The sequence below is a fragment of the Pseudocitrobacter cyperus genome (genome assembly GCF_039889165.1).
Lineage (GTDB): Bacteria > Pseudomonadota > Gammaproteobacteria > Enterobacterales > Enterobacteriaceae > Pseudocitrobacter > Pseudocitrobacter cyperus.
Genome location: NZ_JAYMYY010000011.1, coordinates 57672 through 100601, shown reverse-complemented (window position 1 = coordinate 100601; position 42930 = coordinate 57672). Strand labels below are relative to the sequence as shown.

The window sequence follows — 42930 nt, the reverse complement described above, 5'->3', positions numbered from 1 at the left end:
TGCGAAATAACTTCGGAAGGCAGGCCCGGAGTTACCGGGCAGGGCAGCGTTCACAACATCCGCATCCACCGTACAATAAAATCGGCCACGCTTTCCACGTCATTAATATCCAATAACTGTACATCAACATTAAGTGGCGCATCGCAGGCTACGGCAATAACATGCTTATCAAGCATCAGCTCTTTTTGCTCATGCCCTGCATCCTCGCGAAACAACACAATCTTCGCGATCTCCTCATGCTTAAACCCTTCTACCAGAATCAAATCCAGCTTTGACTCGTCCATTCTGCTGGCCAGGAAGGTGAGATCTAATTCCTCCTCTTCTGGCGTCTCTGTCATCAATGCCCATCGCTGCTTACTGGCCACCAGTGTTTGCGCAGCTCCTGCTTTGCGTAACTCATAACTATCCTTACCCGGCTTATCGACATCCATATTATGGTGCGTATGTTTTATCAGGCCAGGGCGGATCCCACGGCAGCATAGCGCCGGGATCAACTGCTTGAGTAACGTTGTTTTACCGGTGCCACTCCACGCGGCTATGGCTAATAAGGGGATCATGGACGCTCCTCGTACCGGGCTAAATCCTCAAGCGTGTTCACGTTGCTAAAAGCCTCCCGACATTCACTGAAATCCACTGAATGCCCGCCAGCTTCACGCATAAATACCATTACTCGACGGTCACCGCGCGCGAGATAAGCCTCTATCGCCGGTGCAATATGACGATGCACCAGGGCGATAGCTGGATGATCGCGATCGCCATCATGTACCCAAACCACAGGCGCATTATTACGTTGTAATCGCAGACGCTCAGCGAGATTTGCCGGAATAAACGGGGTATCGCAGGGGCAGAACAGAAACCACTCACCCTCAGCTTGCTGCATTACGGAGCTCATTCCGGCAAGCGGCCCGGGAAAATCAGCGAGCGAATCCTGATAGACGGGAAATCCACTGGCCTGATAAACCTCGATATTGCGATTTGCGCTGATCGCTACTGAATCGACCTGTGGCTGTAAACGATCCGCCACATGTTGCCATAGAGGTCTCCCATGTAGCGTCATCAGGCCCTTATCCTTTCCGCCCATCCGCGACGCTTTACCGCCCGCCAGCACGACACCCGTTATATTCACTATATCGCCTCTTTTATTGTGGGTTTGACCCTGCTACCGTGTGTTAATCAAGAGTAAGGAGCACGACCATGAAATGTAAACGTCTCAATGAAGTTATTGAACTCCTCCAGCCAGCCTGGCAGAAAGAGCCGGAACTGAACCTGATGCAATTTTTGCAGAAACTGGCGAAGGAGTCAGGTTATGAGGGTGAACTGGCAGATTTAACGGATGATATCCTGATCTACCACCTGAAAATGCGCGACTCGGCAAAAGATGCCGTGATCCCGGGTATTCAGAAAGATTATGAAGAAGACTTTAAAACTGCGTTGCTGCGTGCCCGCGGTGTGATTAAAGAGTAAAAGGTTGTAAGCACTGCCACTGAAAGCGCTGTGAGATGATATCCTGAACCATTCGTATAGTTAGTCGGATTAGCAGGATGAACGACAAGGCTTTCACTTTTCAGACATTACACCCGGATACCATCATTGATGCGTTATTCGATCAGGGTATTCGGGTGGATTCAGGCCTTACCCCGTTAAACAGCTATGAAAACCGGGTTTATCAATTTCAGGATGAAGATCGCCGCCGCATGGTGGTGAAGTTCTATCGTCCCGAACGCTGGTCTGCTGAACAAATTCAGGAAGAGCACCAGTTCGCGCAAGAGCTTCTTCTTGATGAAGTCCCCGTAGCGGCGCCAATCGCTTTTAATAACCAAACCTTGCTAACCCACCAGGGGTTCTATTTCGCCGTTTTCCCAAGCCTCGGTGGTCGCCAGTTTGAATCCGACAATCTCGATCAGATGGAGTGGGTTGGACGTTATCTCGGTCGCCTGCATCAAACCGGGCGAAAATCAGCTTTTGTTGCCCGTCCTGAGATTGGCGTTAAAGAGTATTTGCTTGAGCCTCGCGCCGTTTTCGAGCATTCCGCTCTGGTTCCCTCTGCGCTAAAAGAGCGTTTCCTGAAGGCGACGGATAATCTGATTGATGCGGTGATGAAGCAGTGGCATAGCCGCTTTAACACGCTGCGTTTACACGGCGACTGCCATGCCGGAAATATTCTCTGGCGTGACGGGCCATTGTTTGTCGATTTAGATGATGCGCGCACTGGCCCCGCTGTACAGGATTTATGGATGCTGCTAAACGGCGACCGTGCCGAACAGCGTATGCAGATGGAGATGATTGTTGAAGCCTATGAGGAGTTCAGCAATTTCAATCTCGATGAGTTGGCCCTGATTGAACCTTTACGCGCGATGCGATTGGTTTATTATCTTGCGTGGATTATCAGACGCTGGGATGACCCTGCTTTCCCACAGAATTTCCCGTGGTTAACCGGGGAGGATTTCTGGTTGCAACAGATTTCGATATTTATTGAGCAGGTGAAGGTTCTTCAGGAACCCCCTCTTCAGTTAACGCCAATGTATTAATTTGACATATTCAGGAGAGAATTCGTTATGAAAAAGATTTGGCTTGCGCTGGCAGGTATGATTCTGGCATTCAGCGCTTCCGCTGCGCAGATTACCGATGGTAAACAATATACAACCCTCGAAAAACCTGTTGCCGGCGAGCCACAGGTGCTGGAGTTCTTCTCTTTTTACTGCCCGCACTGCTATCAGTTTGAAGAAGTGCTGCATGTTTCCGATAAAGTGAAAGAGAAACTGCCGGAAGGCACCAAAATGACCAAATACCACGTTGAGTTCCTTGGCCCATTGGGTAAAGACCTGACTCAGGCGTGGGCCGTTGCGATGGCACTGGGCGTGGAAGATAAAATCACTGCGCCGATGTTTGAAGCTATTCAGAAAACACAGACTGTCCAGAACGTTGCTGATATCCGTAAGGTCTTCGTTGATGCAGGCGTGAAAGGTGAAGAATACGATGCTGCCTGGAATAGCTTTGTGGTGAAATCCCTGGTCGCGCAGCAGGAAAAAGCTGCAGCCGACCTGCAATTGCAGGGCGTTCCTGCAATGTTCGTTAACGGTAAATATCAGTTGAATCCGCAGGGTATGGATGCGAGCAATATGGAAATTTTTGTTCAGCAGTATGCAGACACTGTAAAACAACTTATTGAGAAAAAATAAGTTCAATTAAAAATATATAAGGCTCGCAAATTGTTGCGGGCCTTTTTTGTACCCACAGGATAAACACATTCTGATAATGCGTTTTCGAGCCCGGCAAAGATACTGACTGTCGATATTATTTCATATAATGCCCGCACACATTTATTAGGGATGATTATTATGAAAAAGAGTGTCGTGGCGGCGGGTGTGGTAGTGGCTTTAGGTGTATGTTGGATGGGGAGCGCATGGTATACCGGTAAACAGGTCGAACCGAAAGTTGCCGACTTTGTTTCTTCATTTAATCAGGCCAGTAAAGCGAAATCATCAAAAATGGGGATGACATTAAGCTACAAGGACTTTTCCAGCGGCTTGCTGAGTTCTCATTTTCAGGTGGTGCTGACCTTTGAACATGGCGCAGAGGCCAGCGGCATCAAAGCCGGGCAGAACGTTACGTTTAACGTTGATGTTGACCATGGCCCTTTCCCGCTTTCCTCGCTGGCAAAAGGAAGCCTGGGCCCGGCAGTGGCGGCGATGAACGTGTCGCTGGTTAACGGTGAGATCACCAAACCACTCTTTGACGCGGCTAAAGGGCACTCGCCAATTGATGCAAATATTCGTGTAAGCTATGATAAATCTTTCTCGACTCAGGTTGTAGTGGCGCCAGCTTCTTATTCTGATACCCAGACAACATTTGCTTTGGATGGTGGCGAATTTAATGTGTCTGGTGAAAAGTCACCGCTCAATGATGCACGAATTAATGGGCAGTTAAAGAACATTGTTATTAGCCAGGATAGTAACGATGTAAAAGTTTATTCAGATTCAATGACTGTGACGTCAACGGGTCATAAGGATGATGATAATATTTCCGTTGGGCACGCTGTTGTATCATTGAACAATATACGGGTTAATTCTAAGGGGAAAGAGTTAATACAGATTAATGCATTGACTGGAATGTCTGATTTGGCATCATTCAGTGATAAAAAGCGCATAAACTATACCCTCGAATATGGCATCAAGGATTTGATTCGCGAAAAACAAAATCTGGGAAGCGGTAAAATCGCGCTGGTCTTAGAGAATATCGACCCTGTCGCGGTTCACCAGCTATTTACTGATTACAATGCAGAACTCAGTAAGGCTATCGTTGCCAATCCTGCGTTGAGTCATGATGAAGACGCAATGGACGAGATCAGTTTGAAACTGCTCGAGAAGTACATTGCCGACATCCAGAAAAGCGAACCAGTGATCAAACTACCAATTAGCTGGAAAAATGACAAAGGTGAAATGACGGCCAATCTTAATATCGCCACTGCCGATCCGGCCAAAGCCACCTTTACACCAGGTTCGTTAACCGAACAGGTCGATCATAATGTCAAAACCATCACGGCAAATGTCTTGCTGCCTCTGGATGTTTTCACCTATACCGCTAAGCAAATAAAGCTGGCGGAGGGTAAGGATGACGCTACGGCACAAAAACAGGCTGAGAAAGATGTTAACAATGCCATGACGATTGGCAAGATGATGGATCTTATCAGCCTGGACGACAAAGCGGCGAAGCTCGATTTCGAGTATCAGCAGGGCAAAGTTGTCTTTAATGGGAAAGAGATGACTGCGGAAGAGTTTATGGCGCGGGGCGGTCGTTTCCTGCCATAAGTTGATAAACCCGCCTCCTGTCATTCAGGAGGCGGGTAAAACACTATTTCTTCTGCGGGGGCGGCGTAATGAGTGACGTTAGCAGCGCATCTTTCTCTTCCCACAGGGTATTCAGCCACTGCTGGAAACGGCGCTTAAAGTTCTTATCTGAGACATAATCACCGTGTAACTCTTCGGCCACCGGCAGCAGATTCACGCGTACCACAATGCGCGTCAGCTTGCCGCTCAGCATGTCAAAGAACGGGCTGTCATTGTTCTCCGGATAACACAGCGTCACATCAAGCAACTTATCGAATTGAGCACCCAACACGCCCAGCGCCATCGCAATACCGGCCGCTTTTGGCGGCAGTAGATTTTTGTAAGGTGAGCGAGTCTGGCGGTGTTTCTCTTCGGTAAAACGCGATCCTTCAACAAAATTCACGATAGTGGTGGGGTGCGTGCGAAATTTCTCGCAGGAGCGGCGTGTGGTTTCAACATCTTTTCCGCGACGCTCCGGGTGGCGGATGAGATAGCTGTGCGAGTAGCGGCGCATAAACGGCATATCCAGCGCCCAGCAGGCCAGACCGATAAACGGAACCCAGGCCAGTTGCTGTTTCAGGAAATACTTATTCATTGGAATGTGCTTACGGAAAATCACGCACAGCACCACGATATCAGCCCAACTATGGTGATTACAGATAAGCAGATACCAATTCTTTTTATTCAGCGTTTCCAGACCCTCAATCTCCCATTTTAGATGAGGATTGAGGTGCAGTAGCGCGGCCAGCCCTTCACACCAGCAGTACATCATGAAATCACAAAAGACGGAGATTGAGCGCCAGATTACCGGGATGGGCAAAATAAGCTTAACGATCCCGGCGATGATGATCGGTACGGAACATAGTATGGTCAGTAAAATAGTGAGCGCGATACTTATGGGAAGCGTTACCGCTGCGAGCAATCTCGACATAATTAGTCTATTCAGATAGTTAGTTATATAAAGTGCGCAGGCAAAACGCACAAGGTGCTGATTCTATCAGAAAACGGCCTTAATGACGGGTCTTACCAGAATAGAAAAATAACCTCTTCTTATATCCACACAGGATAAATTGTCGCCACCTGCGGTGTTTTGTAATCGATCTGCATTCAACTGATTGATAAATATTGGTTATTTGTTGATGATGTGAGGCAAAATGATCCGGACTTATTATCATAATAAAACTATTCACAAAGTTATCCACAGCTTTTCTTTGCGAGCGATCCAGAAGATCTGCAAATCTTTTCGACTGAATGGGCTTAAAAACTCATGTTTTTAAGCTGTCTGTGGCATCCTTTACCCATAATCTGATAAACAGGCACGGAAATTATGGTTCAGATCCCCGAAAATCCCCTTATCCTCGTTGACGGCTCCTCGTATCTTTACAGGGCGTATCATGCTTTCCCTCCGCTAACCAACGGTGCAGGCGAGCCGACTGGCGCGATGTATGGCGTGCTGAATATGCTTCGCAGCCTGCTTTTGCAGTACCAGCCGACGCATGCTGTTGTGGTATTCGATGCGAAGGGCAAAACCTTCCGTGATGAACTGTTCGAGGATTACAAATCACACCGTCCACCTATGCCTGACGATCTGCGTGCGCAGATCGAGCCGCTGCATGCCATGGTAAAAGCCATGGGGCTGCCACTGATGGCCGTTTCGGGCGTTGAGGCGGACGATGTTATCGGTACACTGGCGCGTGAAGCTGAAGCGGTAGGGCGTCCTGTATTGATCAGTACCGGTGATAAAGATATGGCGCAACTGGTCACGCCGGGGATCACGCTGATTAACACCATGACTAACACCATTCTCGGCCCCGAAGAAGTGGTGACAAAATATGGCGTACCGCCAGAACTTATCATCGATTTCCTCGCACTGATGGGCGACTCCTCGGATAACATTCCGGGCGTTCCGGGGGTTGGTGAAAAAACCGCGCAGGCTCTGTTACAGGGGCTGGGTGGGCTGGATACGCTCTATGCTGAGCCGGAAAAAATTGCCGGGCTAAGCTTCCGTGGCGCGAAAACGATGGCGGCCAAACTGGAGCAGAACAAAGATGTGGCGTATCTCTCCTATCAGCTTGCGACCATTAAAACCGACGTCGAGCTGGAACTGAGCTGTGAACAACTGGAAGTTCAGCCGCCTGCGGCGGAAGAGCTACTGAACCTGTTTAAAAAGTATGAGTTTAAACGCTGGATAACCGATGTTGAGTCTGGCAAATGGTTGCAGGGAAAAGGAGCGAAGCCGACCAAATCAGCGGCTAAGCCGGCGGAAACCATCGTTGTTGAAGATGAAGCAGAAACCGCAGCAACCCTCAGCGCTGACAACTACGTGACGATCCTTGATGAAGCAACGTTAGCTGAATGGATTGAGAAACTGAAAAAAGCGCCGCTGTTTGCTTTCGATACGGAAACGGACAGTCTTGAGAATGTCTCCGCTAACATGGTTGGCCTGTCATTTGCGGTGGAGCCCGGCGTCGCTGCATACGTGCCAGTTGCTCACGATTATCTCGATGCGCCGGAGCAAATCTCCCGCGAACGTGCGCTGGAACTGCTCAAGCCGCTGCTGGAAGATGAAAAATGCCTGAAAGTCGGGCAGAACCTGAAGTATGACCGTGGGATCCTCGCCAATTATGGCATTGAGTTACGCGGTATCGCCTATGACACTATGCTGGAGTCCTACACGCTGGATAGCGTCGCAGGCCGCCACGACATGGACAGCCTCTCCGACCGTTGGTTGAAGCACAAAACCATCACCTTTGAAGAGATTGCCGGTAAAGGTAAAAATCAGCTCACCTTCAACCAGATCGCGCTGGAAGAAGCGGGTCGCTACGCGGCTGAAGATGCTGACGTCACCCTGCAACTGCACCTGAAAATGTGGCCGAAGCTACAGAAAGATGAGGGGCCGCTGAATGTCTTCAAACATATCGAAATGCCACTGGTACCTGTGCTGTCACGCGTAGAACGGAACGGCGTGAAGATTGATCCGGCGGTGCTGCATGCTCACTCTCAGGAAATCGCCAAACGGCTGGTGGAACTGGAGCAAAAAGCATACGAGATTGCGGGTGAAGAGTTTAACCTCTCCTCTCCGAAGCAGTTGCAAACTATTCTTTTTGAAAAACAGGGGATTAAACCGCTCAAGAAAACCCCAGGCGGCGCACCGTCAACGTCTGAAGAGGTGCTTGAAGAGCTGGCGCTGGACTACCCGCTACCGAAAGTTATTCTCGAGTATCGTGGCCTGGCGAAGTTGAAATCGACCTATACTGACAAGCTGCCGTTGATGATCAACCCGAAAACCGGGCGCGTGCACACGTCTTATCATCAGGCTGTCACAGCTACGGGGCGTCTCTCCTCGACGGATCCGAACCTGCAAAACATTCCGGTACGTAATGATGAAGGGCGTCGTATTCGCCAGGCCTTTATTGCACCGAAAGATTACGTGATTGTCTCTGCGGACTACTCACAAATCGAGCTGCGTATTATGGCGCACCTGTCGCGTGATAAAGGCCTGCTGACCGCGTTTGCTGAAGGGAAGGATATCCACCGTGCGACGGCGGCTGAAGTGTTCGGCTTGCCGCTTGAGCGTGTCAGCAGCGAGCAGCGTCGCAGCGCCAAAGCGATTAACTTTGGTCTGATCTACGGTATGAGCGCCTTTGGCCTTTCTCGCCAGCTTAATATCCCGCGCAAAGAGTCGCAGAAGTATATGGATCTCTACTTCGAACGTTACCCTGGTGTGCTGGAGTATATGGAGCGCACACGTGCACAGGCGAAAGATCAGGGCTATGTTGAAACCCTGGATGGCCGCCGTCTCTACCTGCCGGACATCAAGTCCAGCAATGGCGCTCGTCGTGCCGGGGCTGAACGTGCCGCGATTAATGCCCCGATGCAGGGTACCGCTGCGGATATCATCAAACGCGCGATGATTGCTGTTGATGCATGGCTTGAGAGTGAAAAGCCGCGCGTGCGTATGATCATGCAGGTGCACGATGAACTGGTGTTTGAAGTACATAAAGATGATGTGGATATGGTGTCGAAAAAAATCCATGAACTGATGGAGAACAGCACCAAACTGGATGTGCCTTTGCTGGTGGAAGTCGGCTGTGGCGAAAACTGGGATCAGGCGCACTAAGATTTCACAGAATCAGACGCTTTTTTGGTAAGTAAGCAACATAACTTATAGCGTTTTGTGATGAACATTAGAATTAGCTATGTAACGAATGAAAAAAAACTACAAAAAGTGCTTTCTGTGACCAAAAAAAAAGAGTAGAGTTATTCGCGTAGGGTACAGAGGTAAGATGTTCTATCTTTCAGACCTTTTACTTCACGTAATCGGATTTGGCTGAATATTTTAGCCGCCCCGGTCAGTAATGACCGGGGCGTTTTTTATTGGGCGAAACAAAAGCCGCCGAACGGCAGCTTTCATATAAAATCCGGGTCGGACAAGTGGCATCCGACGCCTGCATTTTTACTCTTCGGCTTCTTCCGGCGCCTCTTCTGGCGGAATTTCACTATACCAGGTGTCCAGCTTCTGACGCAGCTTATCCACACCCAGTTTTTTCAGCGATGAAAACGCCTCAACTTGCACATCACCGTTAAAGGCGAGCACAGCTTCGCGAACCATATTGACCTGCGCTTTGCGCGCGCCGCTGGCGAGCTTATCGGCTTTGGTCAGCAACACCAGCACCTCAATCTCGCTGTCTACCGCCCATTGAATCATCTGCTGATCGAGATCTTTCAGCGGATGACGAATATCCATCAGAATGACAATACCTTTCAGGCACAGGCGTTTTTCGAGATATTTACCCAGCGCGCGCTGCCATTTGATTTTCATCTCTTCAGGAACTTCAGCGTAGCCATAGCCTGGTAAGTCGACCAGACGTTTTCCCTCTGCTACTTCGAACAGGTTGATGAGCTGTGTGCGACCAGGCGTCTTTGAAGTACGCGCCAGGCTTTTTTGATTCGTCAGTGTATTCAGCGCGCTGGACTTCCCGGCGTTGGAGCGGCCTGCGAATGCCACTTCGATTCCGGTATCGGAAGGTAAATGGCGGATATCTGGCGCACTGGTTACAAAGTGCGTCAGTTGGTAGTTCCAGTTAGTCAAAACGGTCGTCTCCGTTAAATCAGGCAATGCTGGCGATTATACCCGATCGGTAAAAAAAGGCTGATTTTCCTCAGCGAGTCTACAGGATGTAAGCAAAACCCCTACAGTTTGTGGGATATTGCCCATAAACCCTATGCGAAATTTCAGAGAAGTTTGAGAAGGAAAAATCGGTAAAAATAGATAAATCATAGAGTTAATGTTGGGGAAAACTCTGATTTTATATTTATGTGCCGTTTCGCTGCTTGTTAGTTTAGCTCAACAAGGTAAAGTATCACTCATTGGCGAGGACGCCGGAAGGATTTCTAACTCAGGATGAGGGTCAGGAGCGCCAGGAGGCGAAGACTTAGGATTGTCAGGAAGACAAACGTCCGGAGACGTAGTGAAAGGAAATGGAGTTATACAGGGATCGTTGCAGGCTAAAGGAAAGACAGGGTGTGTCGGTAGCTAACATGGAATGTAGTGCCCGTTAAGGGTAGAGAGTCAAGAAAAAGGCGACAGATTACTCTGTCGCCTTTTTTCTTTGTTGGTATTCTGCTAGATTCCGGCTCAATTCTATACTGAATAAAACGGCTATAAGACGACACCATGAAAAAACCAACATCTGCACCGCGTGCGAAAACACGCCGCAAAACCCGCGAAGAGCTGGACCAGGAAGCGCGCGACCGCAAGCGTCAGAAGAAGCATCGTGGCCATACGCCGGGAAGCCGTGCAAGTGGTAGTAGTGCGTCTGGTAGCGCAGGTCAAAAAGGACAGATCGCCGATCCCCGTATTGGTAGTAAAAAACCTGTTCAGTTAGGCGTGGCCGCTGCACAGACAACCCCCCGTCAGCAAAAACCAAAAAGCGAGAAACCTATGCTTTCACCGCAGGCTGAGCTGGATCTGTTAGAAACTGATGAGCGTCTGGATGCGTTGCTGGAACGTCTGGAAGAGGGCGGAAAGCTTAACGCTGAAGAACAAAGCTGGGTCGATGCCAAACTGGATCGTATCGACGAATTAATGCAACAACTCGGCCTCTCTTACGATGATGACGAAGAAGAAGAGGAAGACGAGGGTAAGGAAGACATGATGCGTCTGCTGAAAGGCGGAAACTAACGTTTGCATGCGGTCGGTTTCCCGGTTCTGCTTATAACCCTTCTGGCTATATGTTATCTGGCGTGGTTATTCGTTAAACTACAACGGTTGTCGCGGCGTCAAAAACGGCTGCGCAACCGGCTGATGGCTCAACGTGAAGCCCGGCCGGTACGCCGTCGTCGTTAGCGACGTCACTGGAAGGAGTAAGCATGTCTGCGCAGTTAATCGACTGGGATCTGGCCCTGATCCAGAAATATAACTATTCCGGGCCACGTTACACTTCGTATCCCACCGCGCTGGAGTTTTCTGACGCGTTCGGGGAAAGCGAGTTTCTGAATGCGGTTGCACGGTATCCTGAGCGGCCGCTCTCGCTGTATGTACATATCCCTTTCTGCCATAAGCTCTGCTATTTCTGCGGCTGCAATAAAATCGTCACCCGACAACAGCATAAAGCTGACCAGTATCTCGATGCGCTGGAGCAGGAAATCCGCCATCGCGCACCGCTGTTTACCGGGCGTAAAGTCACGCAACTGCACTGGGGCGGCGGTACGCCTACCTATCTGAATAAGGTGCAAATCAGCCGTTTGATGACGCTGCTACGGGAAAATTTCCACTTCGTCGCCGATGCGGAGATCTCCATTGAGGTCGACCCGCGAGAAATAGAGCTGGATGTAATAGACCATCTGCGCGCGGAAGGTTTTAACCGTCTGAGCATGGGGGTGCAGGATTTCAATAAAGAAGTTCAGCGCCTTGTGAACCGCGAACAGGATGAAGAGTTTATCTTCGCGCTGTTGAATCACGCGCGAGAAATTGGCTTCACCTCAACCAACATTGACCTGATTTACGGCCTGCCGAAGCAGACGCCGGAAAGTTTCGCCTTTACGCTTAAACGCGTGGCGGAGCTGAATCCGGATCGTCTCAGCGTCTTTAACTACGCGCACCTGCCAACCCTTTTTGCCGCGCAGCGTAAAATTAAAGATGCTGACCTGCCATCCGCACAGCAGAAACTGGATATCCTTCAGGAGACCATCTCCTCTTTAACCGACACGGGTTATCAGTTTATCGGTATGGATCACTTCGCCCGTCCGGATGACGAACTGGCCGTTGCCCAGCGTGAAGGCGTATTGCATCGTAACTTCCAGGGCTACACAACTCAGGGCGATACCGATCTGCTCGGCATGGGCGTATCAGCCATCAGCATGATTGGCGACTGCTATGCGCAAAATCAGAAAGAGCTAAAGCTTTATTATCAACAGGTGGATGAGCGCGGCGACGCTCTGTGGCGGGGTATTGCGCTAACCCGTGATGACTGTATTCGCCGTGACGTGATTAAGGCATTGATTTGTAACTTCCGCCTGGATTACGCGGCCGTAGAGCAACAGTGGGATCTCAACTTTACGGATTACTTTGCCGAAGATCTAAAACTGCTGGCGCCGCTGGCGAAAGATGGGCTGGTGGACGTGGATGAAAAAGGGATTCAGGTTACGCCGAAAGGCCGTCTGCTGATTCGTAATATATGCATGTGCTTTGATGCCTATTTGCGGCAAAAAGCGCGGATGCAGCAGTTCTCTCGCGTGATTTAAGTAAATGCCCGGTGGCGCTAACGCTTACCGGGCAAAATAATCAGCTAAATAGCTCTGTTACTCCATCCCCAGTTCTTTCAGCTTACGGGTCAGCGTATTTCGCCCCCAGCCCAGTAGTCGCGCCGCTTCCTGTTTATGCCCCTGCGTATGACGCAGAGCCGTTGTCAGCAGAGTACGTTCCATTTCAGGCTGCGCTTCCGACAACAGGTTTTGATGACCGGATCGCAGCGCACGATCGGCCCACTGCGCCAGCAGCGTTGCCCAGTTATCTGGCTGTGTGTGAGTGGTACCGTCCGGCACCGTGGTTTCAAACAGCTCGCTCGGGAGATCCTGAATCAACACTTCCTGACCTGCAGCCATTACTGTCAGCCAGCGACAGGTATTTTCTAACTGACGCACGTTGCCCGGCCAGGCCAGACGCGTCAGCGCCGCTTCGGTCTCCGGATGCAGAAGTTTGACTTCAACACCCAGTTCACGCGCGGCGATTTGCAGGAAGTGACGCGCCAGGCGTGGAATATCCTCGCGACGCTCGCGCAGCGGCGGAAGATGGACGCGAATCACGTTCAGGCGATGGAATAAATCCTCACGGAATTTTCCCTCCTGCACGCGAAGCTCCAGGTTCTGGTGAGTCGCCGCGATAATACGCACATCCACTTTCACCGGCGCATAACCGCCGACGCGGTAAAACTGGCCGTCCGCCAGTACACGCAGCAATCGTGTCTGCACGTCGTTAGGCATATCACCGATTTCATCAAGAAACAGTGTGCCGCCGTCCGCCTGCTCAAAACGCCCCTGACGCACGGTGTTAGCACCGGTAAATGCCCCTTTCTCGTGGCCAAAAAGCTCTGACTCAATCAAATCTTTTGGAATAGCCGCCATATTAAGGGCGATAAATGGCGCTTTGGCGCGCGGGCTGTGGCGATGCAGGGCATGCGCAACCAGCTCTTTACCCGTCCCGGATTCGCCATTAATGAGTACGCTTATTGATGACCGGGAGAGGCGACCGATAATGCGAAACACATCCTGCATGGCTGGCGCTTCGCCAATAATATCGGCAGTTGGCCCGAAAGCCGGGACGTCACGCGGCTGCTGCTGTTCCTGATAATGGCTGATGGCGCGTTCAACCAGCGCCACGGCTTCATCAATATCAAACGGCTTTGGCAGGTAATCAAATGCGCCCTGCTGGTACGCGCTGACGGCGGCATCCAGATCGGAATGGGCCGTCATTATGATGACCGGAAGCATCGGATGACGCTGTTTAATCTGTTTTAACAGCGCGAGACCATCCATTCCGGGCATGCGGATATCGGAAAGCAGCACGTCCGGTGTTTTGGTGGTGAGCGCGTCCAGCACTTCGTTGCCGCTTTCGAATGTCGTACAGCTTAAGCCAGCCCCGGTGAGTGCGCGTTCAAGCACCCAACGGATGGAGCTATCGTCATCTACGACCCAGACTATCCCTCGTTGCATAAACACACCTTATTTTCGAATTGGCAGGTAAACCGAGAACTCGGTATGGCCTGGCCAACTGGTAAATTCAATTTTGCCGGAATGCTGATCGATCAGGCTACGGGCGATGGATAGACCCAACCCGGTGCCGCCTTCGCGGCCACTTACCATCGGATAGAACAGCGTGTCTTGTAAATGAGACGGAATGCCCGGCCCGTTATCTTCAACGTCAATGCGCGCCGCCAGACGATAGCGTTCACCATGGAGCGTCAACTGGAAGGCGGTGCGGGTGCGCAGAATAATCTCGCCGCCTTCTGGCCCCAACGCCTGTAATGCATTGCGCACAATATTCAATAAAACCTGCTCAATCTGGTCGGGATCGTGCGGCAGTTCCGGCAAGCTGGGATCATAATCGCGCACCAGGCGAACATTGTCCGGCAACTCCATTGATACCAGCGAAAAGACGCGCTCGGCCACTTTGTGAATGCTTTCGGTTATGTGCATCCCCGGCTGTTGCGGCCCCAGCAAGCGGTCTACCAGATTACGCAGGCGATCGGCCTGCTCAATGATCATTTTTGTGTATTCGGTGAGCGAAGGGTCGGGCAGTGCCCTGCTTAACAGTTGTGCTGCACCGCGCAAGCCACCCAATGGATTTTTAATCTCGTGGGCCAGCCCACGGACTAAATCACGCGCGGCAATTTGCTGAGCATGCTGGAGCTGCTCCTGACTCAGACGGCGTTGGTTATCCATCGGCGCCATCTCAAGCAGAATAAAGCCGTCAGGAAGCCTTTGAGCGGTCAGAGAGAGGATATGAGAGCGTCCGTCGATCACCAGCGTCACTTCGTTGTCTGTGAAGCCCTGGCCGGTTTGCAGGCTCTCCTGCATCAAACCAATATTGAGCGAAAAATAGCTCAGCAGCTCCGGTAATGGGGTACCAAAGAGTTTTCGTGAGCTTTGCGCCAGCAACTGTTGTGCCGCTGGATTGGCGTAATGCACCGCCAGGTCGTCATCGACCAGCAGAATGCTATTAATTAAAGAATTGAGGATCTGCCCAGCATCGGGCAGCGCGCCGGTTGCCATTTAGCAGTCTCCTTTGATTGCACTGTTTTAGTGCATTATAGCTGGATGGACGGGAAAAAGGCGCTAACTACGCGTTTTTGTGGAGAAAAAAGCCCATCCAGAGATGGGCTAAAAGTTCCACGGCAACAACTTACTCTGCATCATACTTGCCGCCGCAAAGCGGCAGGTAATGTGCTGAGAATGACTACTTATTAAACGCTGTAGTGATTAAACGCTGTAGTACAGCTCAAACTCTACCGGGTGCGGAGTCATACGCACACGGTCATCTTCTTCACGGCGCAGCGCGATGTAAGCGTCGATGGATTCGTCAGTGAACACACCACCGGCTTTCAGGAACTCGCGATCCAGATCCAGTTCTTTCAGTGCTTCTTCCAGAGAGCCTGCAACCTGTGGGATCTCTTTCGCTTCTTCCGGCGGCAGGTCATACAGGTTTTTGTCCATCGCTTCGCCCGGATGGATTTTGTTCTTGATACCGTCAAGGCCAGCCATCAGCAGCGCTGCGAAGCACAGGTACGGGTTAGCCGCCGGATCCGGGAAGCGCACTTCGATACGACGCGCTTTCGGGCTGGTGACAACCGGAATACGGATAGAGGCAGAACGGTTACGGGCAGAGTAAGCCAGCATAACCGGTGCTTCATAACCCGGAACCAGACGCTTGTAGGAGTTGGTGGTTGGGTTTGCCAGGGCGTTGATTGCTTTCGCGTGTTTGATAACGCCGCCGATGTAGTGCAGTGCCTGTTCAGACAGACCCGCGTATTTGTCGCCAGAGAACAGGTTTACGCCGTTCTTGGACAGAGACATGTGGCAGTGCATACCGGAACCGTTATCGCCAAACATCGGTTTTGGCATGAAGGTCGCGGTTTTACCGAAACGGTGCGCAACGTTATGAACCACATATTTGTAGATCTGAATTTCGTCCGCTTTTTTGGTCATGGTGTTGAAGCGGGTGGCGATTTCGTTCTGACCTGCAGTTGCCACTTCGTGGTGGTGAGCTTCAACAACCAGGCCCATTTCTTCCATGATCATACACATGGTTGAACGGATGTCCTGAGAGGAATCAACCGGCGGAACCGGGAAGTAACCGCCTTTAACGCCCGGACGGTGACCTTTGTTACCACCTTCGTATTTGGTGGAGGAGTTCCATGCACCTTCGATATCGTCGATAGCAACATGAGAACCGGAAATGGATGCGCCGAAGCGGATGTCGTCGAACAGGAAGAATTCTGGCTCTGGCCCGAACAGAACGGTGTCTGCGATGCCTGTGGAGCGCAGGTATTCTTCAGCGCGTTTCGCGATGGAACGCGGGTCACGGTCATAGCCCTGCAGAGTGCCTGGTTCCAGGATATCGCAGCGGATGATCAGTGTTGGTTCTTCGTAGAACGGGTCAATGAGTGCGGTAGATGCGTCCGGCATCAGAACCATGTCAGATTCGTTAATGCCTTTCCAGCCGCCGATAGAGGAGCCGTCAAACATTTTGCCTTCTTCAAAAAATTCGGCATTAACCTGATGGGAAGGGATAGTGACGTGCTGTTCTTTACCTTTGGTATCGGTGAAGCGCAGATCGACAAACTTCACTTCGTGCTCATTCAGCATCGTCAAAACGTGTTCAGCGGACATACTTTACATCTCCCGGATTTGTCATTGTCGTCGTGGTAACGAGGTCTTCAAACACTTCTTAAAAGTGGCGTTGTTGCCCTGAAATTTATAAAGCGAAATCTGTGCCAACTTTTAAATTGCCCCCAAAAGGCGGTATGATGCGCATCATAGTGCAAAAGGGCTGCACCACGATGGTGTCATTGCACCAGTATAGTGCTTATATGTGAACATAGAGCACCATATTGGTGCAATTTGCGTTAAGGTGCCCTTTTTTCGCTCCGTGAAAGCGATCACAAAGGAACTCTGCAATACTTGTTTGCGGAGGATGTTTGTGATCCTGTTTTGTACTGCGATTAATCCGTGTACAATAACGCGCTATTTCTAATGCCCGAGGCAAAGTTGTGATCGAAAATTTGCGTAACATCGCCATCATCGCGCACGTTGACCATGGTAAAACTACCCTGGTCGATAAGCTGCTGCAGCAATCCGGTACGTTTGATGCACGTGCTGAAACTCAAGAGCGTGTGATGGACTCCAACGATTTGGAGAAAGAGCGTGGGATTACCATCCTCGCGAAAAACACCGCTATCAAATGGAATGACTACCGCATCAACATCGTTGATACCCCAGGGCACGCCGACTTCGGTGGTGAAGTTGAACGTGTAATGTCCATGGTAGACTCCGTGCTGCTGGTTGTTGACGCATTTGACGGCCCGATGCCGCAGACGCGCTTCGTGACCAAAAAAGCCTTTGCCTATGGCCTGAAACCTATTGTTGTTATCAACAAAGTTGACCGCCCTGGCGCGCGTCCTGACTGGGTTGTTGATCAGGTCTTCGACCTGTTCGTTAACCTCGACGCGACCGACGAACAACTGGACTTCCCTATCGTGTACGCTTCTGCGCTGAACGGTATCGCAGGTCTGGATCACGAAGACATGGCTGAAGACATGACCCCGCTGTATCAGGCGATTGTTGACCATGTTCCTGCGCCGGACGTCGATCTCGACGGCCCTCTGCAGATGCAGATCTCCCAGTTGGACTACAACAGCTATGTTGGCGTTATCGGTATCGGCCGTATCAAACGCGGTAAAATCAAACCGAACCAGCAAGTGACCATCATCGACAGCGAAGGCAAAACCCGTAACGGTAAAGTCGGTAAAGTTCTGACCCACCTGGGCCTGGAGCGTATTGACAGTGACATCGCCGAAGCAGGCGACATCATCGCTATCACCGGTCTGGGTGAGCTGAACATCTCTGACACCATTTGCGACACGCAAAATGTGGAAGCGCTGCCAGCCCTGTCCGTCGATGAACCGACCGTTTCTATGTTCTTCTGCGTAAACACCTCGCCGTTCTGCGGTAAAGAAGGTAAATACGTCACGTCTCGCCAGATCCTTGATCGTCTGAACAAAGAACTGGTACACAACGTGGCGCTGCGCGTAGAAGAAACGCCGGATGCTGACGCATTCCGCGTTTCTGGCCGTGGTGAACTGCACCTGTCTGTTCTTATCGAAAACATGCGTCGTGAAGGTTTCGAAATGGCGGTTTCCCGTCCGAAAGTTATCTTCCGCGAAATCGATGGCCGTAAACAAGAGCCGTTCGAAAACGTCACGCTGGACGTTGAAGAACAACATCAGGGTTCTGTGATGCAGGCTCTGGGTGAGCGTAAAGGCGACCTGAAAAACATGAATCCAGATGGCAAAGGCCGCGTACGTCTCGACTACGTGATCCCAAGCCGTGGTCTGATCGGCTTCCGTTCAGAGTTCATGACCATGACTTCCGGTACCGGTCTGCTGTACTCCACCTTCAGCCACTACGACGATATTCGTCCGGGTGATGTTGGTCAGCGCCAGAACGGCGTTCTGATCTCCAATGGCCAGGGTAAAGCGGTTGCGTTCGCACTGTTCAGCCTGCAGGATCGCGGTAAGCTGTTCCTGGGTCACGGTGCTGAGGTTTATGAAGGCCAGATCATCGGTATTCACAGCCGTTCTAACGACCTGACAGTAAACTGCCTGACCGGTAAGAAACTGACCAACATGCGTGCGTCTGGTACAGACGAAGCAACGGTTCTGGTTCCGCCGGTTAAAATGACGCTGGAACAGGCTCTTGAGTTCATCGATGACGACGAACTGGTAGAAGTTACCCCAACTTCTGTCCGTATCCGTAAACGTCACCTGACCGAGAACGACCGTAAACGCGCAATGCGCGGTGCGAAAGAAGAGTAATCCTCCTCTTTAACGCATAAAAACCTGCCAGCGATGGCAGGTTTTTTTTTTGCCTTCACATCACGGTAAGCACATTTTTATCCCCCCTTTTAAATGCAGGGTTACTGCATAAGAGAGCTTTGTCACAATTATCCGCAAAGTTCTGCGGCGCGGTGGTCTCGGTGATACTGGTTAAGCGCATTAGCCAGCGTAAGAAAGAGATGCTGGCGGCAGTGGCATGATTTTTTGTGATGATTAGCAGGCCGTAACCATAAGCGTCATAGTCAAACCCCTCCTTTCCCGCTACAGTTAATTTTCCACGGCGAGAAAGGAGGCGAAAATGCTCTATATCTTTGATTTAGGTAATGTGATTGTCGATATCGACTTCAACCGCGTGTTTGGTACATGGAGCGATCTCACCCGCGTACCGCTGGCGACGCTGAAGCAAAGCTTTACCATGGGCGAAGCCTTCCATCAGCATGAACGTGGTGAAATCACCGATGAAGCCTTTGCTGAAGCAATTTGTCATGAGATGGATCTCCCGCTGAGTTACGAACAGTTCTCTCACGGCTGGCAGGCGATATTTGTTTCTCTTCGCCCGGAGGTGATTGAGATCATGCATAAACTGCGTGAGCAGGGGCATCGTGTGGTGGTGCTCTCTAATACCAACCGCCTGCACACTACGTTCTGGCCGGATGAATACCCGGAAATTCACGCCGCGGCGGATCATGTTTATCTGTCGCAAGAGATGGGGATGCGTAAACCAGAAGCGCGTATCTACCAGCGAGTGCTTGAAGCCGAAGGTTTTTCTGCCGCCGATACGGTCTTTTTTGATGATAATGCCGATAATATAGAGGGGGCCAATCAATTGGGGATCACCTCTATCCTGGTAACGGGAAAAGAGACGATACCTCGCTACTTTACGAAGCAGTTATGTTAAAAACCGTTCATCAAAAAACGATTCATCATACCCGTCCGCTGGTGGCATGGGGAAAACTCCTCTGGCGGCGTATCGACGAAGATAATATGACGACGCTGGCTGGTAATCTGGCCTATGTGTCGTTGCTCTCGCTTGTGCCGCTGGTGGCTGTTGTATTTGCGCTGTTCGCCGCATTTCCCATGTTTTCAGACGTCAGCGTCCAGATCCGCCACTTTATCTTTGCTAACTTTATCCCGGCGACTGGCGATGTTATTCAGCGCTACATAGAGCAGTTCGTCGCCAACTCGAACAGAATGACGGCAGTAGGAGCCTGTGGGCTGATTGTCACGGCATTGCTGCTGATGTACTCCATCGATAGCGCATTGAATACCATTTGGCGTAGTCAGCGCGCACGGCCAAAAGTTTATTCGTTCGCGATTTACTGGATGATCCTGACGCTTGGGCCGTTGCTGGCGGGGGCCAGCCTCGCGATCAGCTCGTATCTGCTGTCCTTGCGCTGGGCGAGTGAATTTAATAGCGCGGTGGATAACGTGCTGCGCATTTTCCCGCTGCTGCTGTCGTGGATCTCCTTCTGGTTGCTTTATAGCGTGGTGCCGACCACGCGCGTACCCAACCGCGACGCCATTGTGGGCGCGCTGGTTGCGGCATTGCTTTACGAACTAGGGAAGAAAGCTTTTGCGTTGTATATCACCGCATTCCCCTCCTATCAGTTGATTTATGGCGTGCTCGCCGTTGTACCGATTCTGTTTGTCTGGGTCTACTGGACCTGGTGTATCGTCTTGCTTGGGGCTGAAATTACTGTCACTCTCGGGGAATACCGAAAACTTAAAACAGAACAACAAGAAGCTGAACAACCATGATTGCATTGATTCAACGCGTAACCCGGGCCAGCGTCACCGTGGCGGATGAAGTGACGGGCGAAATCGGGCCAGGACTTTTAGTGTTATTAGGTGTCGAAAAGGATGACGACGAACAAAAAGCCAACCGCCTGTGCGAGCGCGTGCTGGGCTATCGTATTTTCAGTGATGCTGATGGCAAGATGAACCTTAATGTTCAGCAGGCGGGCGGAAGTGTGCTGGTGGTGTCGCAGTTTACGCTGGCGGCGGATACCGAGCGCGGCATGCGTCCGAGTTTCTCTAAAGGCGCAGAGCCGCAGAGAGCAGAAGCGCTGTATGACTATTTTGTTGAACGTTGTCGCCAGCAAGAGATGAACACCCAAACCGGGCGATTCGCTGCCGATATGCAGGTTTCGCTGGTCAATGATGGCCCCGTTACCTTCTGGTTGCAGGTATGAACCAGCTTCCGGTGAGGTTACGGGCGACAAAAGAGAGTGCTGCTATGTATCACCTTCGAGTGCCGCAAACGGAAGAAGAGTTAGACCGCTACTACCAGTTTCGCTGGGAAATGCTGCGTAAGCCCCTTCATCAGCCGAAAGGCTCTGAACGTGATGCCTGGGATGCGATGGCGCATCACCAGATGGTCGTGGATGAAGAAGGTAATCTGGTTGCGGTAGGGCGGCTTTACATCAATGCCGATTTCGAAGCCTCGATTCGTTTTATGGCGGTACACCCGTCCGTGCAGGATAAAGGCCTCGGTACGTTGATGGCGATGACGCTGGAATCTGTCGCTCGCCAGGAGGGGGTAAAGCGCGTCACCTGTAGCGCACGTGAAGATGCCGTGGAGTTCTTTGCAAAACTTGGCTTCGTCAATCAGGGTGAGATCACCACGCCGACCACCACGCCAATCCGCCATTTTCTGATGATTAAACCCGTGGCTTCGCTGGACGACATTTTGCATCGTGGCGACTGGTGCGGACAGCTTCAGCAGGCATGGTACGAACATATACCGCTTAGCGAGAAAATGGGCGTGCGTATTCAGCAGTACACCGGGCAAAAGTTCATCACTACCATGCCGGAAACCGGCAATCAAAACCCGCATCACACGCTATTTGCAGGGAGTTTATTCTCGCTCGCGACGCTCACCGGCTGGGGGCTTATCTGGCTGATGCTGCGCGAACGCCACCTGGGCGGCACAATTATCCTTGCCGACGCGCATATTCGATATAGTCACCCAATTAGCGGTAAACCGCAGGCGGTGGCCGATCTTGGTTCACTGAGCGGCGATCTGGATCGTCTGGCGCGCGGGCGTAAGGCGCGAGTGCAGTTGCTGGTAGAACTCTCCGGAGACGATAATCTCGGCGCTGTGTTTGAAGGGACGTTCATCGTTCTTCCTGCGAAGCCATTTGGGGCGTATGAGGAAGGGGGGAATGAGGAGGAGTAGCTACTCGCTCAGATGGAGAAAGGGGTTCATTTTTTGGTGCAGTATACGGATGATAAAAATGCCAAAGCCCGACTGCCGGTAAAATATCGCATGTAAACGATAGTCATGCCGACGAACTCCATTAATGATGTCAGAGATATCACGCCCGGCCTGGGGGTTTTTAGCCAGCAGGCTGAGGAAGTGATCCAATTCGTGGGTATATTTGTCTGCCTGCTCACAGCCAAACTGACGATACGTGTATTCATAGATTGAACCAAAATCCTCAGCGGCCCGATTTGAAAGTTTATACATTTAAATCACGTTTCTTCCTTGCTGCTATTTCACCTAGCGTAAGTGAACTCTCACCGCTATTGAGTCCCTCTTCCAACGCTTCGCGGAGTTGAACATTTCGTAACTCCTGTTCTTCCAGAAGACGCAGGGCGGAACGAACCACCTCGCTGGTGGAGCCATAACGACCGCTCTCGATCATTTTGGTAATGAAATGGTCGAGTTGATCGCCGATGGTGATACTGGTAGTTCTGGGCATTGTCATATCCTGTTGTGTTATCTATTAACACAGAATAGCACTGATAAACATGACAAAGGAATTACCTCCCCACCCGGTACGCCACATCTCTCACTGCATCTCTTGCCGCGAGACTAATCCCACCCAACTGAAAGAAGCCATGTATCACCCCAAGATACTGCTGGCAAGTGCATGCCACGCCTTGCTCCGTCATTCGCCGATACAGCGCCTGGCCTTCATCGCACAGGGGATCAAATTCCGCCGTAATAATATGCACGGGTGGCAGGCCGCCGAAATCGTCTCGCCACAGTGGGCTGGCCTCCGGATGGCGTCGATCGGCTCCCGAAAGATAGATCTCATAACCACTTAGCAGTGTATCGCGGGTGATAATGTAATCTTTTCCGTTGCGGACATAGCTTTCGAAGTGAGCTGTCGCATCCAGCATGGGATAAATCAGGATGAGCTGTTTGGGTTGCCAGCTACCGGCGGCTTTGAGTCTCAGTGCGGTGACCAGCGCCAGATGCCCGCCTGCACTATCGCCCGCCAGCGTAATTCGGTCTTTATCGACGCCAAAAAGTTCATCATGTCGCCAGACAATCTCCGCGCCTTTTAGGGCATCGTCATGAGCGGCGGGAAATATGTGTTCAGGTGCCAGTCGATACTGGACGGCAATCACTCTACATCCGCCATACACCGCCAACTGGCGCAGTTGATTATCGTGCGTAGCAAATCCTCCACTAATGAAACAGCCACCGTGGTAGTAGATAACCGTCGGAAGATGCGCCGGGCTTTGTAGTGGTGAGTAGACGCGAAACGTCATCTCTTCAAGTTCAATCGTCCGGACAGAAACAAATAACTCCGTTTTGCCTGCCAGGGCTGTGCTGGCGAGATAGCCCGCCCTCCGGTCATCAATACTTTGTTGACGAGCAGAAGGACGACCTGCAGCAATAAATGCCTGAACTTGTTCAGCAATACCTTTTTCCAGAGCCATGACGAAACCCCTTTTTACTGTATGAATGTACAGTTTTATACGCTGGCTTTAGGCGGATGGGAAGAGGGGGAAAGCGATAAGTATCAGTTTTGGAAAGCGGCTCGCAGAAGTGAAATCCCTACAGAATACGCTCTTCTCTTTGCTAATTTTCGGGTGTATACACGTCATCCTTCAAGCTGCCTCTGCGTTGGCTGCACTCGTTCACCCCAGTCACGTACTTAAGTACGCTCCTGGGGATTCACTCCCTTGCCGCCTTGATGCAACTTGAATGATTTTGTGTATAGATTGCTCATGATTTGATCTTAAGTGATATACTGGAGGTATATATGAGCATGATGGTTGGGCTGGATATGGGCAGAATTTTACTCGATTTATCCGACGAAGTGATTAAACGACTGGACGATCTCAAAGCGCAACGCAACCTTCCACGCGCTGAACTATTGCGAGAGGCCGTAGAGCAGTATCTGGAAAGGCAATCAAATACAGCTATTTCCAATGCACTCGGCCTGTGGCAGGGCTGTGAAGAAGATGGTGTTGAATATCAGCGCAAACTTCGCGAGGAGTGGTGATGGCTAAAGGGTCTGCACTTTTCGACACCAATATTTTAATCGACCTTTTCAGTGGGCGGCACGAAGCAAAACAAGCGCTGGATGCCTGGCCGCCGCAGAATGCAATTAGCCTCGTCACGTGGATGGAAGTGATGCTCGGCGCCAAAAAGTATAATCAGGAGCACCGCACTCGCGTTGCGATGAGCGCTTTTAATATTATTGGTGTATCGCAGGCGATAGCCGAGCGAAGCGTTGCTTTGAGGCAGGAGTATGGGATGAAACTCCCGGATGCGATTATTCTGGCAACTGCGCAGGTTCATCGTCTCGAGCTGGTCACCAGAAATACAAAAGACTTTAAAGATATCGCTGGCGTCGTGACGCCCTATGAACTGTAAATCGGGCGACTCACGCCGCCCGATAATGCAGAAGGCTTACTCCCCCTCTCCCGGGAACAGGAACGGGTTAATAGAGCTACGGGCGAACCCTTCTTGCTCCATTCGTGCGTCCAGCACCAGCGAGGCGAGGTCGTCGGCAACGGCTTCCACTTTCGGGTCTTTTTCCTGATACAGAATCTTCAGGTAAGTACCGCAGTCGCCGCAGCTTTCCGCTTTGATGGCTGCCTGCTCGTTATCGAGAGACCAGTAGTGCAAATCGCGGCTTTGCTCGCAGTTGCTGCATTTCACGCGCACCACATGCCACTCGGTTTCGCACAGGTTGCAGTGCAGATAACGCAGGCCCTGCGTGGTGCCAATCTGTACCATGCTGGAAACCGGCATTGAGCCGCACACCGGGCAGTACTGGCGCTGTTCGCCATATTCCGCACGGGCTTTACCTGGGATCAGGCTGGCCATTTGTGCCCAGTAGAGTGACAACGCGGCCCAGATAAACGGCGCTTTATCGCTGCTCACTGACGCAAAGTCAGAGGCAAACAGGGCGCTGGCCATCTCTTCCAGTTCCTGCTCTGACGCCTTTTCAAGATTCTCGATCACCGCTAATGCCGGCCCGGTCATCTCCGGTTTCAGTTCGGCAATCATCGAGTGCAGCAGGGTGTGCCAGTGTTTATCACGCGGCAGAACGTGAATATCCAGTGGCGGTTTGCCCTGGTCGTTCGCTTCTTTGATGCGTGCGCTGAGATCCATCTGCAACGGATGGTCGTACAGCACCACTTCCTGTGCGTGGGCGATAAGCGCGGCGAAGCGCAGGTAATCACCCAGCGGATTATTCTCGGCCAGCTCGCGCAAGCGGTCGGCGCGGCGGTTGTAGAGGTTCTTGAGTCTGGGGAACAGTAACGGCGGAATATATTCCGCCGTGCGTTTCTCGCTCGAACCCAGCTCATCTTGCGGGATTATGCGAATACTCATTCAGTTTTCTTTTCCGTTGTCTTGCGGACTTCACGGTACCAGCGCGGGTGATGTTTCTTCGCCCACGATTTGGTAACCCATCCTTCCACCATCGCGGTAATGGTGCCTTTCACCCAGAGGGCGGCGTAGATATGCACCATGATAACCACAATTAACGCCACTGCGGCAAATGAATGCAGCATTAACGCAAATCGGATCACCGGGATTGAGAAAGCAGGCGCAAAGTACGGACGCCAGATAATCACACCACTTACCAGCAGCAGGAGCAGGAAGATAATCGCCGCCCAGAATACGCATTTCTGGCCGAAGTTATAACGCCCGGTGTCACCTACTTCCTCGTTGACGACGATCTTACGAATATTCTTCGCCCAAAAGATATCATCCCGATTGATTAGATTGTGGTGCCAGTAACGGAAAAACATGATGATAAACGAGGCAAACATGATGACGCCCACGAACGGGTGCAGAATGCGCGCCAGTTGCGGTGTCCCCATAATTTGCATCAGCCAGTTGAAGGAGGGGAAAAAGAACCCCAGCCCGCTCACCGCCGCCAGGATGAAGCAGAAGGCGGTGACCCAGTGGTTGATACGTTCCGGCGCGGTGTAGCGCACGATGGTGTCACGTCGTTTCATTTGCGCACCTCGTCTTTCTCTTCATGCAGATTGTCCTCTTCCTCTTCCGCACGGTTCGGGCCGACACCGACGTAGTGGAAGATGCTCGCTGCAAACGTTGCGGCAAAACCGACCGCCGCCAGTGGTTTCCAGATACCTTTCCAGAATTTCACCGTGGCGCTGATTTCCGGGTTCTCCGGCAGGCCGTGATACAGATTCGGCTTGTCGGCGTGGTGCAATACGTACATCACGTGCGTACCGCCAACGCCTGCTGGATCGTACAGGCCTGCGTTGTCATAACCACGGGTTTTCAGCTCGGCAACGCGCTCGCCCGCCAGCGTTTTCATATCCTCTTTGGAGCCAAAGTGGATAGCGCCGGTTGGACAGGTTTTCACGCAGGCCGGTTCCTGGCCGACGTTCACGCGGTCGACGCACAGCGTACATTTGTAGACGCGGTTGTCTTCCGGGTTCAGACGCGGTACGTCGAAAGGACAGCCGGCGATGCAGTAGCCGCAGCCGATACATTGCTCAGACTGGAAATCGACGATGCCGTTGGCATACTGAATAATCGCCCCTTCCGCCGGGCACGCTTTCAGGCAGCCCGGATCGGCACAGTGCATACAGCCGTCTTTGCGGATCAGCCATTCCAGTTTGTCGTTCTGCTCGACTTCCGAGAAACGCATCACCGTCCAGGATTTCGCGGTCAGATCTGCCGGGTTGTCGTACACCCCGACGTTGCTGCCGATCTCATCACGGATGTCGTTCCACTCGGAACATGCCACCTGACAGGCTTTACAGCCGATACAGGTGGTCACGTCGATAAGCTTCGCCACTTCCTGCTGGTGATCCCGCGCCTGAGGCGCGGGGGTGAAACCGTTTGTCGCGGAACGACGGATAATGTCTTGTGATTGATAAGCCATAGGTCGTCTCCGTTACACCTTTTCCACGTTCACGAGGAAGGACTTAAACTCCGGCGTCTGCGTGTTCGCATCACCGACGAATGGCGTTAACGTGTTGGCAATAAAGCCTTTCTTCGCCACACCTTCGTAGCCCCAGTGAATTGGAATACCAATGGTATCGATATCTTTCCCGTCCGCTTTCAGCGTGCGAATACGTTTGGTTACTACCGCCTTGGCCTTGATGTAGCCACGGTTGGAGGAAACCTTCACGGTATCGCCGTGGGCGATGCCGAGTTTATTCGCCAGTTTCTCGCCAATCTCCACGAACTGTTCCGGCTGTGCGATAGCGTTAAGCAGCGCATGCTTGGTCCAGTAGTGGAAGTGCTCGGTCAGACGATAGGTGGTGCCCACATACGGGAACTTATCGGCTTTACCCAGCGCTTCGGCGTCGCCTTTAAAGATACGGGCGGCGGGGTTGGAGATAACGTTCGGGTGCAGCGGGTTAGTCCCCAGCGGCGTTTCAAACGGCTCGTAGTGTTCCGGGAACGGGCCTTCCGCCATCTTATCGAGGGCAAACAGGCGACCCATCCCTTCCGGCTGCATGATGAACGGCCCGACGTCGCTACCAGGTGCGGCGGCACTGTAGTCAGGAATATCCATCCCGCTCCATTTCGCGCCATCCCATTTCAGGATCTGACGTTTTGGATCCCACGGATTCCCCTGCGGGTCGGCGGATGCACGGTTATACAGAATGCGGCGGTTGAGCGGCCACGCCCATGCCCAGCCCAGTGTATTACCGAGGCCTGACGGGTCAGCGTTATCGCGACGCGCCATCTGGTTGCCTTCCGGCGTCCAGCTACCGGCGAAGATCCAGCAACCGCTTGAAGTGGTGCCGTCATCGCGCAGATGGGCGAACGTACTGAGCTGCTGGCCTTTTTTCGCCAACACCGCACCGGTTGCCGGGTCGATAATATCGGCCAGCGCTTTACCGTTGCTCTCCATCGCCACTTCTTCGGATTTCGGCTCATGCGGCGTGGAGTAGTTCCACGTCATGCTCAGCACCTGTTCCGGGTTCGCGCCGCCCTGTTCGGCATACATCTTGCGCATACGCAGGAAGATACCGGCAAGGATTTCGCCATCGGTAATGGATTCGCCAGGGCCGTCCGCGCCTTTCCAGTGCCACTGCAACCAGCGGCCAGAGTTAACGATCGAGCCGTTCTCTTCCGCGAAGCAGGTGGAAGGCAGACGGAACACTTCGGTCTGAATCTTCGAGGGATCGACATCGTTCGACTCACCGTGGTTCTGCCAGAAGGTGGAGGTCTCGGTATTGAGCGGATCGATGGTCACCAGGAACTTCAGTTTCGACAGTGACGCGACAACTTTATTTTTGTTCGGGAACGACGCCACCGGGTTGAAGCCCTGGCAGATATAGCCGTTCACCAGACCCTGGTTCATCATCTCGAAATATTGCAGAACGTCGTAGCCTTTGTCCCACTTAGGAAGCCAGTCGAAGCCCCAGTCGTTCTCTTTCGTCGCTTTGTCGCCAAAGAAGGCTTTCATCATCGAGACGAAGAATTTCGGGTAGTTGCCCCAGTAGTTCACCTGGCCTTCCAGCAGCGGTTTAGGCGTGTTGGCGGCAAGGTAGGTTTGCAGGTCGGTTTGTTTCTCACTCGGCAGCGTCAGGTAGCCCGGCAGGCTTTGTGACAGCAGCCCCAGGTCGGTCAGACCCTGAATGTTAGAGTGGCCGCGCAGGGCGTTCACGCCGCCGCCTGCCATCCCCATGTTGCCGAGCAGCAACTGGATCATCGCCATGGTGCGGATGTTCTGCGCGCCAATGGAGTGCTGAGTCCAGCCGAGGGCATACAGGAACGAGGCGGTTTTATCATGCGCGCTGGTTTCTGCGATGTATTCGCACACTTTCAGGAAGTCGGCTTTCGGCGTACCACAAATTTGCTCGACCACCTCCGGCGTATAGCGGGAAATGTGCGTTTTCAGCAGATTCCAGACACAGCGCGGATGTTGCAGCGTGGTATCGCGTTTCGCGAAGCCGTTTTCATCCAGCTCGTAGTTCCAGGAGGTTTTATCGTACTTGCGTTTTTCCGCGTCATAGCCGGTGAACAGCCCATCTTCGAAGCCAAAATCTTCACGCACGATCAGGCTGGCGTTGGTATAGGCTTCGGTGTATTCGCGGTTGAATTTTTCGTTGTTCAGCAGGTACAGCATCACGCCCGACAGGAACGTAATGTCAGTACCGGAACGGATCGGCGCATAGAAATCGGCCACCGACGCTGTACGCGTGAAACGAGGATCGATCACAATCAGCTTCGCGCCGTTGTGAATTTTCGCTTCCATCGCCCAGCGGAACCCGACAGGGTGAGCTTCAGCGGCGTTGCCGCCCATCACCACCACGAGGTTGGCGTTCTTGATGTCGACCCAGTGGTTGGTCATCGCACCGCGACCAAATGTTGGAGCAAGACTTGCTACCGTTGGTCCGTGTCAGACGCGTGCCTGGTTGTCGACCGCGAGCATACCCAGCGCGCGGGAGAATTTTTGCGTTAAATAGCCGGTTTCGTTGCTCGACGCGGATGCGCACAGCATCCCGGTGGAGAGCCAGCGGTTAACGGTAACGCCTTCGGCGTTCTGCGCAACGTAGTTGGCGTCGCGGTCTTCTTTCATCAGCTTCGCGATGCGGTCAAATGCCTCATCCCAACTGATTTTCTGCCATTTATCAGAGCCAGGCGCGCGATATTCCGGGAATTTCAGGCGGCTTTCGGAGTGGATGAAATCCACCAGACCAGCGCCTTTCGGGCAGAGCGCACCACGGTTTACCGGATGATCCGGATCACCTTCGATATGGAAAATGGACGCTTTAGCGTTTTTTGCGCCATCGCCGAGGCTGTACATCAACAGCCCACAGCCGACGGAACAATATGTGCAGGTGTTACGGGTTTCACGGGTGCGCAGCAGCTTATATTGCCGCGTCTCCGCCAGTGCAACGCTGGGGGCAAATCCCAGTGCTGCTGCCGTGGTGCCTGCCATACCGCCAGCGCAGATCTTAAAGAACTGCCTTCTGCTGACCTGCATGGTTCGCTCCTTGTTTCGACATTGTCATTGCTTGTAATTTTTCTTCGCTGCGTGCGCCGCAAAGATGCTGAATAGTTAGCGTCCTCAGTTCCTGGGGGACGTTGACTGAGAATACCACAATTTCGGTAGGCTTGTTCCAATGCGGTTAACGGCGAGTGAACAGAATTTGCGCGCATTAACATTGAATTGTGATAATGATCGCATTTAAAGCGAATTGCGCGCAAAAAATACCATGCGTTTAACGTGGTTAACTCATTGGTGGTAATTATCTTTTTGCGGAGTTTTTGATAAGAAATGATGAGTGAAACTGAAGATTGAGTGTTATTGCACCAGAAACTTGATCCATAATAAGCCCTGATTCCCTCCGGATGTGATGGAATAGACGCCTCTCCTTTTCCGTCGTTGTTCAGAGTACTTGCCGTGTTTAATTTAAAAGATGAAGTCAAACCATCGTCGCAGCTTATCGGTGCCGTCGAGCGTTCTGTCTTCAGAAGGCCACAGATTATGCAACCCACTCAGGATATTCTTGCTGAAGAAATTCCCGTTGCCCTGGTCTACAACGGCATCTCTCACGTCGTGATGATGGCGACGCCGAAAGATCTGGAAGCATTCGCCATCGGGTTTTCGCTTTCAGAAGGCATTATTGAGCACCCACGGGAAATTTATGGCATCGAAGTGACCCAGGCCTGCAATGGCCTTGAAGTGCAAATCGATCTCTCCAGCCGTCGTTTTATGGGCCTTAAAGAGCGTCGTCGCGCCCTGGCCGGACGCACCGGCTGCGGTGTCTGCGGCGTTGAGCAGCTCAACGACATCGGCAAACCCATCAAGCCGTTGCCATTTACCCAAACATTTGACCTTTCACATCTCGATCATGCGCTCAGACATTTAAATGACGTCCAGCCGGTAGGCCGTGAAACAGGTTGTACGCACGCGGCGGCGTGGGTGATAGCTTCCGGCGAGCTGGTAGGCGGGCATGAAGATGTGGGGCGACATGTGGCGCTCGATAAACTGCTAGGCCATCGTGCGAAAGAGGGCGATCTTTGGCAGCACGGCGCTGCGCTGGTTTCCAGCCGCGCCAGCTATGAGATGGTGCAGAAATCCGCCATGTGCGGCGTCGAAATATTGTTTGCCGTCTCTGCCGCGACGACACTTGCCGTGGAAGTGGCTGAACGCTGCAACCTGACGCTGGTGGGTTTTTGCAAGCCGGGCAGGGCGACGATTTATACGCATCCGCAGAGATTAATCGGCGCATAAATAATGTTCATAATTTTTGAATAAGACCGGCAAATCCTTCCGCTTTCAGTTGGTGATGAATCGACCTATCATTTATCACATCAAGGCACGGTGCCTTACTCAAACAACTAAGTGAAAGGGTTTATATCATGAAAAGCATCAAAACTTTTGTCGCTGTTATCGCTCTGTCTGCTTCTTTTGGTTCTTTCGCTGCACAGACTGTTTCCGCAACCGCCTCTACGCTTGATAGCGCTGAAGCGAAAATCGCCGCTAAAGCTGAACAGGCTGGCGCATCGTCTTACAAAATTACTCAGGCCTTTACCGGTAACCGCGTTCACATGACCGCAGAACTGAATAAATAAGCCAGCGTTATTGCCGAAAGAGCGCCTCAGGGCGCTTTTTTTAATGCATTCCCGCCAACCGCAATACTCCTGTCACTATCGCCGCCGCGAAAATCACTACGATGAGCGGGCACTTGCGCCACGCAAGAAACACCGCAAAGCCAACACCCAGCACACGTGCCATACCCGCAAAATGCTCGCCTTCATAGAATGTGGTCGCCAGCGCAACGGCAAATAACAACGTCGTCGCTGCATCCGATAGCAGTGCCTGTGAGCGCTCAGAAAAGTGCAAACGTCCGCCCAGTTTCGCGCCGCCGAGACGCATTAAATAGGTACCCGCAGACAGCAGCGCGATACCCAGAATAATCAGCGTGGTGTCGCCCATTATTTTTTCCTCGCCAGTAAGCCGAGCATGGAGAGCAGGACGGGTAAACCGACCGGCGCGAAAGGCACGGAAGCCAGTGAGATAGCCGCTCCGCTGGATGCACGAATAAGTGACGTTTTACTTTTCTTCAATGCCGGAAGCACTAACGCCAGCAGAATGGCCGGGAACACGGCATCAAGGCCTATGGTTTCCGGGGAGGGAAGGAGTTTGCCGACGCCCGCACCAAGCAGCGTTCCTGCTGGCCAGACGAAGGCGACGCCCAGCCCGCACAGCCAGAACGCAGCCTTACGCTGTTCCGGTGTCGGTTGTGACAGGCCGAAAACCACGCTTTCATCATTCATAATGTGGCAGCCGAGGAAGCTGAGCATGCGCTTGCCAACCAGATCACGCACTGTTATGCCGAAGGGGAAATGACGTGCGTTCACCAGCAGCCCTGCTACGGCGGCCGCAAGTGGGTTGCCGCCGCTGGCGACGATACCGATAAACATGAACTCTGATGCGCCCGCCAGTACAGTGAGTGACAGAATCAGCGGTACCCATAATGGGAAACCATAAGCCATTGCCAGCGATCCATAGGAGACCGCAACGATCCCCACCGCCAGGCAAACCAAAAATATCGCTTTTAAGGTGTCGCCTTTAAGGCAACCAAAATGCTTTTTGAACATGGGTATTGGCTTATAGCAAACATATTTTCATCATAATGAACGTAATAGAGGGGCTTTTCAAGATGAATGACTTCTCATTGAAATGTAATGCCTTTCTTATATTTTTCATGTGGATATAAGCCTAATAATCATTGTGGTTTATTTAATGAGTATTAGTGCGTGATTATTTATTTAAGTTTGCTGGTGTTCTAAATATTATTTCTGGTAGGCGAAGATCTTGATAATAAAAACGCCTGCATTGCAGGCGTTTTTATTATCGACGTGTTGCTGAGGCAATTCAGCGGGCGATTAATCGAGATAAAACACTTCGGTCAGCTCAGCGCTGACCGGGCTGTTGTCCGGGTTGGAAGGCATAATATCCGCCATGTGCTTCCACCAGCGTTGGCACACATCGGTACTGGCCACGGCATTCCAGCGCTCTTCAGATTCAATTTCGACCGTGGCGAACAGCAGGTTGCGAGTTTTATCGAGATAAATCGCGTAATGGTGTGCGCCGTGAGATTTCAGGGTCGCTTCCAGTTCCGGCCAGATGGGGTTGTGTCGGCGCTGATACTCCTCGTGTGCGTCGGCGTTCACCTGCATCACAAAGGCTTTGCGGATCATAATGCCTCCAGATAAAGCTCGCGGACTTCGTCGCGGCTGGCGGTACGCGGGTTACACGGTGCGCAGGGGTCAGCCAGTGCTTTATCAAGCCAGCCTTCAATATCGGCTTTGGACACACCCAATTTACTGAAGCCTTCCGGAATACCCACGCGCGCACTCAGTTTCCGAATCGCGTTAATCGCTTCCTGGCTTGCCGCCTCATCGCTCATTCCCCGGGTATCGACGCCCATGGCTTGCGCCACGCGGGCAAAACGCGCCACGGCATTCGGACGATTAAAGTTTTCGATGATCGGCAGCAGGATGGCATTGCACACGCCGTGCGGCAGATTGTGCGTTGCGCCTGGCTGATGCGCCAGCGCGTGCACCAGGCCAAGACCTGCACTGTTAAACGCCATTCCTGCCAGATACTGACCAAACGCCATCTGTTCGCGGGCTTCAAGGTTATGACCATCATCGACCGCTTTCGGCAGCCACAGGGTGATCAGGCGAATCGCTTCCAGCGCGTTGGCATCGGTAAGAGGATGTGCGCCGACAGAAACATAGGCTTCAATGGCGTGGGTCAGCGCATCCATTCCCGTGGCCGCGGTAACGGACGCGGGAATTTCCAGCATCACGCTGGCGTCATCCACGGCGATATCCGGGATGATATTGGCATCGATAATGACCTCTTTTACCTGGCGCGCGGTATCGATGATGACGGCGTTACTGGTCATTTCGGCTGCGGTACCCGCGGTGGTGTTGATGGCGACCAGCGGAACGCCCGCATTCTTCACCTTACCCACGCCAGAGTAAGCGGTCGACGGGCCAGGATTCGCGGTCAGAATTTTGATCGCTTTGGCGGTATCAATAGGGCTACCGCCGCCAAAGGCGATGATGAAGTCGCAGTTCGCGCCCTGATATGCCGCGAAGCCTTTCTGCACCAGCTCTTCGGTAGGGTTGGGGAACACCTCATCGAAAAGATGATAAGACATATTCTGCGCGTCGAGCGCGGTAAACAGACTATCCAGCAGACCCAGCTTCACCAGTTGCCCGTCGGTGACCACCAGCGCTTTGCCCCACTGTTTGTTCGCGACAAGGTCGACCATATCGGTAATCGCGCCTGCGCCGTGCAGGCTGATTTTGGGAAGCGCCAACATAAAGCTCATGATATTTCTCCTTAAATTAAAAGCCCTATGTCCGGCGACAACCACCGTCGCCGGGCGTGAGCGGACAGGTTAGAGCGCGAGGGCGCTCTCTAGCGGGGTGACGCCAAAGCGTTTGCCAAGGGCAATTAACTCTTCGCGTGTGATGGTTTGTTTCATCCCGCCCATTGAATAGACTTTTACCAGAACTTCGGCTGATTTTTCTGCGGTGTCGATCAAACCAAACGCTTCGTCCAGCGTCGGGCCGCTGCCGAAGACACCGTGGAACGGCCACAGCACCAGCGAATGTTTTTGCATCTCTTTGGCGGTCGCCTGACCGATTTCATCGGTGCCCGGTACCATCCACGGCAGAATACCGACACCGTCCGGGAAGACGACCAGGCACTCGGTGCTACCTTCCCATAGCTGGCGGGTGATGACGTCGGTACGGTTTTCCAGCACGTAGGTCAGAGCGATCAAGTTGGTGGCGTGGCAGTGCATAATCACGCGGTCTTTACCGTTGGTTGCCTTAATACGTTCGCAGTGTGACAGGAAATGCGCTGGCAGTTCTGAGGTCGGTACTGCTTCGTGGGTTAAGCCCCACAGGATGTGATAGCCCGCGCCGTCGCTGTCCACTTTTACCACGCCGATGTTTGCGGCGGTGTCGAGCTGAACGTTGCGGAAGAATTTTCCGGAGCCGGTGACGATAAATGGTGTGTTCGCCAGCAGCGGCATCGGCTGGCTGAGCGCGATATAGCGTGGTTCTTTATGGAAATCGGCCTCGTAAGGGGCTATGTCGGCTTCGTCCAGGCGCAGCGTCAGGTTGCCGCCGTTACGTTCATCCCAGCCTTTCAGCCAGGCGTCAGAGGTGGCTTTAATCATGCCCTGGACGAACCAGGATTGAGTGATGGATTGCATAGTATTCGTGTTCCTGTTCAGGCGGTGCGGGGGGGCCCCTCACCCTAACCCTCTCCCTGAGGGAGAGGGTGCTGTTCGGTTTTCATCCTCCCTCTCCCTCAGGGAGAGGGCCGGGGTGAGGGTTGTTTACCCGCGCTTGCTCAAAATCTCTTTCTCATACGCGCGCACATTTTCCAGCCACTGGCTGCCTGCAGGCGTGTCGTGGCGCTGGCAATACATTTCCCATACGGCCTGCCACGGCAGGGATTTCTGCTCTTCCAGCAGCGCCAGACGGGCGGTGTAATCGCCTTCCGCTTCCAGCTTACGCAGCTCGCTGGTTGGTTCGAGCAGAGCGCGCAGCAGGGCTTTCTTCATATTGCGGGTACCGATAACCCATGCCGCGATGCGGTTGATGGAGGCATCGAAGAAGTCGAGGCCGATGTGTACGCGGTCGAACAGGTCGTTGCGCACGATTTCACTCGCGATAGCCTGCGTTTCGTCATCCAGTAGCACCACATGGTCGCTGTCCCAGCGTACCGGGCGGCTGACGTGCAACAGCAGACGCGGGACGTACAGCATGGCGGAGGAGATTTTGTCGGAGATCACTTCTGTCGGATGGAAATGGCCTGCATCCAGGCACAGCGCAGTCTGGCGGCTGGCGGCATAGCCCATGTAAAACTCATTGGAGCCCACGGTGTAGCTTTCAGCGCCGATGCCGAACAGCTTGCTCTCCACCGCATCAATGTGGTGCGCCGGATCCAGTTTTTCGCTAATGACTTCATCCAGCGCATTGAGCAGACGCTGGCGCGGGGCCAGGCGGTCTACGGTGATGTCTTTCATGCCGTCCGGGATCCAGATATTCATCACCGACGGCGTGCCCAGTTGCTCACCGAAATAAGCTGAGATACGGCGGCTGGCTTTGCAGTGATCGATCCAAAACTGGCGAATTTTTGCGTCCGGATGGGAGAGGGTAAAACCGTCAGCGCTCAGCGGGTGTGAGAAACAGGACGGGTTGAAATCGAGACCTAGCTGATTTGCCTTTGCCCACTCCACCCAGTTTTTGAAGTGTTCCGGTTTTATTTGGTCGCGGGAAACCGGCGTGTCGGATTCCAGGTAAATCGCGTGCAGATTGAGGCGTTTTGGCCCAGGGATCAGGCTCAGCGCCTGTTCCAGGTCAGCACGTAATTCGGTGGCATTGCGCGCTTTGCCGGGATAGTTTCCCGTTGCCTGAATCCCACCGGTCAGGTTGCCTTCCGGGTTTTCAAAACCAGCGACGTCATCGCCTTGCCAGCAGTGCATGGATACCGGCAGACGATCGAGCTGACGCAGGGTCTCTTCGACGTCGATGCCAATGGCGGAATAACGCTGTTTCGCCAGTTCCCAGGCTTGTTCAAGTTGAGTGGTCATGCGCAAAGCTCCTTTGTCTGTCGTTGTTGCTGAAACTGCGCAACGTAGCGGGCAATTTCATGTTCAGGATGAGGGGTAAAGGTGGTGAGGCCATAGTTGCTGCTGACCACCTGGCGGAAATCGTCTACGGTATCCAGCTCTTCCAGCGTCATCAGTTGCACACCGATATTGCCGAGCGTGGAGGCCTCAATCGGGCCCGCCACCACCGTCACGCCGCAGGCGTCGGCACAAAGCTGGTTGAGTAACTGGTTCTGGCAGCCGCCGCCAACAACATGAAGCTGGCTGAACGGTTTGCCGCGCAGGTGAGCCAGTTCGTTCAGGATGTCAGCGTAGAGCAGAGCCAGGCTGTCAAAGATGCAGCGCGCCAGTTCAGCGGGGCGTTGTGGTTCTGGCTGCGAGGTCTCGCGGCAGGCGGCCTGGATCTCGGCGCTCATGTTATCCGGGTTAATAAACCGGTCTTCATTTGGGTTTATCAGGAAGCGACAGGCGGCGAGTTGTTCCGTCTCGGCGATTAAGGCAGGCAGGTCGGTTATGTTCTGCTCTTTAATCACGCGCTGTAGCAACCACAGCCCCATAATGTTTTTCAGCACCCGATAACGTCCTTCCGCGCCGCCTTCGTTGGTGACGTTGGCGGTCAGCGCGTATTCGCTGGTGTACGGCGTGGTACTTTCAAATCCCATCAGCGACCAGGTGCCGGAAGAGAGATAAGCGGCGTCTTTGTTCGCCAGCGGCGATGCGATTACCGCGCTGGCCGTGTCGTGGCTTGCCACAGCCACCACCGGAATTTTATTGCCCAGCGGGCAAATCCAGTGACCGATCACATTACCGGGATGGGTTGGCGTACCAAACCAGTCGGGCGATGCGCCAGTCCAGTTCAGTAACTCTTCATCCCAGTTATCCGTCTGGATATTGACCAGTTGCGTGGTGGTGGCGTTGGTGTACTCCCAGTTCATTTTGCCGGTGAGTCGATAGCTGAAGTAATCAGGGATCAGCAGAGCATGGGCGACATCAGCGGCGACTTCTGGCTGCTGTTCAACGAGCGCGCGTAACTGATACAGCGTATTGAACGGCAAAAACTGGATGCCGCTGCGGCGGTAAATTTGCGCTTTACCGAGTTGCTCAATGGCGCGTCCCATCACGCCGTCGGTGCGGTTGTCGCGATAGGAGACAGGTAGGCCGACGCGTTGCCCATCGCGGTTAAGCAGGACGTAATCCACGCCCCAGGTGTCGATGCCAATGCTGTCGATCAGGATGCCCTGTTCGCATACCTTGTTCAGGCCGATGCGGATTTCTGCTTCCAGCCCGTCAATATCCCAGCAATCAAAACCGTCCTGCTTTTGCAGGCAATTCACGAAACGGTGGATCTCACACAGCGAGAGCGTGTGTTGTTCATTGTCGTAGCGGGCAAGCATTACGCGCCCGCTTGATGCACCTAAATCGACGGCCACACAATGGCGAAGAGTCATGGAAGGGATCCTTCTTAATGTCATTGGGCCCAGTCTAAGAAGAGTGTGTGAGCGTGACCTTCTCATCACTGACAGCAAAATGGCCGGCTGGCAAGAAAGCAAAGGTAGACGTGAGAGAAGTCACAATTTCCGCCAATGGCCCGCTATTCCACAGGTGTGACGTCAACCGCAAATCCTGATCTTTCCTGACGTTTCTTGAAAAAATGACCGGTTTTGCGCGCTTTATTGTCGAAATTTTAAGGTGAGGTTAGCGACCCCCGATTACTATCCTGATAACTTTTCTCATTTAGTGGGGGCGTTATGACCGTATTGCACAGCGTGGATTTTTTCCGTTCAGGTCGATTACCTGTGGCGATTGAACCCCGACTCCCTCAACCTGCATTTCCTGAGCATCATCATGATTTTCATGAAATTGTGATTGTTGAGCAGGGCACCGGCATTCATGTATTCAATGGTCAGCCTTATACCATTTGCGGCGGCACGGTTTGCTTTGTCCGCGATACGGATCGCCACCTTTACGAGCACACCGATAACCTGTGCCTGACTAACGTTCTCTACCGCTCACCGGAAGCGTTCCAGTTTCTTTCCGGGCTCGATCAACTGCTGCCGCAGGAGAAAGAAGGTAATTATCCTTCCCACTGGCGGGTGAGTCAGAGCACGCTGCAACAGGTGCGTTTCATCCTCGATCAGATGGCGCAGGTGGATGACAATATGGATGCGGCGACGCTGGCCAATCGCGAAATTCTTTTTATGCAGTTGCTGGTGTTACTGCGTCGGGGAACGGAGATAGCAGGCGGCACGGATAATGACGCGCGTCTGAACCAACTGATGGCCTGGCTGGAAGAGCATTTTGCCGAGGATATTTGCTGGGAAGCGCTGGCAGGGCAGTTTTCACTGTCGCTGCGCACGCTGCATCGTCAGCTTAAACACTCCACGGGCCTGACGCCGCAGCGCTATCTGAATCGTCTGCGCCTGATCAAGGCGCGCCATTTGCTGCGCCACAGCGACGAAAGCGTGACCGAAATTGCCTACCATTGTGGGTTTGGCGATAGCAATCATTTCTCTACCCTGTTCCGCCGGGAGTTTAACTGGTCGCCGCGCGATATACGCCAGGGGCGCGATGCCACCTTGCAGTAACGCGGGAGCTATCAACGTTTTTTTGTCATAGAGCAGCGATAATAACGCGTTATTCGTCGTGAGGTATGGCAGTGTCTGATCACTTTATTCTACGAAAAGAGGAATTTTTTGCCCGCCCCGGGCAGGCGGTTGCGGTGGCCGATCGCTATCCACAAAATGTTTTTGCCGAACATACCCATGAGTTTTGCGAACTGGTGCTGGTCTGGCGCGGCAATGGCCTGCACATCCTCAACGATCGCCCCTATCGCATCACGCGCGGCGATCTCTTCTATATCCGGGCGGAAGATAAACATGCATACGCCTCGGTTAACGATCTGGTTTTGCAGAATATTATCTACTGCCCCGAGCGGCTGAAGCTTAACCTTGACTGGCAAAACTACCTGCCTGGCCTGAACGGCAGCGCCTGGACGCCGCACTGGCGAATCGGTAGCACCGGTATGGCCCATACCCGGCAAATAATCACTCAACTGGAACATGAAAGCCGCAAGGATGAACCATTAGCCAACGAGATGGCGGAGTTGCTGTTTGCGCAACTGGTGGTCTCCTTTAAACGTTATCGGTATGCGACCGATAATCTCGACGCGACGCAGAGCGAAGCGTTGCTGGACAGGCTGCTCACCGCGCTTTCCGGCAGCCTGAATCGCCCCTTCTCACTGGAGCAGTTTTGTTCGCAGGAGGGGTGCAGTGAACGCGCGTTGCGCCAGCAGTTTCGTCAGCAGACGGGGATGACAGTGAATCACTATTTGCGCCAGTTGCGCATCTGTCACGCGCAGTACCTTTTGCAGCATACAGAATTGATGATCGGAGAAGTTGCGATGCAGTGTGGTTTTGAGGACAGTAACTACTTTTCGGTGGTGTTTAACCGCGAGGTAGGAATGACGCCAGGGCACTGGCGTCATCGTACCGGAGTGATTGCCTGATTAACTGGCCATCCCCAGCCCTACAATATTCGCCGCGATGATAATCACCACGCAGCCGACGCTCAGCACACCCACCGGGCGGCGACCCGCGTTGTTCCACTCTTTCAGTATCAGCCCCACCAGGCCACCGCACAGTACGTAGAAGCTCATGTGCAGCATCCAGCTAATGTATTCATATTGCGCCGGGATTTTGGCGTGGCCCCAGGCATAAAAGAAGAACTGCAAATACCACATCAGGCCGCCCAACGCGGAGAGTAATACGTTGGTAATGATCAGCGGTTTTGCCAGCGAGAAGTCAGCTTTTACTGACAACGTTTTCACTTTTGCCAGACGGATAAAGCAGAATCCGAGATTGATCAGCGCGCCGCCTCCCATGATTACGACATAGCTTGGCAGTGCGACGTAAAGGGGAGCGACGCCCAGCGCTGCGGCTGCTTCGTGCATAGGTTTTGCGGCGCTCATCGCAAATGACATCCCCGCTGAGAAGATGCCACACATTACCGCCAGCAGCAGCCCTTTCCTGAGGTTAAAGTCTTCCGCTTTAATGCCCATGTTGCGCTCTTTCAACTGACCCGCGCGGGTGACTATCCCTACGCCAATCAGCGCCACCAGTACGCCCAGCAGCGTCATGCGACCGCCTTTGGTATTGATGAGCACATCAAAGCTGCCGTTCAGAATCGGCGTCATCAGCGTGCCGACAATCAACGTAATGCCAATTGCTATTCCAATGCCCATCGACATGCCCAGATAGCGCATCGTCAGGCCATAGTTGATATTGCCAATGCCCCACATGGCGCCGAACAGGAACACCGGCAGCAGGGTTGTGGCGTTAAAGGAGCCGTAATAGGCCCAGAAATCAGGTAACAGCAGGGCACTGATTGTCCAGGGAAGGATAAGCCACGACACGATGCCGCCAACAGACCACATTGTCTCCCAGGACCAGTGTTTGACCTTCTTGAAAGGGGCATAGAAACAGGCTGCACTGGCTGCGCCTATCAGATGCCAGAAAATGCCCATCATAATCGCATTATTCATTATTGTTTCCTCAACGGTTTATTGTTGGTTCAGGCTTCCTGCCAACTCGTTGAGCTTAAAAAGTATGCGATTTAATAACCTTCCGTTAATTGCCACGACGAGTCAAAAAATGACCATCAGAGCAATATTGAAGTGAGTCGCTTCACATTTTTGCATGATGTCCGGAAAGCGAGACGATTCTGCCTTTTTCATTGATAGGTCTGGCTTTTTCGCTCTGTAAGCCCCTAAAAATCAGATACATAACTGAAAGTTATAACCTTATAAAAACTACGGCATTGATAATCATTTTCAATATCATTTAATTAACTATAATGAACCAACTGCTTACGCGGCGTTAACACTTTGCCGCCCGACAATAATGGAGAAGATTATGAGCTATACCCTGCCATCACTGCCTTATGCATACGATGCTCTGGAACCGCACTTCGATAAGCAGACGATGGAAATCCATCACACTAAACACCACCAGACCTATGTGAACAACGCGAATACCGCGCTGGAAAGCCTGCCGGAGTTCGCTTCTCTGTCTGCTGAAGAGCTGATCACCAAACTGGATCAGATCCCGGCTGAAAAAAGAACGTTCCTGCGCAACAACGCTGGCGGCCACGCTAACCACAGCCTGTTCTGGAAAGGCCTGAAAAAAGGCACTACCCTGCAGGGAGACCTGAAAGCGGCTATCGAGCGCGATTTCGGCTCTGTTGAGAAATTTAAAGAAGAATTCGAAAAAGCGGCAGCAACCCGTTTCGGTTCCGGTTGGGCATGGCTGGTGCTGAAAGGCGACAAACTGGCTGTTGTTTCCACCGCAAACCAGGACTCCCCGCTGATGGGTGAAGCTATCTCTGGCGCCTCTGGCTTCCCGATTGTGGGCCTGGACGTTTGGGAACACGCTTACTACCTGAAATTCCAGAACCGCCGCCCGGACTACATCAAAGAGTTCTGGAACGTGGTGAACTGGGACGAAGCGGCTGCACGTTTCGCGGCTAAAAAATAAGTCTTATTTGACCCAGCCTTACTGTATGGTGAGGCGCTAAAGCCCCTGCAAGGTACACCTGCAGGGGCTTTTTTTGGGTCTGGATATGTTAAGGAGCGTACTGCTGTTAAACATGACGTGTTGTTTTAATCTGTTTGGGTAATTATTTTTATTCATATCACAAATATTTTTACCTGATGATCACAGGATCGTTTTCAGTTGCGCAAGGAAAATCTGCTAGCATATACAAATATATTTTTCCTTTGGCAGAGTGCCATGGTTTTTTGATTTGTGGCACTCCAGCTAAGATATTGTATTTCATCTTAAGAAATACAAAAAATAATTACCAATATATACGCAAAGAATAACTAATAAAAATATATAAATAATCCATATAATGATCTATTTACTATTTTATTCATTGACTTAAGATACTTTTCAGTTTCGATGCATTTATATTATTATTTATTTTGAGTTTTTGTTTTATTTCGGTGAATATGTTTTTCATTTATTAGTTTCATATTTTTGAAATGCTTCTAAATTTTAATTAAAAGTAAATGATGCTATTGTATTAAATTCATATGGATATTAGTTTTAGCAACAGTGCCTTCGGCATGTTTTTAACTCTATTAA

The 42930-nt window shown here is 52.3% G+C and carries 42 protein-coding genes and 1 pseudogene; 21 read left to right on the top strand and 22 right to left on the bottom strand.

What is annotated here, in order from left to right:
* Positions 1–50 precede the first annotated feature (50 nt).
* Positions 51–557: a molybdopterin-guanine dinucleotide biosynthesis protein MobB gene (mobB, locus tag VSR74_RS22180; RefSeq protein WP_347796699.1), complete on the bottom strand. Its 507-nt coding sequence runs from the start codon at positions 555–557 to the stop codon at positions 51–53.
* Positions 554–1126 (bottom strand): molybdenum cofactor guanylyltransferase MobA, encoded by a 573-nt coding sequence (gene mobA / locus VSR74_RS22175; RefSeq protein WP_347796698.1) that lies wholly within the window; start codon positions 1124–1126, stop codon positions 554–556. The genes mobB and mobA overlap by 4 nt, the downstream gene beginning before the upstream one ends.
* Before the next feature lie 68 nt (positions 1127–1194).
* On the opposite strand from mobA, the gene VSR74_RS22170 reads away from it, so the two are divergent.
* The 4 genes from VSR74_RS22170 to VSR74_RS22155 all read left to right on the top strand — a co-directional run bounded on the left by VSR74_RS22170 (position 1195) and on the right by VSR74_RS22155 (position 4808).
* Positions 1195–1464, top strand: a complete 270-nt coding sequence (locus VSR74_RS22170; protein ID WP_015966571.1) for a YihD family protein — start codon at positions 1195–1197, stop codon at positions 1462–1464.
* Positions 1465–1541: 77 nt separating this feature from the next.
* A complete protein-coding gene (locus tag VSR74_RS22165) occupies positions 1542–2528 on the top strand; it encodes a serine/threonine protein kinase (protein WP_347796697.1) in 987 nt (328 codons plus the stop codon).
* Between the two features lie 27 nt (positions 2529–2555).
* Positions 2556–3179 (top strand): thiol:disulfide interchange protein DsbA, encoded by a 624-nt coding sequence (dsbA, locus tag VSR74_RS22160; protein ID WP_347796696.1) that lies wholly within the window; start codon positions 2556–2558, stop codon positions 3177–3179.
* A gap of 159 nt (positions 3180–3338) precedes the next feature.
* Positions 3339–4808: a DUF945 family protein gene (locus VSR74_RS22155; protein WP_347796695.1), complete on the top strand. Its 1470-nt coding sequence runs from the start codon at positions 3339–3341 to the stop codon at positions 4806–4808.
* 43 nt (positions 4809–4851) lie between these two features.
* On the opposite strand, the gene VSR74_RS22150 is transcribed toward VSR74_RS22155, so the two are convergent.
* Positions 4852–5784, bottom strand: a complete 933-nt coding sequence (locus VSR74_RS22150; protein ID WP_347796700.1) for an acyltransferase — start codon at positions 5782–5784, stop codon at positions 4852–4854.
* 369 nt (positions 5785–6153) lie between these two features.
* On the opposite strand from VSR74_RS22150, the gene polA reads away from it, so the two are divergent.
* Both polA and VSR74_RS23345 read left to right on the top strand, forming a co-directional pair.
* The gene (gene polA, locus VSR74_RS22145; protein ID WP_347796694.1) at positions 6154–8946 is read left to right on the top strand and encodes a DNA polymerase I; all 2793 of its coding nucleotides are present in this window, start codon (positions 6154–6156) and stop codon (positions 8944–8946) included.
* Positions 8947–9112: 166 nt separating this feature from the next.
* Positions 9113–9160, top strand: a complete 48-nt coding sequence (locus VSR74_RS23345; protein WP_071892919.1) for a spot 42 RNA, inhibition of DNA synthesis — start codon at positions 9113–9115, stop codon at positions 9158–9160.
* A gap of 122 nt (positions 9161–9282) precedes the next feature.
* Here the strand turns inward: VSR74_RS23345 and yihA are convergent, their stop codons facing one another.
* A complete protein-coding gene (gene yihA, locus VSR74_RS22140; RefSeq protein ID WP_347796693.1) occupies positions 9283–9918 on the bottom strand; it encodes a ribosome biogenesis GTP-binding protein YihA/YsxC in 636 nt (211 codons plus the stop codon).
* 585 nt (positions 9919–10503) lie between these two features.
* On the opposite strand from yihA, the gene yihI reads away from it, so the two are divergent.
* Together yihI and hemN are read left to right on the top strand one after the other, a co-directional pair.
* Positions 10504–11010, top strand: coding sequence for a Der GTPase-activating protein YihI (gene yihI, locus VSR74_RS22135; RefSeq protein ID WP_347796692.1), 507 nt, complete (start codon positions 10504–10506; stop codon positions 11008–11010).
* 188 nt (positions 11011–11198) lie between these two features.
* Positions 11199–12572, top strand: a complete 1374-nt coding sequence (hemN, locus tag VSR74_RS22130; protein WP_347796691.1) for an oxygen-independent coproporphyrinogen III oxidase — start codon at positions 11199–11201, stop codon at positions 12570–12572.
* 57 nt (positions 12573–12629) lie between these two features.
* On the opposite strand, the gene glnG is transcribed toward hemN, so the two are convergent.
* From glnG to glnA, 3 genes are all read right to left on the bottom strand, one after another.
* Positions 12630–14039 (bottom strand): nitrogen regulation protein NR(I), encoded by a 1410-nt coding sequence (glnG, locus tag VSR74_RS22125; protein ID WP_108477078.1) that lies wholly within the window; start codon positions 14037–14039, stop codon positions 12630–12632.
* Positions 14040–14048: 9 nt separating this feature from the next.
* Positions 14049–15098, bottom strand: coding sequence for a nitrogen regulation protein NR(II) (gene glnL / locus VSR74_RS22120; RefSeq protein ID WP_347796690.1), 1050 nt, complete (start codon positions 15096–15098; stop codon positions 14049–14051).
* A gap of 207 nt (positions 15099–15305) precedes the next feature.
* Complete coding sequence (gene glnA / locus VSR74_RS22115) at positions 15306–16715, bottom strand: glutamate--ammonia ligase (protein ID WP_015966560.1); 1410 nt, start codon at positions 16713–16715, stop codon at positions 15306–15308.
* Positions 16716–17095: 380 nt separating this feature from the next.
* Here glnA and typA point away from each other — a divergent pair, with 380 nt between their 5' ends.
* The 6 genes and pseudogenes from typA (at position 17096) to fabY (ending at position 22118) form a co-directional block, all read left to right on the top strand.
* Positions 17096–18919, top strand: coding sequence for a ribosome-dependent GTPase TypA (typA, locus tag VSR74_RS22110; RefSeq protein WP_347796689.1), 1824 nt, complete (start codon positions 17096–17098; stop codon positions 18917–18919).
* A 140-nt stretch (positions 18920–19059) separates the two neighbouring features.
* Positions 19060–19140 (top strand): annotated as a pseudogene (locus VSR74_RS22105) (MFS transporter); the annotation flags it as partial.
* A 98-nt stretch (positions 19141–19238) separates the two neighbouring features.
* A complete protein-coding gene (yihX, locus tag VSR74_RS22100) occupies positions 19239–19838 on the top strand; it encodes a glucose-1-phosphatase (RefSeq protein WP_015966555.1) in 600 nt (199 codons plus the stop codon).
* Positions 19832–20698, top strand: a complete 867-nt coding sequence (locus VSR74_RS22095; protein ID WP_347796688.1) for a virulence factor BrkB family protein — start codon at positions 19832–19834, stop codon at positions 20696–20698. Before yihX ends, VSR74_RS22095 begins: the two co-directional genes overlap by 7 nt.
* Complete coding sequence (dtd, locus tag VSR74_RS22090) at positions 20695–21132, top strand: D-aminoacyl-tRNA deacylase (RefSeq protein WP_347796687.1); 438 nt, start codon at positions 20695–20697, stop codon at positions 21130–21132. Before VSR74_RS22095 ends, dtd begins: the two co-directional genes overlap by 4 nt.
* Positions 21133–21176: 44 nt before the next feature.
* Positions 21177–22118, top strand: a complete 942-nt coding sequence (fabY, locus tag VSR74_RS22085) for a fatty acid biosynthesis protein FabY (protein WP_347796686.1) — start codon at positions 21177–21179, stop codon at positions 22116–22118.
* On the opposite strand, the gene VSR74_RS22080 is transcribed toward fabY, so the two are convergent.
* The 3 genes from VSR74_RS22080 to VSR74_RS22070 all read right to left on the bottom strand — a co-directional run bounded on the left by VSR74_RS22080 (position 22119) and on the right by VSR74_RS22070 (position 23614).
* On the bottom strand, positions 22119–22409 hold the full coding sequence (locus tag VSR74_RS22080) for a type II toxin-antitoxin system RelE/ParE family toxin (protein ID WP_347796685.1): 291 nt from the start codon (positions 22407–22409) through the stop codon (positions 22119–22121).
* A complete protein-coding gene (locus VSR74_RS22075; RefSeq protein ID WP_113858287.1) occupies positions 22402–22644 on the bottom strand; it encodes a type II toxin-antitoxin system ParD family antitoxin in 243 nt (80 codons plus the stop codon). The genes VSR74_RS22080 and VSR74_RS22075 overlap by 8 nt, the downstream gene beginning before the upstream one ends.
* Before the next feature lie 61 nt (positions 22645–22705).
* Positions 22706–23614 (bottom strand): alpha/beta hydrolase, encoded by a 909-nt coding sequence (locus VSR74_RS22070; RefSeq protein ID WP_347796684.1) that lies wholly within the window; start codon positions 23612–23614, stop codon positions 22706–22708.
* A 326-nt stretch (positions 23615–23940) separates the two neighbouring features.
* Between VSR74_RS22070 and VSR74_RS22065 the strand changes: the two genes are divergently transcribed.
* Positions 23941–24183: a ribbon-helix-helix domain-containing protein gene (locus tag VSR74_RS22065; protein WP_347796683.1), complete on the top strand. Its 243-nt coding sequence runs from the start codon at positions 23941–23943 to the stop codon at positions 24181–24183.
* The gene (locus tag VSR74_RS22060; RefSeq protein ID WP_347796682.1) at positions 24183–24557 is read left to right on the top strand and encodes a type II toxin-antitoxin system VapC family toxin; all 375 of its coding nucleotides are present in this window, start codon (positions 24183–24185) and stop codon (positions 24555–24557) included. Before VSR74_RS22065 ends, VSR74_RS22060 begins: the two co-directional genes overlap by 1 nt.
* 36 nt (positions 24558–24593) lie before the next feature.
* Here VSR74_RS22060 and fdhE read toward each other — a convergent pair whose 3' ends face one another.
* Genes fdhE through fdnG form a run of 4 tightly spaced genes read right to left on the bottom strand, consistent with a single transcriptional unit; the run spans position 24594 to position 30117 of the window.
* Positions 24594–25523 (bottom strand): formate dehydrogenase accessory protein FdhE, encoded by a 930-nt coding sequence (gene fdhE / locus VSR74_RS22055; protein ID WP_347796681.1) that lies wholly within the window; start codon positions 25521–25523, stop codon positions 24594–24596.
* Positions 25520–26155 carry a formate dehydrogenase cytochrome b556 subunit gene (gene fdoI / locus VSR74_RS22050; RefSeq protein ID WP_347796680.1) on the bottom strand — a complete coding sequence of 212 codons (636 nt, stop codon included), beginning with the start codon at positions 26153–26155 and terminating at the stop codon, positions 25520–25522. The genes fdhE and fdoI overlap by 4 nt, the downstream gene beginning before the upstream one ends.
* Positions 26152–27054, bottom strand: coding sequence for a formate dehydrogenase subunit beta (fdxH, locus tag VSR74_RS22045; protein WP_347796679.1), 903 nt, complete (start codon positions 27052–27054; stop codon positions 26152–26154). The genes fdoI and fdxH overlap by 4 nt, the downstream gene beginning before the upstream one ends.
* 12 nt (positions 27055–27066) lie before the next feature.
* Entirely contained in the window at positions 27067–30117 is a 3051-nt protein-coding gene (gene fdnG, locus VSR74_RS22040) for a formate dehydrogenase-N subunit alpha (protein ID WP_347796678.1), read from the bottom strand.
* 462 nt (positions 30118–30579) lie between these two features.
* Between fdnG and fdhD the strand changes: the two genes are divergently transcribed.
* Positions 30580–31371: a formate dehydrogenase accessory sulfurtransferase FdhD gene (fdhD, locus tag VSR74_RS22035; RefSeq protein ID WP_411914278.1), complete on the top strand. Its 792-nt coding sequence runs from the start codon at positions 30580–30582 to the stop codon at positions 31369–31371.
* A gap of 128 nt (positions 31372–31499) precedes the next feature.
* Entirely contained in the window at positions 31500–31712 is a 213-nt protein-coding gene (locus tag VSR74_RS22030) for a YdgH/BhsA/McbA-like domain containing protein (RefSeq protein ID WP_015966529.1), read from the top strand.
* A gap of 40 nt (positions 31713–31752) precedes the next feature.
* Here VSR74_RS22030 and VSR74_RS22025 read toward each other — a convergent pair whose 3' ends face one another.
* From VSR74_RS22025 to rhaB, 7 genes are all read right to left on the bottom strand, one after another.
* On the bottom strand, positions 31753–32076 hold the full coding sequence (locus VSR74_RS22025; protein ID WP_347796676.1) for an AzlD domain-containing protein: 324 nt from the start codon (positions 32074–32076) through the stop codon (positions 31753–31755).
* Complete coding sequence (locus VSR74_RS22020; RefSeq protein ID WP_276219258.1) at positions 32076–32741, bottom strand: AzlC family ABC transporter permease; 666 nt, start codon at positions 32739–32741, stop codon at positions 32076–32078. Before VSR74_RS22020 ends, VSR74_RS22025 begins: the two co-directional genes overlap by 1 nt.
* A gap of 288 nt (positions 32742–33029) precedes the next feature.
* On the bottom strand, positions 33030–33344 hold the full coding sequence (gene rhaM / locus VSR74_RS22015) for an L-rhamnose mutarotase (protein ID WP_347796675.1): 315 nt from the start codon (positions 33342–33344) through the stop codon (positions 33030–33032).
* Entirely contained in the window at positions 33341–34489 is a 1149-nt protein-coding gene (gene fucO / locus VSR74_RS22010) for a lactaldehyde reductase (RefSeq protein WP_347796674.1), read from the bottom strand. The genes rhaM and fucO overlap by 4 nt, the downstream gene beginning before the upstream one ends.
* 69 nt (positions 34490–34558) lie before the next feature.
* Complete coding sequence (rhaD, locus tag VSR74_RS22005) at positions 34559–35383, bottom strand: rhamnulose-1-phosphate aldolase (protein ID WP_347796673.1); 825 nt, start codon at positions 35381–35383, stop codon at positions 34559–34561.
* 126 nt (positions 35384–35509) lie between these two features.
* Positions 35510–36769: an L-rhamnose isomerase gene (gene rhaA / locus VSR74_RS22000; RefSeq protein ID WP_347796672.1), complete on the bottom strand. Its 1260-nt coding sequence runs from the start codon at positions 36767–36769 to the stop codon at positions 35510–35512.
* Positions 36766–38235 carry a rhamnulokinase gene (gene rhaB / locus VSR74_RS21995; protein WP_347796671.1) on the bottom strand — a complete coding sequence of 490 codons (1470 nt, stop codon included), beginning with the start codon at positions 38233–38235 and terminating at the stop codon, positions 36766–36768. Before rhaB ends, rhaA begins: the two co-directional genes overlap by 4 nt.
* A 300-nt stretch (positions 38236–38535) precedes the next feature.
* Between rhaB and rhaS the strand changes: the two genes are divergently transcribed.
* Together rhaS and rhaR are read left to right on the top strand one after the other, a co-directional pair.
* Positions 38536–39372 (top strand): HTH-type transcriptional activator RhaS, encoded by an 837-nt coding sequence (gene rhaS, locus VSR74_RS21990; RefSeq protein ID WP_347796670.1) that lies wholly within the window; start codon positions 38536–38538, stop codon positions 39370–39372.
* Between the two features lie 71 nt (positions 39373–39443).
* Positions 39444–40292 (top strand): HTH-type transcriptional activator RhaR, encoded by an 849-nt coding sequence (gene rhaR / locus VSR74_RS21985; RefSeq protein ID WP_347796669.1) that lies wholly within the window; start codon positions 39444–39446, stop codon positions 40290–40292.
* Here the strand turns inward: rhaR and rhaT are convergent, their stop codons facing one another.
* The gene (rhaT, locus tag VSR74_RS21980) at positions 40293–41327 is read right to left on the bottom strand and encodes an L-rhamnose/proton symporter RhaT (protein WP_347796668.1); all 1035 of its coding nucleotides are present in this window, start codon (positions 41325–41327) and stop codon (positions 40293–40295) included.
* Positions 41328–41697: 370 nt separating this feature from the next.
* Here rhaT and sodA point away from each other — a divergent pair, with 370 nt between their 5' ends.
* On the top strand, positions 41698–42318 hold the full coding sequence (gene sodA, locus VSR74_RS21975; protein ID WP_347796667.1) for a superoxide dismutase [Mn]: 621 nt from the start codon (positions 41698–41700) through the stop codon (positions 42316–42318).
* Positions 42319–42930 lie beyond the last annotated feature (612 nt).

Bases quoted from the DNA above. Each gene is read 5' to 3' on its own strand.
- VSR74_RS22020 (WP_276219258.1), bottom strand. From the start codon at position 32,741: ATGTTCAAAAAGCATTTTGGTTGCCTTAAAGGCGACACCTTAAAAGCG.
- yihX (WP_015966555.1), top strand. From the start codon at position 19,239: ATGCTCTATATCTTTGATTTAGGTAATGTGATTGTCGATATCGACTTC.
- rhaB (WP_347796671.1), bottom strand. From the start codon at position 38,235: ATGACTCTTCGCCATTGTGTGGCCGTCGATTTAGGTGCATCAAGCGGG.
- fdhE (WP_347796681.1), bottom strand. From the start codon at position 25,523: ATGAGTATTCGCATAATCCCGCAAGATGAGCTGGGTTCGAGCGAGAAA.
- VSR74_RS22070 (WP_347796684.1), bottom strand. From the start codon at position 23,614: ATGGCTCTGGAAAAAGGTATTGCTGAACAAGTTCAGGCATTTATTGCT.
- glnG (WP_108477078.1), bottom strand. From the start codon at position 14,039: ATGCAACGAGGGATAGTCTGGGTCGTAGATGACGATAGCTCCATCCGT.
- mobB (WP_347796699.1), bottom strand. From the start codon at position 557: ATGATCCCCTTATTAGCCATAGCCGCGTGGAGTGGCACCGGTAAAACA.
- sodA (WP_347796667.1), top strand. From the start codon at position 41,698: ATGAGCTATACCCTGCCATCACTGCCTTATGCATACGATGCTCTGGAA.
- VSR74_RS22025 (WP_347796676.1), bottom strand. From the start codon at position 32,076: ATGGGCGACACCACGCTGATTATTCTGGGTATCGCGCTGCTGTCTGCG.
- VSR74_RS22155 (WP_347796695.1), top strand. From the start codon at position 3,339: ATGAAAAAGAGTGTCGTGGCGGCGGGTGTGGTAGTGGCTTTAGGTGTA.
- hemN (WP_347796691.1), top strand. From the start codon at position 11,199: ATGTCTGCGCAGTTAATCGACTGGGATCTGGCCCTGATCCAGAAATAT.
- glnL (WP_347796690.1), bottom strand. From the start codon at position 15,098: ATGGCAACCGGCGCGCTGCCCGATGCTGGGCAGATCCTCAATTCTTTA.
- VSR74_RS22080 (WP_347796685.1), bottom strand. From the start codon at position 22,409: ATGTATAAACTTTCAAATCGGGCCGCTGAGGATTTTGGTTCAATCTAT.
- VSR74_RS22060 (WP_347796682.1), top strand. From the start codon at position 24,183: ATGGCTAAAGGGTCTGCACTTTTCGACACCAATATTTTAATCGACCTT.
- fdoI (WP_347796680.1), bottom strand. From the start codon at position 26,155: ATGAAACGACGTGACACCATCGTGCGCTACACCGCGCCGGAACGTATC.
- fabY (WP_347796686.1), top strand. From the start codon at position 21,177: ATGTATCACCTTCGAGTGCCGCAAACGGAAGAAGAGTTAGACCGCTAC.
- VSR74_RS22170 (WP_015966571.1), top strand. From the start codon at position 1,195: ATGAAATGTAAACGTCTCAATGAAGTTATTGAACTCCTCCAGCCAGCC.
- rhaA (WP_347796672.1), bottom strand. From the start codon at position 36,769: ATGACCACTCAACTTGAACAAGCCTGGGAACTGGCGAAACAGCGTTAT.
- rhaS (WP_347796670.1), top strand. From the start codon at position 38,536: ATGACCGTATTGCACAGCGTGGATTTTTTCCGTTCAGGTCGATTACCT.
- VSR74_RS22030 (WP_015966529.1), top strand. From the start codon at position 31,500: ATGAAAAGCATCAAAACTTTTGTCGCTGTTATCGCTCTGTCTGCTTCT.
- fucO (WP_347796674.1), bottom strand. From the start codon at position 34,489: ATGAGCTTTATGTTGGCGCTTCCCAAAATCAGCCTGCACGGCGCAGGC.
- polA (WP_347796694.1), top strand. From the start codon at position 6,154: ATGGTTCAGATCCCCGAAAATCCCCTTATCCTCGTTGACGGCTCCTCG.
- dsbA (WP_347796696.1), top strand. From the start codon at position 2,556: ATGAAAAAGATTTGGCTTGCGCTGGCAGGTATGATTCTGGCATTCAGC.
- rhaD (WP_347796673.1), bottom strand. From the start codon at position 35,383: ATGCAATCCATCACTCAATCCTGGTTCGTCCAGGGCATGATTAAAGCC.
- VSR74_RS22065 (WP_347796683.1), top strand. From the start codon at position 23,941: ATGAGCATGATGGTTGGGCTGGATATGGGCAGAATTTTACTCGATTTA.
- dtd (WP_347796687.1), top strand. From the start codon at position 20,695: ATGATTGCATTGATTCAACGCGTAACCCGGGCCAGCGTCACCGTGGCG.
- rhaM (WP_347796675.1), bottom strand. From the start codon at position 33,344: ATGATCCGCAAAGCCTTTGTGATGCAGGTGAACGCCGACGCACACGAG.
- glnA (WP_015966560.1), bottom strand. From the start codon at position 16,715: ATGTCCGCTGAACACGTTTTGACGATGCTGAATGAGCACGAAGTGAAG.
- VSR74_RS22095 (WP_347796688.1), top strand. From the start codon at position 19,832: ATGTTAAAAACCGTTCATCAAAAAACGATTCATCATACCCGTCCGCTG.
- fdxH (WP_347796679.1), bottom strand. From the start codon at position 27,054: ATGGCTTATCAATCACAAGACATTATCCGTCGTTCCGCGACAAACGGT.
- VSR74_RS22075 (WP_113858287.1), bottom strand. From the start codon at position 22,644: ATGCCCAGAACTACCAGTATCACCATCGGCGATCAACTCGACCATTTC.
- yihI (WP_347796692.1), top strand. From the start codon at position 10,504: ATGAAAAAACCAACATCTGCACCGCGTGCGAAAACACGCCGCAAAACC.
- rhaT (WP_347796668.1), bottom strand. From the start codon at position 41,327: ATGAATAATGCGATTATGATGGGCATTTTCTGGCATCTGATAGGCGCA.
- VSR74_RS22165 (WP_347796697.1), top strand. From the start codon at position 1,542: ATGAACGACAAGGCTTTCACTTTTCAGACATTACACCCGGATACCATC.